The sequence below is a fragment of the Caldimonas mangrovi genome (assembly GCF_023721835.1).
GTDB lineage: Bacteria > Pseudomonadota > Gammaproteobacteria > Burkholderiales > Burkholderiaceae_C > Caldimonas > Caldimonas mangrovi.
Genome location: NZ_JAMKFE010000024.1, coordinates 1 through 47,378 on the forward strand (window position 1 = coordinate 1; position 47,378 = coordinate 47,378).

Annotated in this window: 47 protein-coding genes and 2 pseudogenes; 22 read left to right on the forward strand and 27 right to left on the reverse strand. The window is 69.9% G+C overall.

Annotated features, from left to right (window positions below):
- Together M8A51_RS24955 and M8A51_RS24960 are read right to left on the reverse strand one after the other, a co-directional pair.
- Positions 1-289 (reverse strand): annotated as a pseudogene (locus M8A51_RS24955) (transposase); the annotation flags it as partial.
- A gap of 424 nt (positions 290-713) precedes the next feature.
- Positions 714-1,007 (reverse strand): winged helix-turn-helix transcriptional regulator, encoded by a 294-nt coding sequence (locus M8A51_RS24960; RefSeq protein ID WP_251781382.1) that lies wholly within the window; start codon positions 1,005-1,007, stop codon positions 714-716.
- 138 nt (positions 1,008-1,145) lie between these two features.
- On the opposite strand from M8A51_RS24960, the gene M8A51_RS24965 reads away from it, so the two are divergent.
- Positions 1,146-2,027, forward strand: a complete 882-nt coding sequence (locus M8A51_RS24965; RefSeq protein WP_251781339.1) for an NAD(P)-dependent oxidoreductase — start codon at positions 1,146-1,148, stop codon at positions 2,025-2,027.
- A 191-nt stretch (positions 2,028-2,218) separates the two neighbouring features.
- Here M8A51_RS24965 and M8A51_RS24970 read toward each other — a convergent pair whose 3' ends face one another.
- The gene (locus tag M8A51_RS24970; RefSeq protein ID WP_251781340.1) at positions 2,219-3,334 is read right to left on the reverse strand and encodes a sensor histidine kinase; all 1,116 of its coding nucleotides are present in this window, start codon (positions 3,332-3,334) and stop codon (positions 2,219-2,221) included.
- A gap of 190 nt (positions 3,335-3,524) precedes the next feature.
- On the opposite strand from M8A51_RS24970, the gene M8A51_RS24975 reads away from it, so the two are divergent.
- Positions 3,525-4,598, forward strand: coding sequence for a hypothetical protein (locus tag M8A51_RS24975; protein WP_251781341.1), 1,074 nt, complete (start codon positions 3,525-3,527; stop codon positions 4,596-4,598).
- 85 nt (positions 4,599-4,683) lie between these two features.
- Here the strand turns inward: M8A51_RS24975 and M8A51_RS24980 are convergent, their stop codons facing one another.
- Entirely contained in the window at positions 4,684-5,304 is a 621-nt protein-coding gene (locus tag M8A51_RS24980) for a glutathione S-transferase family protein (RefSeq protein WP_251781342.1), read from the reverse strand.
- Between the two features lie 110 nt (positions 5,305-5,414).
- On the opposite strand from M8A51_RS24980, the gene M8A51_RS24985 reads away from it, so the two are divergent.
- Positions 5,415-6,374 carry a helix-turn-helix transcriptional regulator gene (locus tag M8A51_RS24985; protein ID WP_251781343.1) on the forward strand — a complete coding sequence of 320 codons (960 nt, stop codon included), beginning with the start codon at positions 5,415-5,417 and terminating at the stop codon, positions 6,372-6,374.
- Positions 6,375-6,583: 209 nt separating this feature from the next.
- On the opposite strand, the gene M8A51_RS24990 is transcribed toward M8A51_RS24985, so the two are convergent.
- Complete coding sequence (locus M8A51_RS24990) at positions 6,584-7,612, reverse strand: GlxA family transcriptional regulator (protein ID WP_251781344.1); 1,029 nt, start codon at positions 7,610-7,612, stop codon at positions 6,584-6,586.
- Positions 7,613-7,762: 150 nt separating this feature from the next.
- Here M8A51_RS24990 and M8A51_RS24995 point away from each other — a divergent pair, with 150 nt between their 5' ends.
- Together M8A51_RS24995 and M8A51_RS25000 are read left to right on the forward strand one after the other, a co-directional pair.
- A complete protein-coding gene (locus M8A51_RS24995; protein WP_251781345.1) occupies positions 7,763-8,113 on the forward strand; it encodes a DUF3817 domain-containing protein in 351 nt (116 codons plus the stop codon).
- Positions 8,110-8,535: a CopD family protein gene (locus tag M8A51_RS25000; protein ID WP_251781346.1), complete on the forward strand. Its 426-nt coding sequence runs from the start codon at positions 8,110-8,112 to the stop codon at positions 8,533-8,535. The genes M8A51_RS24995 and M8A51_RS25000 overlap by 4 nt, the downstream gene beginning before the upstream one ends.
- Here the strand turns inward: M8A51_RS25000 and bla are convergent.
- Positions 8,522-9,412, reverse strand: a complete 891-nt coding sequence (gene bla, locus M8A51_RS25005) for a class A beta-lactamase (protein WP_407062263.1) — start codon at positions 9,410-9,412, stop codon at positions 8,522-8,524. The two genes, M8A51_RS25000 and bla, sit on opposite strands and share 14 nt — an antisense overlap.
- Before the next feature lie 97 nt (positions 9,413-9,509).
- Here bla and M8A51_RS25010 point away from each other — a divergent pair, with 97 nt between their 5' ends.
- On the forward strand, positions 9,510-10,373 hold the full coding sequence (locus M8A51_RS25010) for a LysR family transcriptional regulator (protein WP_251781347.1): 864 nt from the start codon (positions 9,510-9,512) through the stop codon (positions 10,371-10,373).
- Between the two features lie 6 nt (positions 10,374-10,379).
- Here M8A51_RS25010 and M8A51_RS25015 read toward each other — a convergent pair whose 3' ends face one another.
- From M8A51_RS25015 to M8A51_RS25025, 3 genes are all read right to left on the reverse strand, one after another.
- Positions 10,380-10,862: a DoxX family protein gene (locus M8A51_RS25015; RefSeq protein WP_251781348.1), complete on the reverse strand. Its 483-nt coding sequence runs from the start codon at positions 10,860-10,862 to the stop codon at positions 10,380-10,382.
- A 123-nt stretch (positions 10,863-10,985) separates the two neighbouring features.
- Positions 10,986-13,433 (reverse strand): glycosyl hydrolase, encoded by a 2,448-nt coding sequence (locus tag M8A51_RS25020; protein ID WP_251781349.1) that lies wholly within the window; start codon positions 13,431-13,433, stop codon positions 10,986-10,988.
- Positions 13,434-13,777: 344 nt separating this feature from the next.
- Positions 13,778-14,380, reverse strand: coding sequence for an NUDIX domain-containing protein (locus M8A51_RS25025; RefSeq protein ID WP_251781350.1), 603 nt, complete (start codon positions 14,378-14,380; stop codon positions 13,778-13,780).
- Positions 14,381-14,572: 192 nt separating this feature from the next.
- Between M8A51_RS25025 and M8A51_RS25030 the strand changes: the two genes are divergently transcribed.
- On the forward strand, positions 14,573-19,549 hold the full coding sequence (locus M8A51_RS25030; protein ID WP_251781351.1) for a tetratricopeptide repeat protein: 4,977 nt from the start codon (positions 14,573-14,575) through the stop codon (positions 19,547-19,549).
- A gap of 4 nt (positions 19,550-19,553) precedes the next feature.
- Here the strand turns inward: M8A51_RS25030 and M8A51_RS25035 are convergent, their stop codons facing one another.
- Positions 19,554-19,919, reverse strand: coding sequence for a hypothetical protein (locus M8A51_RS25035; RefSeq protein WP_251781352.1), 366 nt, complete (start codon positions 19,917-19,919; stop codon positions 19,554-19,556).
- Between the two features lie 331 nt (positions 19,920-20,250).
- Here M8A51_RS25035 and M8A51_RS25040 point away from each other — a divergent pair, with 331 nt between their 5' ends.
- On the forward strand, positions 20,251-21,114 hold the full coding sequence (locus tag M8A51_RS25040) for a hypothetical protein (RefSeq protein ID WP_251781353.1): 864 nt from the start codon (positions 20,251-20,253) through the stop codon (positions 21,112-21,114).
- Between the two features lie 10 nt (positions 21,115-21,124).
- Here M8A51_RS25040 and M8A51_RS25045 read toward each other — a convergent pair whose 3' ends face one another.
- From M8A51_RS25045 to M8A51_RS25055, 3 genes are read right to left on the reverse strand one after another with little or no spacing between them, the layout of a single operon-like run.
- Positions 21,125-21,847 (reverse strand): UdgX family uracil-DNA binding protein, encoded by a 723-nt coding sequence (locus M8A51_RS25045; protein ID WP_251781354.1) that lies wholly within the window; start codon positions 21,845-21,847, stop codon positions 21,125-21,127.
- A gap of 12 nt (positions 21,848-21,859) precedes the next feature.
- Positions 21,860-22,771, reverse strand: a complete 912-nt coding sequence (locus M8A51_RS25050) for a glycosyltransferase family 2 protein (RefSeq protein ID WP_251781355.1) — start codon at positions 22,769-22,771, stop codon at positions 21,860-21,862.
- Positions 22,758-23,504 carry a PIG-L deacetylase family protein gene (locus M8A51_RS25055; protein WP_251781356.1) on the reverse strand — a complete coding sequence of 249 codons (747 nt, stop codon included), beginning with the start codon at positions 23,502-23,504 and terminating at the stop codon, positions 22,758-22,760. Before M8A51_RS25055 ends, M8A51_RS25050 begins: the two co-directional genes overlap by 14 nt.
- 95 nt (positions 23,505-23,599) lie before the next feature.
- On the opposite strand from M8A51_RS25055, the gene M8A51_RS25060 reads away from it, so the two are divergent.
- The 3 genes from M8A51_RS25060 to M8A51_RS25070 all read left to right on the forward strand — a co-directional run bounded on the left by M8A51_RS25060 (position 23,600) and on the right by M8A51_RS25070 (position 25,798).
- Positions 23,600-24,238, forward strand: coding sequence for a LysE family translocator (locus M8A51_RS25060; protein WP_251781357.1), 639 nt, complete (start codon positions 23,600-23,602; stop codon positions 24,236-24,238).
- A 3-nt stretch (positions 24,239-24,241) separates the two neighbouring features.
- Positions 24,242-24,724, forward strand: coding sequence for a metallophosphoesterase family protein (locus tag M8A51_RS25065; protein ID WP_251781358.1), 483 nt, complete (start codon positions 24,242-24,244; stop codon positions 24,722-24,724).
- A gap of 63 nt (positions 24,725-24,787) precedes the next feature.
- Positions 24,788-25,798: an SDR family oxidoreductase gene (locus M8A51_RS25070; RefSeq protein ID WP_251781359.1), complete on the forward strand. Its 1,011-nt coding sequence runs from the start codon at positions 24,788-24,790 to the stop codon at positions 25,796-25,798.
- Positions 25,799-25,810: 12 nt separating this feature from the next.
- Here the strand turns inward: M8A51_RS25070 and M8A51_RS25075 are convergent, their stop codons facing one another.
- The 6 genes from M8A51_RS25075 to M8A51_RS25105 all read right to left on the reverse strand — a co-directional run bounded on the left by M8A51_RS25075 (position 25,811) and on the right by M8A51_RS25105 (position 30,543).
- Positions 25,811-26,104, reverse strand: coding sequence for a DUF1161 domain-containing protein (locus M8A51_RS25075; protein ID WP_251781360.1), 294 nt, complete (start codon positions 26,102-26,104; stop codon positions 25,811-25,813).
- 93 nt (positions 26,105-26,197) lie between these two features.
- Positions 26,198-26,557, reverse strand: coding sequence for a VOC family protein (locus M8A51_RS25080; RefSeq protein ID WP_251781361.1), 360 nt, complete (start codon positions 26,555-26,557; stop codon positions 26,198-26,200).
- 39 nt (positions 26,558-26,596) lie between these two features.
- On the reverse strand, positions 26,597-27,433 hold the full coding sequence (locus M8A51_RS25085; protein ID WP_251781362.1) for a helix-turn-helix domain-containing protein: 837 nt from the start codon (positions 27,431-27,433) through the stop codon (positions 26,597-26,599).
- A gap of 9 nt (positions 27,434-27,442) precedes the next feature.
- Positions 27,443-28,615: a methylated-DNA--[protein]-cysteine S-methyltransferase gene (locus tag M8A51_RS26650; protein ID WP_368408599.1), complete on the reverse strand. Its 1,173-nt coding sequence runs from the start codon at positions 28,613-28,615 to the stop codon at positions 27,443-27,445.
- Positions 28,616-28,687: 72 nt separating this feature from the next.
- On the reverse strand, positions 28,688-29,611 hold the full coding sequence (locus tag M8A51_RS25100; RefSeq protein ID WP_251781363.1) for a helix-turn-helix domain-containing protein: 924 nt from the start codon (positions 29,609-29,611) through the stop codon (positions 28,688-28,690).
- A gap of 62 nt (positions 29,612-29,673) precedes the next feature.
- On the reverse strand, positions 29,674-30,543 hold the full coding sequence (locus tag M8A51_RS25105; protein WP_368408600.1) for an alpha/beta fold hydrolase: 870 nt from the start codon (positions 30,541-30,543) through the stop codon (positions 29,674-29,676).
- A gap of 157 nt (positions 30,544-30,700) precedes the next feature.
- Between M8A51_RS25105 and M8A51_RS25110 the strand changes: the two genes are divergently transcribed.
- Both M8A51_RS25110 and M8A51_RS25115 read left to right on the forward strand, forming a co-directional pair.
- Entirely contained in the window at positions 30,701-31,078 is a 378-nt protein-coding gene (locus M8A51_RS25110) for a hypothetical protein (RefSeq protein ID WP_251781365.1), read from the forward strand.
- A 34-nt stretch (positions 31,079-31,112) separates the two neighbouring features.
- Positions 31,113-32,096, forward strand: coding sequence for an LLM class flavin-dependent oxidoreductase (locus M8A51_RS25115; RefSeq protein WP_251781366.1), 984 nt, complete (start codon positions 31,113-31,115; stop codon positions 32,094-32,096).
- Here M8A51_RS25115 and M8A51_RS25120 read toward each other — a convergent pair.
- Positions 32,083-32,943 (reverse strand): MBL fold metallo-hydrolase, encoded by an 861-nt coding sequence (locus M8A51_RS25120; RefSeq protein WP_251781367.1) that lies wholly within the window; start codon positions 32,941-32,943, stop codon positions 32,083-32,085. The two genes, M8A51_RS25115 and M8A51_RS25120, sit on opposite strands and share 14 nt — an antisense overlap.
- A gap of 100 nt (positions 32,944-33,043) precedes the next feature.
- Here M8A51_RS25120 and M8A51_RS25125 point away from each other — a divergent pair, with 100 nt between their 5' ends.
- The 3 genes and pseudogenes from M8A51_RS25125 (at position 33,044) to M8A51_RS25135 (ending at position 34,221) form a co-directional block, all read left to right on the forward strand.
- Positions 33,044-33,388, forward strand: a complete 345-nt coding sequence (locus M8A51_RS25125) for an ArsR/SmtB family transcription factor (protein WP_251781368.1) — start codon at positions 33,044-33,046, stop codon at positions 33,386-33,388.
- Positions 33,385-33,819: a YeeE/YedE family protein gene (locus M8A51_RS25130; protein ID WP_251781369.1), complete on the forward strand. Its 435-nt coding sequence runs from the start codon at positions 33,385-33,387 to the stop codon at positions 33,817-33,819. Before M8A51_RS25125 ends, M8A51_RS25130 begins: the two co-directional genes overlap by 4 nt.
- Positions 33,820-33,829: 10 nt before the next feature.
- Positions 33,830-34,221, forward strand: a pseudogene (locus tag M8A51_RS25135) (DUF6691 family protein).
- Positions 34,222-34,265: 44 nt separating this feature from the next.
- Here the strand turns inward: M8A51_RS25135 and M8A51_RS25140 are convergent.
- The gene (locus M8A51_RS25140; RefSeq protein WP_251781370.1) at positions 34,266-34,745 is read right to left on the reverse strand and encodes a pilin; all 480 of its coding nucleotides are present in this window, start codon (positions 34,743-34,745) and stop codon (positions 34,266-34,268) included.
- A gap of 236 nt (positions 34,746-34,981) precedes the next feature.
- On the opposite strand from M8A51_RS25140, the gene M8A51_RS25145 reads away from it, so the two are divergent.
- The gene (locus tag M8A51_RS25145; RefSeq protein ID WP_251781371.1) at positions 34,982-36,766 is read left to right on the forward strand and encodes an ATP-binding protein; all 1,785 of its coding nucleotides are present in this window, start codon (positions 34,982-34,984) and stop codon (positions 36,764-36,766) included.
- Between the two features lie 10 nt (positions 36,767-36,776).
- Here M8A51_RS25145 and M8A51_RS25150 read toward each other — a convergent pair whose 3' ends face one another.
- From M8A51_RS25150 to M8A51_RS25160, 3 genes are all read right to left on the reverse strand, one after another.
- Positions 36,777-37,220 (reverse strand): PaaI family thioesterase, encoded by a 444-nt coding sequence (locus M8A51_RS25150; protein ID WP_251781372.1) that lies wholly within the window; start codon positions 37,218-37,220, stop codon positions 36,777-36,779.
- A complete protein-coding gene (locus tag M8A51_RS25155) occupies positions 37,217-37,636 on the reverse strand; it encodes a MerR family transcriptional regulator (RefSeq protein ID WP_251781373.1) in 420 nt (139 codons plus the stop codon). The genes M8A51_RS25150 and M8A51_RS25155 overlap by 4 nt, the downstream gene beginning before the upstream one ends.
- Positions 37,637-37,710: 74 nt before the next feature.
- Positions 37,711-38,145 carry a DUF3606 domain-containing protein gene (locus M8A51_RS25160; protein WP_251781374.1) on the reverse strand — a complete coding sequence of 145 codons (435 nt, stop codon included), beginning with the start codon at positions 38,143-38,145 and terminating at the stop codon, positions 37,711-37,713.
- Between the two features lie 195 nt (positions 38,146-38,340).
- On the opposite strand from M8A51_RS25160, the gene M8A51_RS25165 reads away from it, so the two are divergent.
- Positions 38,341-39,126, forward strand: a complete 786-nt coding sequence (locus M8A51_RS25165) for a Rossmann-fold NAD(P)-binding domain-containing protein (RefSeq protein WP_251781375.1) — start codon at positions 38,341-38,343, stop codon at positions 39,124-39,126.
- A gap of 19 nt (positions 39,127-39,145) precedes the next feature.
- On the opposite strand, the gene alkB is transcribed toward M8A51_RS25165, so the two are convergent.
- From alkB to ada, 3 genes are read right to left on the reverse strand one after another with little or no spacing between them, the layout of a single operon-like run.
- Entirely contained in the window at positions 39,146-39,805 is a 660-nt protein-coding gene (gene alkB / locus M8A51_RS25170; protein ID WP_251781376.1) for a DNA oxidative demethylase AlkB, read from the reverse strand.
- Complete coding sequence (locus M8A51_RS25175) at positions 39,802-40,521, reverse strand: 2OG-Fe(II) oxygenase (RefSeq protein ID WP_251781377.1); 720 nt, start codon at positions 40,519-40,521, stop codon at positions 39,802-39,804. The genes alkB and M8A51_RS25175 overlap by 4 nt, the downstream gene beginning before the upstream one ends.
- 8 nt (positions 40,522-40,529) lie before the next feature.
- Positions 40,530-41,606, reverse strand: a complete 1,077-nt coding sequence (ada, locus tag M8A51_RS25180; protein WP_407062264.1) for a bifunctional DNA-binding transcriptional regulator/O6-methylguanine-DNA methyltransferase Ada — start codon at positions 41,604-41,606, stop codon at positions 40,530-40,532.
- Positions 41,607-41,899: 293 nt separating this feature from the next.
- On the opposite strand from ada, the gene M8A51_RS25185 reads away from it, so the two are divergent.
- The 4 genes from M8A51_RS25185 to M8A51_RS25205 form a co-directional block, all read left to right on the forward strand.
- The gene (locus M8A51_RS25185; RefSeq protein WP_251781379.1) at positions 41,900-43,627 is read left to right on the forward strand and encodes a type I secretion system permease/ATPase; all 1,728 of its coding nucleotides are present in this window, start codon (positions 41,900-41,902) and stop codon (positions 43,625-43,627) included.
- Entirely contained in the window at positions 43,624-44,973 is a 1,350-nt protein-coding gene (locus M8A51_RS25190; RefSeq protein WP_251781380.1) for an HlyD family type I secretion periplasmic adaptor subunit, read from the forward strand. Before M8A51_RS25185 ends, M8A51_RS25190 begins: the two co-directional genes overlap by 4 nt.
- Before the next feature lie 191 nt (positions 44,974-45,164).
- Positions 45,165-46,472: a calcium-binding protein gene (locus M8A51_RS26395; protein WP_280926176.1), complete on the forward strand. Its 1,308-nt coding sequence runs from the start codon at positions 45,165-45,167 to the stop codon at positions 46,470-46,472.
- Positions 46,473-46,743: 271 nt separating this feature from the next.
- On the forward strand, positions 46,744-47,378 hold a 635-nt coding region (locus tag M8A51_RS25205; protein ID WP_251781381.1), incomplete at its 3' end, for a contractile injection system protein, VgrG/Pvc8 family.

Consider the following 47,378-nt stretch of genomic DNA (forward strand, 5'->3'; position numbering starts at 1 on the left):
CCCGGTCAACCACATCAGCTCGACGCTGCTTTGCGCCTCCCGTTCCAGGCGTCGGCTCGGCTGCACGCGATTGAGATAGCCGTAGATGTAGATCTTGAGCAGCACCGCAGGGTGGTACGCCGTCCGGCCACGGCAGGCTGGGCACCATCGAAGCCGAGCTGTTGCAGCCGCAGTTCATCGACGAAGGCGTCGACCACGCGCACCGGGTTGTCTTCGCCGATGTAGTCGTCCAGACACTCCGGCAGCAACGTCACCAGGCTTCGCTCTTTCCCTCAATGAATCGCTTCATGCTGTGACCCGCTTTGTCGCGTTGCCACAATTTAGGCGAGCAGCTCCGAGGCATCAACGCGTTTTCACACAGCCTCGGTCGCATGCGGCCACCTCCAAAGGTGACTCATGTCACTTCGGCTCCGGTGCGTCATCTGCATCCACCGTGGCCCCAGGCTCACTCACGCAAACTGCGGGGCAAGGACCTGAAGATCGCCGACGACCCGCAGGCGGCTATCGACGCCGAGCCGAAGGCGCGCGACATGCTGGGCGGCTCAGCGAGCAGAACCGCTTTGCGCTGGCCTTCCGCATGCACCACGTGAAGACCGACGTGTGGCGCAGGAAGAAGATCGAGGCCCTGGTGGGCATGCTCAAGCGGGGCGAGGCGATCTACCCGCAGAAGAAGTAGGCAACGGCATCACGGCTGGCAAGGCCAGAGGCTGTTGTCATCGCGGCGGTGCGGGGTCCGACCGTCTCGCGTGTTCGGCGCCCCACTCTGCCAGCGCATGGACAGCCGTGTTGAGCCTTGCACCCGGCTCCGTCAGCGAATACTCCACGCACACTACCCGGCCCTTGTCGAACACCGAACGACGCACCACCCCATCCGCTTCGAGTTCGCGCAGCTGCTCGTAAAGCACTTTCTCGCTGATCGCTGCGAGGCGCCGCCTGAGCGCACCGAACTGCAGCGGTTGCGCATGCAGCTCCCAGATCAGCGTCGGCTTCCACTTGCCGGCGATCACCGCCAACGCAGGCTGCAGTCCGCATGCGGCGGTTGCAGGCACGCCATCGTCAGGCAGGCCACTTACCTTCACGTAAGCCATTGAAGTGACCCCTGTGTGGCTCATAAGCTGGGCCCCTTATCGGCATTGGACTGGAACATGGAAGACATCTCGGTGATCGGATTGGGAAAGATGGGATCGGCTCTCGCGGCCGCATTGCTGCGCGGCGGGCATCGGGTGACGGTGTGGAACCGCAGTGCCCACAAGGCGACTTCGCTCACGGATGCGGCACTTGCTGCGACGCCGGCCGCCGCCATCGCGGCGAGCCCGCTCACGATCGTCTGCGTGTCGGACTATGCCGCGACCCGCTCCATTCTGTCCGAACCCGGTGTGGCGCCAGCCCTGGCAGGACGGACGCTGGTGCAACTGAGCACCGGCACCCCGGCCGAGGCGCGGGAACTGTCGACATGGGCACACGAACGACGGGCGCGCTACCTGGACGGCGGCATCCTCGCCTGGCCCAGCCACATCGGTGGCGAACAGACGCTGGTGTACGTCTGCGGTGACCGGTCTTCATACAACGAACACGAAGCCGGTTTGCGAACGCTGGCGGGCGGCCTCACTTACCTGGGCACGCAGCCCGGCGCCGCAGCGACGATGTTCGCAGCCATTCTGTCGTACCTGGCAGGGCGCTGGATCGGCATCTGCCATGGAGCGCTGATCTGCCAAAGCGAAGGCATGAGCCCTGCCTTTTACGGCGAAGCACTCGCCGCCCTCGGACCGGCACTCGCGTGGGATGCGCGGCACATGGGGCAGGTGATCGAGAGCGACACCTACACCGCCCCCGAAAGCACGTTGGCGACGGCAGGGGAGGACATCGCGCGGCTGGTTCGCCAGGCCGAGGACTCGGGCATCAACGCCGCCTGGCCGGTGTTCGCGGCCGGCCTTTTCGCCCAGGCGATCGAGGCCGGGCACGGGCAGGAAGAGCACGCCGCGCTGATCAAGGTGCTGCGGCGCGAAATGCTTGCCGTGGCATCTTGAGGGCGCTGCGGTCAGGGACGTCCGGACGTCATCGCGCCTTGGCGTCCTGAACCGACCACGTATGCATGAAAGCCCCATCGAGCCAGTCTCATGACTGGTTGGATGGGCTTCTGACGTTCGGTCAAACCGCCACGGCGCCCTGAGCCCGCCAGGCATCGCTGCAATCCGGCGGAATCGCCTTCGCCGTCCGGCTACTTCCTCGGCAGCATCACGGTGAAGCAGGTCCTGCCGCCCGCCGACTCCACGCTGACGCTGCCGCCATGAGCGATCGCGATCTGGCGCACGATGAACAGGCCGAGCCCCAGACTGGCCCGCTCGCCCTGTGCGTCCGCTCCCGCATGGCGGCGCAGCGGCTCGAACAGCGAGCTCATCAGCTCCTTCGGTATGGTCGGCCCGGTGTTCTCCACCGACAGGTGAACCTGGGCTTCGTCGCCGCGCAGGCTCATGCGCACGATGCCGCTCGGGTTACCGTGCCTGACGGCATTGATGACGAGGTTGCTGACCACCTGCTTGACGCGTGAAGCGTCCCAGCTTCCCTGCGTGACGCCCTCGGTCGCGAACTCGATCGTCGACGCAGGCAGTGCCGCCTGCAGCAACTCGATTTCTTCGCGGCACACTCTGGCCAGATCGACCCGGTGCGGGGTGACCCGTATGCCGATGTCCAGCGACGTGCGGTTGTAGTCGAGCAGGTCGTCCAGCAGTTGCCTCATGCGCTCGCCGCTGCGCATCAGCCTTTCGGTGTGCGGGCTCATCGGTGTGCCCGCGCTCAGTGTGGAGATGACCCGCGACGTCAGCAGCACGGCGTTCAGCGGGCCGCGCAGATCGTGGCCCAGCATGCCGAGGAACACCGCGCGCCAGCGGTCCACTTCGCTCGTGAAGTAGTCGACCGACTCGGTGATCGCCTGATCGATCGCCTCGTTGAACCGGCCGGCGTCTTCCATCGCCTGCGGTCCGTACGGCGCCGTGTCGCCCCACAAGCGCAGCACGCTGGCGCGCAAGGCACGGTACTCGGCCACCAGTTGGCGTATGGTGAAACCGCCCCCGGCGCGCAGCACGGCGTGGGTCTGCGCTGCCGTCTCCGTGGCCCCCGGCCGGGCGGACGCCCGTCCTTTGGACTTCTCGGACTGCTCCCGGCGGGTCTGCGAGGTGCGCAGATCCTTGGCGACGGCGTGCAGGATCTGCTCGGCATGGTCGCGCAGCGTGGCGGCGTCCATCTCGGCCGCGGCGGGCAACAGCGACGAAGCGAACACATCCCATTCGGCGAGGATCGCCTGTGTGTTGGCGTCGATGAAGTCTGCAAGCCGCATGTGCCATGCCTCCTGGGAGCGAATTGCGCATGCTACCTCCCGCCTCCCGCACGGCTTCGGCACCCGGTCATCCGTTTCGCGTGGAAGCCGCCGAGGCACGACAGCGCCAGGACATTGCAGGCGCATGAGTGCCGTCGGAAAACTTTCGCCCAGCGCGCCGTCGAGCCCGCCCGCGGTGGGTTCCGCACACATGCCCGACCTGCCCTCGACGCCCCCGTCCGGCAGCCCCACGCCCTGGCTCGACCCGCCCGTGCGGCCACGCAGTGCCGGCAACGCGCCTGCCGCGGCACGCAACGCGGCGCCTGCGCAGCGCTCCGCCGAGGCCCGGTCGAACGCGTCGCCGTTCATGAACCTGCATGCGGACATCCACCATGAGATATCGAAGCGTCTCGACGTTACGTCGAACATCCAGCTGGCGCGCGCCACGGAGTCCATGGAACCGGGGGTGGCGGCCGACTACCGAGACGCCGCGCGGCGCAAAGCCAAAGACTTTCTGTGCGGCATCGACCCGCACCAGCCGAAGCACCCGACCGCGTTGTTCGAGGAACGCGCGGCCCTGGACCGCATCGTCGGCCGTTTCGTCTCCGAACCGGCCGCGTCTGCGGAACATCGCGAGGCCGGCGACGCCGACATCGCAGCGCTGACGCGCCTGAAATTGCATGTGCTGAAGACCGAGTGCAACGAGGCCCACCGTGCCTGCCTGACGCACCTGGTGATGCCGGCACGCAGCGCCGGGCCGGAAACCTCGAAGGCTTACCACCAGATCCTGGACTCGATCCGGGACATGAAGAACCCCGAGGCGCAAGCCCAGGCGCTGGTCCGTTACCTGTTCACGGTGCCGCTCGACGGCTTCCCGTCGGCACCCTCCGCCTCCGCTGATCGCACGAGCCTGCTCGGCCGCTTCGGCACGCTCGTCGGCCGCGCATTGAGCGCCAGCGGGCGCAACGATGGGTCGAACGGTGTACTGGGTGCGCCGCCGCCGGGCTGGCAGCCACCGGTGCGCGGCAGCGCGGAGCAGTTGTTGCGCGAACTGGTGCAGCAGGCGCCTCACATCGGCCGCGCACTCGACATGGCGGCGGCGCTGCCTGCGTACCCCAGCCCGGACCCGGTGACGCCGCAGACGATCGCCGATGTGTTCAGCGCGCGGCTTCCTCACCACCCCTCCATGCCGTTCGCGCGGTTCGACTACCTGGCCGCCTGCCAACGCCACATGCGCACGTCGACCGGAACGAGACCCGGATCATGCCCGGTCGCGAACACCTGACCTGTTCATCAAAAGAGCGCCTGCACCCAGCAAACAGCGAACGCGTCTGCGATGCCGTTCCCGGCCGGCGCGGCGGCCGCCGCCCTTACCCCTCGCTCCTCATCGCCGGCCGTGCCTGCACCTTGGCCAGCCAAGCCTGCACCTGCGCATGCCTGGCCACCGGCGCGCCGATGAACACGCTATAGCCGATGACCGAGGCCACGAGCAGGTCGGCCATCGAGTACTCGGCACCCAGCATCCACGGCTGCACGGCGAGCCGCTCGTCCAGCAGGCGCAGCAGCCCGTCGAGCCCCTCGCGCGCGGCGTCGGCGTGCGCCGCACTGCGCAACGCCTCGTCGCCCATCGTGGCCACCTGCAGGCGCACCAGCACCGCGCCATAGGTCACGTAGGCCCAGGCGCACCACGACATCGCCTGCAGCCACTCGGGCGTGCCGGCGGCGGGCCACAGGCCCTTCGCCACGCCGTACTCCTCGGCCAGCCAGAGCTGGATCGCCAGCGCCTCGAACATCGGCGCGCCATCCACCGTCAGCGTGGGCACCTTGCCGTTCGGGTTGAGGGCCAGGTATTCCGGCTTGTGCTGCTCGCCGGCCTTGATGTCGACCTTCACGCGCTGGTGCGGCACGCCGAGTTCGGCCAACGCGCAGGCCACCGGCGTGGCGCTCGACATGGGGTGCCAGTACAGGACGATGGATCGGGGCTGGGACATGGGACTCTCCTTGGGCGGAGTGACGGGGTCCGTCACGGGTGAAGGGATGGGTGCACTGTAGGCATCATTGCGGACAGTTTCCGCCCTCGATGAGAGCTAGAGTGCGGCGCATGCTCACCTCGTCCTCCCGCCTGCTGCGCCTGCTGTCGCTGTTGCAGACCCGTCGCCACTGGGCCGGCGCCGAGCTGGCCGAACGGCTGCAGGTCCATCCCCGCACCGTACGGCGCGACATCGACCGTCTGCGCGAGCTGGGTTACCCCATCGAGGCCAGCAGCGGCGTGGCCGGCGGCTACGCCTTCCGCCCCGGCCAAGCGCTGCCCCCGCTGCTGCTGGACGACGACGAGGCGCTGGCCGTGGCCATCGCGCTGCGCACCGCAGCCCTGGGCATGGTGGGCGGCATCGAAGAGACGGCCCTGCGCGCCGTCGTGAAGCTCGAGCAGGCGATGCCCTCGCGCCTGCGCAAACGCGCTGACGCGCTGCGCACCACCATCATCCCGCTCGACAGCATCGGCCCGGTCATCGACGCGACCCTGCTCGCCGCCCTGGCCAGCGCCTGCCGCGACCAGCTCAGCGTGCGCTTCAGCTACACCGACATCCGCGGCGCCGCGAGCGAGCGCTGGGTGGACCCGCAAGGGGTGGTCCACACCGGCAGCCGCTGGTACCTGGTGGCGTGGGACCGCGGGCGCGAAGACTGGCGCACCTTCCGCCTCGACCGCATTCAGCCGCCCGCCACCATCGGCGCGCATTTCGCCCCGCGTCCCGGCCCGGACGGCGGCGACCTCAAGGCCTTCGTGTCTCGCTCACTGGCCGTGTCGCCCTATCCCACGCAAGCGCGCATCGTGCTGCACGCGCCCCGCGAGGTGATGGCCCAGCGCATCCCGGCCGCCTACGGCCTGCTCGAGGCGATCGACGACGAACGTTGCGTGCTGCGATGCGGCGCCCATGCACTCGATCACCTGACCTACTGGCTGCTGGCGTTCGATGTGGACTTCGAGGTGCTGGAGCCGGTGGAGTTGAAGGAGCGGTTGATCAGGGCGGGGGCAAGGGTGGCGCGGAGCGTGGGGCCCTAGTGCCCTCGGCTGCGGTCGATCGACTGCAGCCTGGGGCGGGTCCGGGCGGCGAGATCCGGGCGGCGGATGTCGCGTCGAGGTCGGCCGAGGGCCACTGCAACCGGCCAGGAGCTGCCGTCGGGTGGCATATACCGTTGCAAAACCTGCTCGGCCCCCACATCGTCATCTCCCTCATCAAGCGGCGGCCGATCGAGGCCGAAGGAGGGAACTCACGTTGCCTCCCGGCGCCGCGGCGCCCCCTGACTCACCGGTGGTCCCAGGCCCGGCCCGGGCCTTTCGAAGCTCGACTCCGGTGGAAGCGCCCTGCCCCCGAACCGTTGCCGATACGTCTGCGGGCTGATCCCCACCACCCGCGCAAACTGCACCCGCAACGCCGACGCAGAACCGAACCCCGCATCCCCGGCGATCTGCTCGACGGGACGTTGGGTGGTTTCCAGCAGCTGCTGCGCGCGTCGCACGCGCGCGCTGAGCAGCCATTGCAGCGGCGTCGTGCCGGTCTGTTCGACGAAGCGGCGGCTCAGCGTGCGGGCGCTGACGTGGCAGCGTCGCGCCATCGATTCGATCGTGAGCCGTTGGTGCAGGTGTTGCTCCAGCCAGTGCAGCAGCGGGCGCAGGTTGCCGTGTGCGCCGGGCGGTTCGTGCACGATGAACTGGGCCTGGCCGCCGTCGCGTTCCAGCGGCATCACCGACATCCGGGCCGCGTCGGCAGCCACGGCGGCGCCGCAGTCGCGCCGCACCATGTGCAGGCACAAGTCGAGCGCCGCCGCAGCGCCGGCCGACGTGAGAATGCGGCCGTTGTCGACGTACAGCACGTTGGGGTCGACGCGCACCTTCGGGTAGAGCCGGGCCAACTCGGCCGCGGCCAGCCAGTGGGTGGTGGCGCGCAGCCCGTCGAGCAGGCCGGCGGCCGCCAGCACGAAAGCGCCGGTGCAGATCGACGCGATGCGTGTGCCCCTGCCGGCCGCCTGCTGCAGCGTGGCGATGGCGGCGGGCGCGATGGGCGCCGTCGGGTTCGCCAGGCCGGGCACGATGATGGTGTCGGCGTCGGCCAGATGGCTCAGCCCCCATCGCACGCGGATGTCGAAGGGGCCGGCTTTCACATCGTCGGCTTCGCCGCAGACGCGCACGCGATACGCCTGCCGCTGCCCGGGCACCTGCACGCGTTCGAACACTTCGCAGGGTGTCGCCAGGTCGGCGGGGACCACCCCATGCAGGGCCAACAGGGAAACGGTGTGCATGACGGGTTTCGCGGCAGCGTGACGTTCCGGCCAGCGTAGCAGCTCGTGTCCGGTGGCGCCCCGCCGGTGCTCGGCATTGGCAGGAAACGCGCGAGATCTGTCCATTCGGCAGCTGGTTGAGCCCGGTGTCGCCGGGAACAATCGCGCCGCATGGCGACTGCACCTTCCGCTCACTCGAACACACCGTCCTTGCGCCTGCTGCGCACCGCTTCGCTGGCAGAAGGCGTCACGTTGCTGGCCCTCCTCGGCGTGGCGGTGCCGTTGAAGCACGCGGCCGGCCTGCCGGCGGCCGTCTCGCTGATGGGGCCGGTGCACGGCCTCGCATTTCTCGGCTACCTGTGGGCCGTGTTCGCGACGGTCAGCGCCACCGCGGGCTGGCGCCGGGCGGAGGTCGTTCGCCTGGTGGCGATGGCCTTGGTGCCCGGCGGCGCCTTTTTCAACCGGCACTGGCTGCGCCGCAAGGAGCAGGCGCTCGCGTCGGCGCCAGGCCTGTCGACATGACCCTGCTCTGGCTCAAGGCGGCGCACCTGCTGGCCGTCGTCACCTTCGTCGGCGGCCTGCTGCTCACCACCATCCTGCTGCACCTGCTGCACGGGTCGCCGGTGCCGCGGCTGCCGCAGGAACGGCGCCTGGTGGTCGCCGTGCGCCATTGGGACCGGGCGGTCACCACGCCCGCACTCGCGCTGGTGTGGCTGCTCGGCATGGCGATGGCCGTGCGTGCGGGCTGGATGGGCGCGCCGTGGCTGCTCGGCAAGCTGGTGCTCGTGGCCGGCCTGTCGGCGTGGCACGGTCTGCAGGCCGGGTGGCTGCAACGACTGGTCGCCGATCAGGTGACGCCGCCGCGGTGGACGCGGCGGGTGGTCGGGCCGTTGCTGGCTGCGGTGGCGGGCTGCGTGCTGCTCGTGGTGCTCAAGCCGTCGTGACGCGCTTGGCCACCCGGGCGATGGCGCCGTTGCGTGCGTCTTCGGCCGCGGCCGCCTCGGTCAGGTAGGCCGCCACGACGATGGGTGCGCGGCCGGGCGGCCAGTACACGCCGACGTCGTTGGTGGTGCCGCGTGCACCGGTGCCGGTCTTGCTGCCCACCTTCCAGCCGGCGGGCAGGTGGGCGCCCAGCCGCTTGCCGTTGGTCTTGCAGTCCTGCATCCATTGCACCAGCTGGGCCCGGCTGCGTGCAGAGAGCGCGTCGCCGAGCATCACGGTGCGCAGCAGCTGCGCCATCGCGCGAGGGGTGGTGGTGTCCCGCGGGTCGCCGGGCGTGCCCTCGTTGAGTTCGGGCTCGGTGCGGTCCAGCCGGGTCACGCCGTCGCCCAGGGTGCGGACATAGCGCGTCAGCCCCTGCGGGCCGCCGAAGGTCTGCAGGATCAGGTTGGCGGCGGCGTTGTCGCTCAGCGTGATGGTGGCTTCGCACAACCCGGCCAGCGTCATGCCGTCGCCGCCCACGTGCTTCTCGGTGATCGGCGAATGCGGCAGCAGCACGTCGCGGCCGTAGCGGATGCGGCGGTCCAGCCGCTCCTCGCCGGCATCCACCCGCTGCAGCACGTAGGCGCCGGCCAGCCACTTGAAGGTGCTGCACATCGGGAAGCGCTCGTCCAGCCGGTGGCCCTGCAACTGACCGGTGCCGCTGTCGAGCACGGCCACGCCCAGCCGGCCCTGCGCGCCGGCCTCGATTTCCTGCCAGGCCTCCTTGGGAAGGGTGCGCACGCCTTGGCCCAAGTTTTCCTGTGATTGGGCGCAGCTCAGCAGCGGGCCGGACGCGGCCAGGGTACTGACCAGCTGGAGGAAGTGTCGTCTGTCCATCATGCGAGGTTCTCCGTCGAAAAAGTGCCCGAACGATAGGGCGTGGGGCCGACGGCGACAAACGGTCTTTCCGAGGACAAGCCATAAGAAAATCTGGGGAATGAACCTCCCTCTCAATGCCTTGCGGGCCTTCGAGGCCTCGGCCCGCCACCTGAGCTTCACGCGTGCCGCCATCGAGCTGAACGTCACGCAGTCGGCGGTCAGCGCGCAGGTCAAGAGCCTGGAACAGCGGCTGGGCACGCCGCTGTTCCGGCGCCTGCCGCGCGGCCTGGCGCTCACCGACGAAGGCCAGGCGCTGCTGCCGATGCTGGCCGAGACCTTCCACCGCATCGGCGCGGTGCTCGACCAGTTTCGCGGCGGGCGCCTGCGCGAGGCGCTGACGGTGGCGGCGGTGGGCACTTTTGCGGTCGGCTGGCTGATGCCGCGGCTCGAAGCGTTCCATCGCGACCACCCGTTCGTCGACCTGCGGCTGATGATGAACAACAACCGCGTCGACCTGGCCGGTGAAGGGCTGGACTACGCCATCCGCTTCGGCGACGGGGCCTGGCACGGCACCGAGGCCGAGCCGCTGATGCAGGCGCCGCTGTCGCCGGTGTGCACCCCCGAATTGGCGGTGCGCCTGCACGAGCCGGCCGATCTGGCGCGTGAGACCTTGCTGCGTTCTTACCGCGCCGACGAGTGGACGCGCTGGTTCGCAGCGGCCGGTGTCGCGCCACCGTTGCTGCGCGGGCCGGTGTTCGACTCGTCGGTCACGATGGCCGCCGCCGCCGTGCAGGGCATGGGCATCGCGTTGTTGCCGCCCACCATGTTCGCACTCGACCTGCGTCACGAAAGGCTGGTGCAGCCCTTCGACATCCAGGTGCCGACGGGCCGCTACTGGCTGACGCGGCTGAAGTCCAAGCCGGTGTCGGCGCCCATGCGCGAGTTCAGGCAGTGGTTGCTGGCGGCCATGGAAGAGGCCTGACGGGTGTCAGGCGCGGGACGGCATGCGTTTCGGCGTGCGGCCGCGCAGCAGGAACCCCCACGTCCACCCCAGCAGGATCAACTGCAACGGCGCGCGGACCAGCAGGTAGACGGGGCCCCAGGCGTGCCCGCCCATCGGTGCGTGCTGCAACGCGGCATACACGTTGGCCGGAAAGAAGGCGATCAGCACCGTGGCAGCAGCGAAGGCAGCGGCCGTGCGCCAGCGTCGGGTGAACAGGCCGAGCGCAATCGCGATCTCCAGCACGCCGGTGGCATGCACCAGCGCCAGCCGTAGCGGCACCCACGGCGGCAGCATCTGCGTCATCGCCTCGGCCTGCACGAAATGGCCGCTGGCGGTGAACAGGAACACCAGGCCCAGGCCCCAGGCGGCAGCGGCTTCGGTGGCCGCCGGCGCGGCGGTGCGCCCCACCAGGCGGTTGGCCAGCAGCGGCAGGGTCAGGATCAGGAGCATCAGCAACGGGGTGGTCATGGTGCGGCGACAAGTGAAGTGCGAGGCTTGCACTGTGTCGCCGGCCGGGCCCCTTGCCCACCGGTGTGCGACGAAGCGCACGCCGCCCGCCGCGAACGGTGCAGCGGCGGGCGCAGGCGGCGCTCAGGGTTTCAGCAGCACCGGCTCCAGGCCGAGCGAGATCTGGCGCGAAGACGGCAGCGCCGTCTCCGTGCCCAGCAGGGTGCGCTGGCGGCTCACGCCCCATGCGGCGGGCAGGTTGACGGCCACGCCGGGTGTGGTCGACCACAGGATCACCTGGTTCTCGGTGCCGCGCTGCACGCGGAACACATGCACGCTGTCGTCGATGCGGTAGCCGTCGACCAGCCGTGCACCGCGCAGCCAGCGTGCCGCCTCGGCATAGGCATGCGCGGCATCGGTGGGCGTGCGGTAGTCGGACTGCACCAGCGACGACAGCGGGTCGGAACGCTCCCAGAAGTAGTAGCTGAAGCTGCTGACGCCCTTGGCCCACATGATCAGCAGGGCCCGCGCCGTCACCGAGCGCTGCTGCTGCGGGGTCGGCACGAAGCTCGAGCACTGGTAGAGCAGCGCGTCGCAGCCGGGGGCGCCCTCGGTGTTCCACAGCGGCTTGTTGCCGATGCCGTGGTTCACCATCAGCTGGCGCACGTTCTGGATCATCGGGCCGATCTTTTCGGGCGAGGTGTCGAAGTACCAGTGGAAGCCGACGATGTCGACGTGCTGACCGCCGCCTGCCGCCAGGAAGTTGTTGAGCCAGGCCATGCCCTGGCCGGCCGTTGCACCGGGCGAGACCAGCTGGTTGGCCGGGTCGGCGGCTTTCAGCTCTTCGCGGGCGATGCGGGCCATCTCGACCATCGTCGCCATCGAGCCGTTGTAGTGAGGCTGGTAGTCGGGCTCGTTCCACAGTTCCCAGTAGCGGATGCGCCCGGCGTAGCGGCGCGCCAGCGTGCGCACGTAATCTCGCCAGTACGCCATGTTGGTCGGCGCGCCCGAAGCGCCCAGGCCATACAGCCCGGTGACGCCCGGCGTGCTCGAGGCCCACTGCGGCGTCTGGCCCAGCGTGTACAGGATGGCGCCGTCGGGATCGTTGCGCTTGACATAGTCGACGTACATGTCGAGCCGGCGTCCCGCCGTGTTGTTGAAGTCCCAGACGCCGGACGCAGGCTGCAGGTCGCGCCACGTGGTGCCGGTGTTCCACAGGCGCACCAGCCGGTGGCCGAGCGCCGGCCAGGTGGCGTGGCTGCCGAGCTTGTTGACGTGGATGCCGAACAGCGTGTCGGGGATCGGCCCGGTGTTGGCCGGGGCCAGGTCGTTGTACTGCAGGTCGGCGATCGTCAGGTCGTCGACGTAGACGTTGACGCCCAGCGTCTTGGGGATCACGCGCACCGTGCCGGCCACGGTACCCAGGTAGGTGCCGGTGATCTCGACCTTCTGCCAGGTGGTGGTGGCCGTGACGGTCTTGGTCGCGAAGGCGTCCCACGGATGGGCGTCGCGGCGCATCATCACTTCCACCGGCAAGGTGCTGTCGGCGCGCAGGTAGAGCGTGGCCCGGTAGGTGCGGCCCTTCGCAAAGCCGTAGGGGTAGGTCAGGTGGACCGCGCCGCCGCCCTTGCTGTTGACGCGGAAGCGCTGCGACGACGCGCCGGCGTGGACGTAGCCGGTGCGGGTTTCGCGGCCGACGCTCCAGGACGGCAGCGGCAGCCCCCAGTAGTTCACCTTCCAGCCCGAGGCGGTGCTGAGGAAGCTGCCTTCCATGTCGGCCGACGCCACGGTGGTGGACGTCACCGATTGCGCGCCTGCGGCCGGCAACGTGAGGCCGCCGATGGGCGTGTCCGAGCCGTCCACGTGGCTCAGCGTCACGTCGTCGAGATAGAGGTTGACGCCGGTGGACCTGGCGATCACGCGGATCGAGCCGGCCTCGTTCCATTGATACAGGCCTTCGAGCTCGACGCGTTGCCACGCCGTCGTCAGCTGCACGGTCCGGGTGGCGAACACGTTCCACGGCAACGCGTCGCGGCGCAACTGGATGACGACGGTGGTCGGTGCGCTGGCCTTCAGGTGAAGCGAGGCCCGGTAGGTCTTGCCGTTGACGAAGCCGTACGGGTAGGTCAGGTGGGCATCGCCGCTCTGGCGTTCGACCACACGGAAGCGCTGTGCGCCGGTGCCGGAGCGCACATGGGCAGACGCGGTTTCGCGGGCGACCTCGAACTTCGGGAAGGGGGTGCCCCAGTAGTTCACGACCCAGCCGGGTCCGCGCCCGGTGAAGGATGTTTCAAAACCTGCACGCATCAGCAGCGTGGCGTCGGAATCCGTCCCCGGCGTGACATCTTCTGGTACGTCGTTTCCGTTTGTTTCGTCCGGGGCCGGGGTGCTCGGCGCCGGCGTTTCGTTGCCCGGGTCGGGCTCGGTCTCTTCGGGTGGCTGGTCGACCGGCGGGGTCGATGGGGTCGGAACTTCAGTGCCGGTGCCGGATGCCGGCGGGTTCGATTCGTCTTCGTCGGACGAACCGCCGCTGCAAGCGACGAGCAACGAGACCGCAAGGGCGGCCGTCCAGCGGTACACGGACAAGCGCATCTTCCTCTCCTACCCTTCTTTGAGCACTGAACCAAACAAGGTCCGTGCCGTGCCTGAAGGACGGAGGATCTGACGCGTTTTGACAGTCCCGGGGTGTGACGTTTTTCCGACTTTTGGGGGATACGCCGCGCGGCGGGGCCTCTCTAGACTTCGCCGTGTTCCATTCCCTGGAACACGAGTCGATGCCGGCGGCGGGATTCCCATGCCGTTGCCGGCCCGATTCCTCCAACGACGTTTCAACGTCCTTCCGGCCCGCCCCTGCACCTCCGGGGCGGGCATTTTTTTGGTTCTTCGCCGAATCCCGTGGCAGGCGACGAGAGGCGCGGCTCAGTCGCGGCACTTGTTCAACGAACTTCCCGTTCACGACACGAGAACAGGTGCAGGGCCGCGTACTGCAGCAGCATGATGGTCTTGCCGTCCTTGATGCGGCCGTCGTCGACCCAGCGCAGCGCTTCGTCGAGACGCAGCTCCATCACCTCGATGTCCTCGCCCTCGTGTGCCAGGCCGCCGCCGTCGCCGAGCCGCGAGTCGGCGTCGTACTCGCCGACGAAGCAATGCACCAGCTCGGTCACGGCGCCCGGGCTCATGTAGGCCTCGAACACCTTGCGCACGTCCTTCACGCGGTAGCCGGCTTCCTCTTCCGCTTCGGCGCGGATGCGCTCTTCCGGCGAGGCGTCGTCCAGCAGGCCGGCGGGTGTCTCGATCAGCAGGTCGTCGCAGCCGTTCACGAATGCCGGGTAGCGGAACTGGCGCGTCAGGATCACGGTGCGCTGCTGCGGGTGGTACAGCAGGATGGTGGCGCCGTTGCCGCGGTCGTAGGTCTCGCGCGTCTGCGTCTGCCAGTGGCCGTCGCGGCGCTGCCAGTCGAAGGTGGTCTTCTTCAGTACGTAGTGGTCGTCGGACAGCAGCGTCACGTCGCGCACGCGCACCCGGTCTTTCACGCTCATCGGTGTTTCTCCATCGAACAAACTCGAACAGACCGCGCGAGCATGCCAGCGGCGCAGGCCGGCCTGGTGAACGAACGTGTACGTGGCTTCCCGGAGCACAGCGGGCGCCTCGCGTGATAAGGTCATCGCCCGAACACGGGGTGCCATGGCACGGGCCCCGGAAACAAATACAACAGCGTCGAGGTCGGATCGATGATCGGAGAGGAGGCGGTGGGCGTCCAGCCGGGACGGCCTGCCGAACAAGCCGCAGCACCCGTGCTGGAACAGGCCGAGCACCTGATGGCGCGAGGCCTGTACCTGAACGCGCAGGCGCTGCTGCCGGCTCTCGAGGCCGACGACAGCGCCCAGGCGCGCCTTACCGCGGCACGCCTGTTGTGGCACCTCGGCGCACGCCGCGAGGCCGACGGCCGGGTGCTGAGAACCTGGCGCCGCCATCGCGACGATCCCGCTGCGGTGGTCGACATGATCCGCTCGGTCGGGTCGCGCCGCGGGCCCTATCGCGCGTGGAAGCTGCTCGAAGCGCACCCCTTGCCGGCGGATGCGCCCGACAAGCTGCGGGCCGACTGGCATTCGCTGTGTGCCGGCACGCTGGGCTGGCTGCGCGACTTCGAGCGTGCCGAGGCCGAGCACCGCAGTGCGTTGGCCCTCGATGCCAACGAAGCCTGGGTGCGCGTGGAATGGAGCTATGTCTGCGAGCAGCGCGACGCCTACGACGAAGCGCTGGCGCAGGCGCGCGAGGCCCTGCGGCTGCGGCCCGGCTACCGGCCGGCGCTCCAGGCGGTGGCGCACTTCTGCACCCTGCTGGGCCGTGACGACGAAGCGCTCGCACTGCTCGGCGACGCGGTCCGTGGCACCCAAGCTGCGGCGCTGGCCATGCCGTTGTTCGAGTTGCAGATGGAGCGCGGCCTGCACGCCGATGCGCTTCAGACGCTGGACCGCTGCCGCCGCTACCTCGCGCGCGCCGACATCGGCATCGAGCAGTGGCTCGCTGCGCGCCGCGCCGACGTCGCACTGCGCCTGGGCGACGTGGCCGGGGCACGTGCCCACGCGCTGCTGGCCGGTGGTCCTTTCTACGAAGGGCTGGCGAAGCGCCTCGAAGACACCTCGCTGTCAGAGTGCCGCGTCGAGCTGCCGGTCGGCTTCGTGCGCCAGCACTTCAACACCTGCGCACCGGCCACGCTCGCGACGTTGAGCCGCTACTGGTCACGCCCCGCCCCGCACCTCGAGATCGCCGAGGCGATCTGCTACGACGGCACGCCCAACCACAGCGAGCGCCGCTGGGCCGAGGAGCAGGCCTTCCTGACGCGCGAGTTCACCGTCGACTGGGACACCGCCCGCGCGCTGCTCGATGCCGGCGTGCCCTTCACGCTGACCACGGTGGCCACGCACAGCGCGCACCTGCAGGCGGTGATCGGCTACGACGAGCTGCGTGGCAGCCTCCTGATCCGCGACCCGTCCAAGCGCACCCATGTCGAGTTCGACGCGGCCTCGCTCTTCGAGTCGCACCGGCCTTTTGGCCCGCGCGGCATGCTGTTGCTGCCGCACGAGGAAGCCGCGCGCATCGCCGGCATCGCACTGCCCGAAAGCGAGCTGTGGGACGGCTATCACGAGGTGATGTACGCGCTGAGCCGGCACGATCGCGACGCCGCGGTGCGGGCTGCCGATGCGCTGCGCGCGCGGGCGCCCGGGCATCGCCTGAGCCTCAATGCCGATCGCTCGATCGCCGGCTACGACGGCAACGAAGCGGCGGCGCTCGATCTGACGGAACGCCTGCTCGCGCTGTACCCGCAGGAGCCGAACCTGCAGTTGTCGAAGGCCGCGTCGTTGTCGGTGCTTGGCAGCCGCGAGCAATGCGCCGACTGGTGGGCCACGGTGCAGGCCGGCCCGGGTTTCGACCCGGTGGTCGCAGTGCGCTACGCGCAGTTCCTGTCCGAAGACGCGCGCCGGCACCGCGAGGTGTTCCAGCTGCTGGAAAAGACGCTCACGGTGCACCCGACCGACGGCGCTGCATGGTTCACGCTCGCCACCCTGCTGTGGCAGCGCGGCCGACGCGAGCAGGCGCTGCAGCACTACCGCATCGCGGCGTGCCTGCAAGACACCAACGAGCACCACGCCGAGAGCTACGTGCGCGCCTGCCATGTGCTGCACCGATCGCCCGAGGGCTTCGACTTCCTGTTCCAGCGCGTGATCCGGCTGGGTCCGAAGTCGGCGTACCCGGTGTTCACGTTGTTTTCTCAGCTCGAAGCGGTGGAGCGCACCTCGGAAGGGTTCGATCTCCTGCGGGACGCGGTCTGCCGCCGGCCCGACGACCCTGAACTGCTGCTGTTTGCCGCCGAGGTGCATCTGCGCTACGGGGAGCCGGCGCGCGCCGGCGAACTGCTCGAGCAGGCGAGGCCGGTGGCCAAGCGCGCCGGCTGGCTGCGCCTGCGATCGATGCACTGCCGTGAAACGGGTGACACCGCACAGGCACTGGCGCTGGCGCGGGAAGCCAGCGCGATCGAGCCGCTCAACGTGGGTTTCCATCGACTGGTGGCATCGCTGCTGGCGCAGACCGAGGGCCGTGCGGCCGCGCTGGCCCATCTGCGCCAGGTGGCGCACCGGCACGAGCACCACTTCGAGCTGCAGCATCTACTGCTCGGGTGGCTGCCCGACGATGCACTGCCCGAGGCGATCGAGCGGCTGCACCACATGCTGCGCATCAGCCCCCACAACGCGTGGGCGCACCGCGAACTGGCCATCAAGCTGAGCGCCCAGCGGCGCTTCGACGAGGCCTGGCGCAGCGCACAGGCCGCGCTCGAGATGGCGCCGCGACAGTCCGAGACGCATTCGACGCTGGCCTACGTGCGCCTGCGCGAGGGCCGGCCCGACGAGGCCCGGCGCCATCTGCGCGACGCGATCACGCTGTCGGTCGACAACGACTATGCCGTGGCCGCGCTGATCGATCTCGACCCGTCGCTGGCTGCCAGACGCGAGGCGCTCGACTTCGTGCGCGGCGAGCTGACGCGGCAGGTCACGCTCGGCGACGGCCTGCTGACCTTTCAGGAAACCGCGCGCACGATCATGGAGCCCGACGAACTGCTCGCGGTGCTGCAGGGTGTGCTCGACCGGCGCGAAGACCTGTGGCAGGCCTGGGTCGCGTGCGGCGCGCACCTGACGCGCATGGGCCGACTGGAAGAGGCGCTGGCGCTGCTGGAGCAGGCCATCGAACGCTTTCCGCTGCTGCCGCGCGTGTACGCCGAACAGGCCAACGCGCTGCTCGTCAGCGGCCGGCGCGACGCCGCGCGCGACAGCCTGCAGCGTGCGCTGCGCATCAACCCGGCGTGGCACACGGCGGTGCGCATGTACGTCGACTCGGTGCTCGACGAAGGCCATGAACTGACGCGCGCCCTGCAGGCGCTCGAACCTGCGCTGCACCGCACGCCCGACAACGCCGACCTGCGCGCGTTGCGCGGCTGGGTGCGCTGGCGCCAGGGCGAACGCGAGGCGGCGGTGCGCGACCTGCAGGCGGCCCTCGCGATCGAGCCCGGCCTGCGCTGGGCCTGGGATGCCTTGCTGCGCTGCGCACGCGAGATCGGCCAGCCCGAGCGGGCCTCGCAGGCTGCCGAAGAGGTGGTGCGCCAGCGCCCCGGCGACGCGCTGGCGTGGCTGCGGCTGGCCGAGTACGCCGCCCAGCCGCAGCGAGCGCTCGAAGCAGCCGAACAAGGCCTCAAGCTGGAACCGCACCATCAGCCGCTGTACGAAGCTCGCCTGCAGCTGCTGCTCGACGGCGGGCTGCATGCCGAGGTCGAAGCGGCGCTCGACGTGTCGCCGTGGGGCGCGCAGCCGCCGGCACCGATCGCCGTGTTCAGGCCGCGCCTCGCGCGCCGCCGCGGCGATACCGACGCCGCCTTCGCCACGATGCGTGCGCTGCTGGAGCGCGATCCCCACCATTACCCGGCGTGGCGCGAACTGGCCGACTGGTACGACGAGGCCGACCGCTGCGCCGACTATCTCGAGGCCGCACGCCAGATGGTGCGGCTCGCGCCGCAGGCTGCCGTTGCGCACGGCTATCTCGGCCATGCGCAGTCGCGCCTCGGTGACAAGGCGGGCGCGGCCGAGGCCCTGCACCGCGCGTTCTCGCTCGATCCGTCGTACGGATTTGCGGGCCTGCAACTGATCGACCTCGACATCGAAGCGGGCCGCCTGGAGCGTGCGGCGCAGACGCTCGAGGCGCTGTCACGACACGACACGTCGCCTTATCTCGCGCTGCGGCAGATGCGCCATGCCATCGCCCGAGGTGACCCGGCTGCGGCGATGCAGGCGCTCGACGCCATCATCGGCGCCGGGCAGGTGCCGGCCGACCTGTGCGAGCTGGCGCTGAAAGAGGCACAGGAGGCTGGCTGGCTGCCGGCCGTGCTTGAACGCGCCCGGCACGCCGTCGTGCAGGGCCGCTGCGCACGCCCGGCCGCACGCCTGTGGCTGCGGCATCAGAAGGGCGGCCTGCTGCCGGGCAGCCGCTACCGCGCGGTGAAGCGCGCGATGGAACGCGACCCGGGGCACGCCTTGAAGCAGGCCTTCCTGGTGCAACTGGGCGAGCAGCCTGACAAAAGCTTGCTCAACCGTTTCGTCGGAGACCACCGCGACGTGTTGCGCGGCGACCTCGAGTGCTGGGCACTGGTGGGCTATGCGTATGTCTCGCACGGCCTGCACCACCAGACCGCCGCATGGCTGGACGACTGGCGCCAGCGGCCCGACGCACCCGCCTGGGCGCTCGACAACCTGGCCTTGTCGCTGCGGCAGCTCGGCCGGCACCGGGCCGCGCGCGAGGTGTCGAACCGCTCGCTCGAACTGCTGCCGGCCAACGCCGACGCCTTGACCTGGGTGGCGCTCGACCACGCCCACGAAGACGACCTGCCCGCGCTGCAGCGTGTGCTCGACAGTGTCGACCCGGCGGGCGTGAACCCGTACTTCCAACACCTGCTGTTCGCGATGCGCGGCTATGTCGAAGCGGTGCAGGCCGCGGACAGCCGCTGCGCGCTCACCCACTTTGCCAGCGTGCACCGCAGCGGCAGCAAGGACCGCGTGCTGAAGACGCTGGCGGGCGTGCTGATGCAGCGCCTCCTGGCGCGGCATACCCCGCCGTGGGTGCGGCCGTGGCGCCGCCTGCAGTTCGCGCTGGGCTGGGGCTGAGGCGTCAGGCCGCCTGCCGTGCGCCGTCGCCGGCCATCGGCTCGGCCGGGGCGAGGGTGCGCCGCTTCTTGACCACCACCACCGGCGTGGCGCGGTTGACGGCGTAGCGTGCCCGCTTTTCTTCCGCGGCGACCGCCACCTGCGCACGCCGTACCGCGCTGCGCAGCTGGCTGTTCGACAGCGGCGAGAGGTAGTCGCCGTTGACCTGGTAGTAGCGGCCATCGGCGCCCAGCCCGAGGGCGCCGACCTGCGCGCCCTTCTCGACGCTGCCCAGCAGTTCGAGGCCGTCGTCGGCATTGCGTGCGTGCGTGTAGCGGCGCCAATGCAGCTCGCCCAGGCGCACCACCCAGCGTTGAGAGGTCTTCGCCATCGTCAGGCTCGCACCGCCGCGGCCCGCGGCGTGCATGGCGTACGGGGGCGTCGGGCATCGGACGGGCCGGTCATGCCGACCCCAGGCGCTGTGGCAGTTGCCGGCATGGAACCTCCCCGGGCATTCGTTTGCCCTGTGCGGGGCCGGATTTTGCCTAGCGAACGTATCGGCACGTGTAACGCGGGCCGATCATTTACACAGCGCTACAAAACAGGCATCAGGAGCGGCGCAAAGGAGACGTCCGCAGCCTTGCAGTAAAGCGAAGTTACAGTTCCCCTCTCGTGGGAATCGAAGGAGGCACATGTTGAGGAGGTTTGCATGGATGGCCTGCGTGGCGCTGCTGGTGGGGTGTGCCACGCCCGTGTACGTGGACACCCCGCCGAAACTCCCCCAGGACATCTTCGTGGATGTCGAGCGTGGCGAGGTCCGCTGGGGCCTGCGGCCTTTCGGTGCTTATCAGTTGCCTGGCTCTCAGGTGTTCGTTATCGGTTCGCAGCACGGCATGCAACCCGCCGGGATGTTCGGGCTGTTGACCTTCATGGTGGCGGACGGCGTCAACCAGGCGTCGGTCAAGGCCGAGGCGCAAAAGGTCGGGCAGGCGCTCGCGCAGAAGTTCGGCGTCGCAACGCAGGAGTTTCTGGATGCGGCCGCGCAGCGGCGGGGCTATCCGATGCGTTTCGGGGAATCCGACTGGACACAGCGGGTGAAGGGGCTTGCAATGACCGTCGATCCCTCAGTGGTGCTGCACCGGGTCGACGGCACGAAGTTCCGGCCTTATGTCGCGCTCCACGTGGAGCGCATCGGAGAAACCGTCGCAGACAGCTATGACAGCGTCTTCGTTGCCATCGTTGACGAGGCCCGTCCTCTTGGCGGAAAAGACGGCTGGATCGACGAGGGTCAGGACCGTTTCCGGCCAGTGGTGCTCGATGCACTGAGGCTCCTGGCCGACGCCATGCTCGAGGAGGTGTCGGGCGGTCTTCCGCGGACTGATCTGAAGCAAGCCGCCGTCGCCCTCCGCACCTTGGATTCGACGGCCGAGCGAGACGTGCCGGCGGCGTTCCGAGAGGGCTATGCAGGCCGGCTGCTGGTGTATCCCAACACGAATATGCCGAGGCAGATCTATCTGGTGCCGCCGTCGCTGCTGAGCATGAAGGATGTCAAACCCTTCCGTGAGCGAACGGCTGCAGTTCGCTGAGCGTGGTTGGTCAAGGCCCCGGCGCCTGCCGCAGGTCCTCGAGCCATTGCTCGAATGCCTGCTCGCGGTCCGGCGAACGCAGCCGCAGCAGCGCCGACGGATGCAGCGTGATCAGCACCGGCGTGCCGTCGTCGCGCTGCAGCCACTGCCCGCGCTCCTTCATGACCGGAACGGCCCGCCCCAGCAGTGAACGTGCGGCGGTCGCGCCGAGGGCGACGATGGCTTGCGGGCGGACGGCGGCAATCTCGCTTTCCAGCCAGTGCAGGCAGGCAGCCGCCTCGCGCTGGCCGGGGGTCTTGTGCAGGCGCCGCTTGCCGCGCAGCTCGTACTTGAAGTGCTTGACGGCATTGGTGACGTAGAGCTTCTCGCGCGGCCAGCCGAGTGCGGCCAGCGCGCGGTCGAGCAGCCGGCCCGCCGGGCCGACGAAGGGGCGGCCCGCCAGGTCTTCCTGGTCGCCGGGCTGCTCGCCGACCAGCATCAGCGGCGCCTGGGCGTGGCCTTCGCCCCAGACGGTCTGGATGGCGTGGAAGCCGATCGGGCATTCGCGGCAGGCGGCGGCGTCCTCGGCCAAGCCGCGCAGCGTGGCGGCGCGGCCGCGCAGGACCACCTGGGGCAGGCGCGGCGGCGGGTCTTCAGGCAGCGGCTTGGGTGGCAGCGGCGCGGCCTGGGGCGGCACGAAAGGACGTTCCGAGCGGCGGCCCGGAACGAAAGCATCGGGGGCGGCGTCGGGCATGGCACGGCCTGGTCAGGCGCCTGCCGCGGCCGGCCGTGCGCGAATGCGGCGAGGCGCACCGAGCACCTGCTGGCGCATGCGCTCCACCTCGGGCGGGACGACGCGGCGATGCCGCAGCACCCAAGGCAGACCGACCAGCGCACGGACGAGTACGGGCCACAGCAGCCCGGCGTCCGCAGCCTCGCGCAGCACCCGGTGCGTCTCGTGGCGCAGGCTCGCGCCCGGCAGGCGCAGCCACGCGATCCACAGGGCGTTGCGGGCATGCAGCAGCTGTCGCCGGCGCGTGTCGCGCGACGAAGAGGGATGGTGATGCACCGTCAACCCGGGCTCGTACGCCATCTGCCAGCCGGCTGTGAGCAGGTCCAGGCCCATCAGCCGCTCCTCGCCGCCGATGAACAGCCGCGGCTCATAGCCGCCGACCGCGCGAAAGGCTTCGGTGCGCATCACCACGGCCCCGGCCATGAAGCCGATCAGGGCCGGGCCCGGCAGCCCTGCGCCAGGCAAGGGGCTGCGCGCCATGAAGCGGCAGGTCGGGTCTTCGCATTCTTCGGGCCCGACCAGCACGCGGGCGGCCAGTGCGCCGAGGTGCGGGTGCGCGTCGAGCAGCTCGGCGGCGCGACGCAACGCGCCTGGCGCCCACCAGGTGTCGTCGTCGCAGAAGGCGACGTAAGGCGTGCGCACCCGCTCGACGCCGGCATTGCGGCCGGCCGCGCCCAGGTTGCGTGGGCAGCGCACCAGCTGCACCTGCGGGAACTCGCGCGCCACGCGCTCGGCGCTGCGGCCGCGTGCATCGTTGTCGACAACGATGAGCCGCGGCTGCTCGGGCAGCGCGGACAACCGGTGCAAGGTGCGCAGCAACTCGCCGGTGCGGCGGTGCGTGAGCACGACGACGCTGAGACGGGGATCGGGATCAATCGGCGTCATGGACTTCCTCTGCGGTGGCGGATGGCGCGCGCCGTCCGCGCGGCTTCGGTGCAGTCGCTTGCGTCAGCTGCCAGTAGCGTTCCGGGGCCTCGGTGTCCGCATAGCCGCCATCGCCGAAAGCGCGCAACTGGCTGGCATAGGCCTCGACGGCGCGGCGTTTCGCGGCGAGCGTGCCGGTGCGCTGCGGTGTGGCTGGCGTGGCGCAGATGCCGTGCCGGGTGAGCAGCGTCAGCCGCTGCTGCAGCAGGCCCGGCATGCGGCGGTACAGCGCGTCTTCGTACGCGAGCCACAGGCCGGCGGACGAGCGCTTCATGAGGCGCTCGCAGGCCTCGTGCACCAGGGCATGGTCGGAATGGAACAGACCCATCGGCATCAGCACCGCGTCAGGCCGCACCGCATCGAGGGCCGGGCGCAGCGCGGCCTCGATCTCGTCGCAGCCCGGCGTGCTTCCGTACTGGCCGTCGAGAAAGCTCAGCCACACCGGCTTCGCGCCCAGGCGGGCGAGCGCTTCGCGGTCTTCGACGTGGCGAGCGGCGACGGCTTGCTCGCTGCTGTCGAAGCCGCACTGCGCGTCCCACGGCGTCAGCCCGACCTCGGCCGCCGGTGCACCGGCGAACACCGTCAGCACATGGCTGTGGGGGTGCGCGGCGAGCAGCTGCCCGCACGAGAACACGCCGTCGTCGAGATGGGGCGAGACGACCAGCAGGTGTTGCAGGGCGGGCAGGGCGGGCATGCGAGGATGACGGCAGACGCGGCAAGGGTGTGAACTTCGGAGCACACGGCGTTCCTGTCTAATGCCCTGTCTCGCGTCCACCAGGAGCTTGTGCCATGTTCGGCATCCACGACCTCGCGCTGTTCATCGTCTCGGGCCTGCTGCTCAACATCGCCCCCGGCCCCGACTCGCTGCTCATCATGACGCGCAGCGCCACGCAAGGCTGGCGCGCGGGGTGCACGGCCGCGCTGGGCATCGGCGCGGGCACTTTCGTGCATATCTTTGCGGCGGCGCTTGGCCTGTCGGCGGTGCTGGCCACATCGTCGGCGGCGTTCACGGTGGTCAAGCTGGCCGGTGCGGCTTACCTGGTGTGGGTGGGCATCGGCATGCTGCGCAGCCGCGCGACCGACGCGCCGCTGGAGGCGCGTGCGGATGCCCCCGTGCTGGCTTATCGCAGGATCTTCATGCAAGGCTTCCTGACCAACGCATTGAACCCCAAGGTCGCGATCTTCTTCCTCGCCTTCGTGCCGCAGTTCATTGCACCCGATGCGCCGAACAAGGCACTGGCCTTCGTCGTGCTGGGTCTGATCTTCAACCTCAACGGCATGCTGTGGTGCAACTTCCTGGCGGTGTTCACGGCGCTCGCGAGCCGCCGGCTGCGGGTCGGTGCCCGGGTGTCGACCTGGCTCAACCGCGCGATCGGCGGGGTGTTCGTGGCACTGGGGGTCAAGCTGGCGCTGTCGCGGCAGACTTGACACATGCGCATCGGCCTGATTTCCGACACCCACGGATTGCTGCGCGACGAAGCGCTGGCGGCACTGCGTGGCTGCGACCATATCGTGCATTCCGGCGACATCGGTACCGGCGGCATCCTCGAACGGTTGGCGGAACTGGCACCGGTGACGGCCATACGCGGCAACAACGACGAGGGCCTGTCGGCCTTCGAGCACCTGCCCGACACCTGCTGCGTCGACCTGGCCGGTACCCGCTTGTATGTTCTGCACGACCTGGCGCAACTGGCCATCGACCCCGCCGTGCAGGGGGTGCAGCTGGTGGTCAGCGGTCACTCGCACAAGCCGCGCATCGACAGGCGCAACGGCGTGCTCTACGTCAACCCGGGCAGCGCCGGCCCGCGGCGCTTCGCGCTGCCCGTGGCCGTCGCGATCGTGACGGCCGACGCGCGCGGCTTACGCGCTGAAACGATCGAGCTGTCCGTCGCCGCGCCGCCCCGGCGCCGCTGAGGGCGGTGCAGGCACGCGGCCTGCAGGTATACAGGCTCTACCTCTACACCTGGAGCAACGACGATGGCAAGAATCGAAAGCCGCAGCAACGGGCAGCACGACCCGAACGCCGTGGCGGCGCGCCAGCGCGCCATCCAACAGGAACAGGACCAGCGCGACGAAAGCAGCCAGCCGCAGGGCAAGTCCGCCAAGGAAGAGCCGCCGCCGACTGGCACGCGCGAACAACCGCGCAACCCGCTGCCGTCGCAGCACCTCGAAAAGCCCGGCCTCGAGGCCGAGATGGAACTCAAGCCGCGTTTCATGGCCCCCGACTACAAGGGCAGCGGCAAGCTGCAGGACATGGCCGCGCTCGTCACCGGCGGCGACTCGGGCATCGGCCGCGCGGTGGCGGTGCTCTATGCGCGCGAAGGCGCCGATGTCGCGATCGCCTACCTCAACGAACATGAAGACGCCGAGGAAACCAAGCGCTGCGTTGAGGCCGAGGGACGCCGCTGCATCCTGATTCCCGGTGACGTAAAGGACACCGCGTATTGCAAGCAGGCGGTCGAGAAGACGGTCAAGGCGTTCGGCAAGCTCGACATCCTGGTCAACAACGCGGCCTTCCAGGAGCACGCGCAATCGCTCGAGGACCTGAGCGAAGAGCGCTTCGACGAGACGCTGCGCACCAACGTGTACGGCTACTTCCACATGGCCAAGGCCGCGCTGCCGCATCTGAAGGAAGGCTCGTCCATCATTAACACCGGCTCGGTCGTGGGCCTGCGCGGCAGCAGCCACCTGCTCGACTACTCGACGACCAAGGGCGCCATCCATGCCTTCACGAAATCACTTGCGCAGAACGTGCTGAGCAAGGGCATCCGCGTCAACGCGGTGGCGCCGGGCCCGGTGTGGACGCCGCTGAACCCGGCCGATTCGCCGCCCGAGAAGATCAAGGACTTCGGCAAACAGACCGACATGAAGCGCGCGGCGCAGCCGGAAGAGCTGTCGCCGGCCTATGTGTTCCTGGCGTCGCCGGCGTGCTCTTCCTACATCACCGGCATCGTGTTGCCGGTGACGGGCAGCATCGGCGCGATCTGACGCGCCCGGCGCTCAGGTGGCCGCCTGCGCTTTCTGCGCAGGCGCCGGCGTGCGCGTGTAGATGATCTTGCGGGTGCCGCCGTTGCAGCTGCCGACGATCTTGCCGTCGGCGGTTTCGTCGGCCGGCACCAGGTCCAGCCGGTAGTGCCGCACGCCGTGCGCCTGCAGCTTGTCTTCGATCTGCTCGAGCAGCACGGTGCATTCGAGGCGTTCGGCCGCCGCGGTCGCAGGCAGCGCTGCGGCAGCGGCAAGGCACAGGCCGCCGAGCAGGCGGGCCGAAAGAGCAGGGGGCGGGGCGCGTTTCATCGGGGATCTCCGCAACACTGCCACGTTGGCAGCAGGCCGGATGCTGCGGCCCGTGCATGCGCGCCCTGTGAAGTCTGCGTGAAGCAGCCCGGCTCAGGAGCAGACCGCCTCGACGTTGTGGCCGTCGGGGTCGAGCAGGAAGGCGGCGTAGTACGTGGCGCTGTAGTCCGGCCGTGGGCCGGCTGCGCCGTTGTCTCGCCCGCCGGTGTCCAGGCCGATGGCGTGGAAACGCTGGACGGCGGCGTGATTCGCCGCCTTGAACGCCACGTGGGTCGTGGTGGCCGGTTGTTGCGACGCCGGATACAGCCACAACGCCGGCGCACCCTTCGGGCCGAAGCCGGCACAGCTGTCGTCGCGGTAGCACAGCACATGACCGAGCGGCGCCAGCACCGCTTCGTAGAAGCGGACGCTGGTGTCCAGGTCGGCGACCTTCAATCCGATGTGATCGAACATGGAGACTCCTCGCAGGGGCAAAAGCCCATGCTAGGCGGCTCAGGCGAGGCGGGCTTGGAGAAGATTGCGCTCGCCCTTCGACGCGCGGCGAAAGGCACCCGGCGAGACGCCGGCTGCGCGGCCGAAGCTGCGCACGAAGTTGGACAGATCGCCGAAGCCGACGTCGAAGGCGATCTGCGTCACGGGCAGCTCGCTTTCGGCCAGCAGCCGCGCGGCCAGCCGGAGCCGGCAGCGCAGCAGGTATTGGTGCGGCGTGACGCCGACCGCACGTGAGAACAGCCGCAGAAAGTGGTACGGGCTGAGGCCTGCCTGTTGCGCGGCGCGGTCCAGGTCGACCGGCTCGTGCGCATGGGCTTCCAGCCACAGCGCGGCTTCGACCGCGCGGCGGCGGTCGCGGGCGCTCGGCGGTGCGGCGCTGTGTTTCGGCGGGCGCACCAGCCGCGCGACGCGCGAGGCGATCCACACACCCAGCTCGTCGAGTGCCAGACTGGCGCGTCCGGTGGCGGCCGCCTGGGCCAGCTCGCCGATCACCATCAGCTCGGGCGTCGGCGGCAAGGCGCCGATGCGCCAGATGCGGTCGTCGTCGTCGATGACGCCGACCAGTTCGGGTGTCAGGTGAAACGACAGGCACTCGTCACCGCACTCATGGTGCTCGTGGGTGCACAGATATTCGTCGCCGGGCCGCCCGATCAGCACCGAGCCGGCCACCAGTTCGTGCAGGCGCCCGCGGCTGCGGTAGCCGAAGCTGCCGCGGCGCACATAGGACACGCTGTGGTCGCGGTGCGCCTCGGTGTAGGGGCGGTCGCCCGGCGCCGCGGTGCACCGGTAGTCGGCCACCGTCATCGAGCGGCTCTGGTGCAGCGGCGTGACGTGCATGCGTGCAGTCTATCGTTCGAGCGAACGCCACAGATACCAGCTCGCCACCGAGCGGTACGGGCGCCAGCGCTCGCCGCGCCGCGCGAACTCGGCGGCCTCGGGCAGTTCGCCGCGGCGGATGTGCAGCGCGTAGGCCTTGCGCAGCGCGTAGTCCTCCAGCGGCAGGACGTCCGGGCGGCCGAGGTGAAAGATCAGGAACATCTGCACGGTCCACGGGCCGATGCCGCGCACGCGGCTCAGTGCCTCGACGATGGCGTCGTCGTCCATGGCGCCGACGTCGTTCAGCGTGGGGATCTCGTGGCGGGCGGCCCGGCGTGCCAGGTCTTTCAGCGCCAGCAGCTTGGGCGTCGAGATGCCTGCGGCCTGCAGCTTCGCGTCGGGCGTGCGCAGCACCTGCTCGGCGGTCGGGCCCAGGTGTCCATGCGGGTACAGGGCTCGCACGCGAGCGAAGATGGTGCCGGCGGCACGGGCCGTGAGCTGCTGGTAGACGATGGACTGTGCCAATGCGGTGAACACGCTGGGCGTGGCGTCCAGCCGCAGCCCGCAGGGGCCGACCGTGTCGATGATGCGGGCCAGCGCCCGGTCGCGTTCGTGCAGGTGGGCGACGGCCGCATCGGCGTCGAATGGCAGGGCGGCGCGCTCGCCGAACAGCTGGCCGGTGCCGCCGGACAGCGCGCTTTCGAGCGACAGCAGCCGCATCTTCGTGACCACGCCGCCGGCGGCCGAGAAGCCGCCGGTCTTGCCGCCGGCTGCCAGCACGCGGTGGCACGGCACGATGATCGGGAACGGGTTGCGGCCCAGCGCCTGCCCCACGGCGCGCGCAGCACCGGACGCACCGATCTGCGCCGCGAGCGCGCCGTAGGACAGTGTCTGCCCCGGGCCGATCTGCCGGGCTGCTTCATAGACCTGTCGGTGGAAGGGCGGCAACAGGCGCATGTCGAGCGGCACCGTGTCGAGTGCGCCCGCCCGCCCCGCGAACAGCGCGACGATGCCGTCGATCGCCTGCCGTGCGTGAGGAGGTGGCTCGCCCGGCTGGGCGACGGCGGCGTGGCGCAAGAGCCGTTCGCGCGTGGCTGACTCGCGCGTCTCGGGCAGTTGCACGCCGAGCACGCCGGCTTCGTTCCAGGCGATGCCACAGCGGCCGAGCGCGGTGTCGAAGAGGGTGTAGGCCGGAACGGTCATCGACGAAGGAAAGAATGGGCCAACCGCAAGCTACCCGGCATGACCGTCCGCCGGCTTGGAGAAAATTGCGCTTCAACCCTCGTCGCGCCAGCGGCCCGGCGTGTGACCGAAGCGCGCGCGAAAGCGCCGCGTGAAATGCTCGGGCGACTTGAAGCCGCAGCGCTCGGCCAGCCGTGCGATGCGGACGTCCCGGTCGGGGCCGGACAACCACTGCCGTGCCCGCTGCAGTCGATGCTCCATCAGCACAGCCACGAAACTGGTGCCGTGCCGCGCCAGGCAGGCGTGCAGTGTCCGCAGCGAGACTCCCAGGGCCTGCGCGGCCGAGCGCGGGTTCAGCTGGCCATCGTCGAAGCGCTGCGCGACCAGCGTGCGGATGCGGCGCATCAAGGGGTCGCCGGCCGCCACGGCCTGCGGCTCCTGCAGCACGGCCCCCACCAGCGCCAGCAATGCGTCCGAGACCGGGCCTGCCTGTGCCGCGGGGAACTCGCCCGGCACGCCCGACAGCGTCGTCAGGTGCGCCTTGAGCAGCTGCGCCGCGGGCGTATCGGGCACCTCCAGCGCGACGCAGGCGGGCACCCGGGTGGCCAGGGCGCCGAGCAGGTCCAGCGGCACCGCCAGCGACAACAGGTCACCGTCGCCGACTTCATCCAGCACGTAGCGCTCGCTGCTGTCGATGAGCATCAGCTCGTTGGGGCGGGCATGCAGCTCGCGACCCTGCTGGCGCAACCGCGCGCGGCCACTGCGATGGAGGTTGACGAACAGGTACTGCCGGCCGCCGCGGGCCAGGTCGAGCGCCGTGCGCTCGACGCCGTGCGCCGGGCCGCGCACGCGGTTGAGCGCCAGGCGTTCGATGTTGAGGTGGTCGAGCCGGGCATCGAAGTCGCCGCGGGCCGCAATGTGCGGGGTCATGGCGAGAAAGGCCTCGCAGACGGCACCGCGCCAGAACTCGGCGCGCCGCGCGGGCGGCACGTGGCGCGTGCTCCAGGTCGTGTTCATCGTGAACGGATGGTGACGACCGGCACGGCCCCCGGCAAGGGGGCAAATCCCGGGGGTGGGTGTCAGTGCCGGGCAATGTCTGCCAGCAGGTCCGCCAGCCGCCCGGGCTGCGACAGGAAGGGGGAATGGCTCGTGTCGAGCGTGTGCACCACGGTGCGATTGCCGGGCGTGCAGGCATCCGCCTCGGCGATGAAGCGCTGCTGCAGTGCCGGGCGGATGGCCTCGTCGCGCAGACAGTGGATGTAGTGTCGCGGCAGGGCACCCCAGCGCTCGCGGCTCAGCGAGATCGGCGTGGCCATCGGTGCCGCGGGCACGTCTGGCGTCAGCAGCTGGCTGACTGCTTGCCAACTGGCTTCGTCGACGTCGCCGAAGAATGCGGCCCGGGTCTGCGCAAGGTAGGCGGCGTCCCGGCTGCGGTGATCGATGCGCAGCGCACCGACCACTCGAGGGTCGGCCACGAACTGGCCCCCGACCCGCTCGCCGGCGTTCTCGGGGGCGCCGATGTAGGTCACCGCCGGCACGCCGGTGGCCGGCATGAAGGCCGTGAGATAGACGATGCGCGACAGCCACTCGGGTACCCGCTCGGCCACGGCACTGACCACGATGCCTCCCATGCTGTGGCCGACCAGCATCAGACGCTCGAAGCCGAGCGCCCGCACATGGGCCACGGTATCGACCACGCTGTCGACATAGTCGTCGAGCGTCACGTCGGCGGCCGGCGACGGGCTGGTGGCGCTCCAGGCCCCGGTGGTGTAGCCGGCCGGAAAGCGTGCATTCAGCCCGTGAGCAGGCAGGTCCCGTGCGACGGCGAAGACGCCGTGAGCCGCCAGCAGCGGGACGATGCGTTCGTAGGTCCAGGCGCCGTGCCAGGCGCCGTGCACCAGCACGGCGGCCGTGATCGCGGTGGGGGTGTCGGTCATGCGTGTCTCCATTTCTTGCCGATGCCCACAGCCTAGGGCGCGACTGCCGGGCAGGCCGGCGGCGGCGGCCTGCGCGTGCAGCCGGGCTGACTGCCCGTGCAGCTTTCGAGCGGCGCACGCACGCAAATTGCCGCACCGGAGAGTGCCCCGGTCTTCTCGAGGAGTTTCCATGCCGCAAGCCCTGATCCGCACCTTTGAACACTATGCCGACGCGCAGCAGGCGCGTGAGGCGCTGCTGGCCGACGGCTTCGACGGCCGGGTGGAGTTCAGCGTACGCGACGACGAGGCCGGCCCGGTCGAAGGCAACTTCGCGGTCGGCAACGGCCGCACCACGCAGGGCGGGAACCCGAACGTGCGTGAACCCTTGACCCGGGCCGGGGACGACATCTACCACCACAACTTCCGCAACGTCGAGCACCGGGGCCTGCACATGCTGGTGGTGCAAGCCGAGAACGGCGACGAGCAGCAGCGTGCGTGTGCGATCCTCGACCGCTACGGCGCCATTGACATCGACCGGCTCACAGCGGGGAACGGCGGGAACGGCTAGGCTGCGTCGATCGCAAGACGCTCCTGCCCGACCGATGATCCCGCTGTCCGTTCTCGACCTCTCGCCCATCACGCAAGGCAGCGACGCTGCCGAGTCGTTCCGCCGCTCGCTCGATCTCGCTCAGCACGCCGAACGCTGGGGCTACCGGCGCTACTGGCTGGCGGAGCACCATGGCATGCCGGGCATCGCCAGCGCCGCCACGGCCGTGCTGATCGGGCATGTGGCGGGCGGCACGTCGACCATCCGGGTCGGCGCCGGCGGCATCATGTTGCCCAACCACTCGCCGCTGGTGATCGCCGAGCAGTTCGGCACGCTGGCCTCGCTGTACCCGGGCCGCATCGACCTGGGGCTGGGCCGCGCACCCGGCTCCGACCCGACGACCGCGCGCGCGTTGCGGCGCAACCTGGCGTCGGACGCCGACGAGTTCCCGCAGGACGTGGTCGAGCTGATGGATTACTTCGCCGGCTCGCCGCGCCGGGCAGTGCGCGCGGTGCCGGGGGCCGGGCTGGAGGTGCCGGTGTGGATCCTGGGCTCCAGCCTGTTCGGTGCGCAGCTCGCGGCGGCGCTCGGTCTGCCTTATGCGTTTGCATCGCATTTCGCGCCGGCGCAGATGATGCAGGCGATCGAGCTGTATCGCGCGCAGTTCCGGCCGTCGAACCAGCTGGGCAAACCCCATGTCATGCTGGGCTTCAACGTGTTCGCGGCCGACACCGACGAAGAGGCCCAACTGCTGGCCAGCTCGGCGCAGCAGGCTTTCGTGAACCTGCGCAGCGGGCGGCCGTCGACGCTGCCGCCGCCGGTCGAGGGTTATCTCGAATCGCTGGGCGAGCAGCACCGCGCGCTGCTGCAGTCCATCCTGTCGTGCTCGGCGATCGGCTCGCCCGACACGGTGCGCGCCGGCCTGCAAGCCTTCGCGGAGCGCACCGGCGCCGACGAGCTGATGATCACGTCGAACATCCACGACCACGCGAAGCGGCTGCGCTCGTACGAGATCGCGGCGCAGCTCACAGCGCGTTGACCGGGATCTTCAGGTAGGACACGCCGTTGGCCTCCGGCGGCGGCAGCTCGCCCGCGCGCACGTTGACCTGGATGGACGGCAGGATCAGCGCGGGCATGTCCAGCGTCTTGTCGCGCGCCGTGCGCATCGCGACGAACTGTTCTTCGGTGACGCCGTCGTGCACGTGGATGTTCTGCTCACGCTGCGCCTGCACGGTGGTTTCCCATTGCGGGGTGCGGTCGGCAGGCGGGTAGTCGTGGCAGACGAACAAACGCGTTTCGCCGGGCAGCGCCAGCAGCTTGCGGATCGAGCGGTACAGCAGGTGTGCGTCGCCGCCGGGGAAGTCGGCGCGCGCGGTGCCGACATCGGGCATGAACAGGGTGTCGCCAACGAACACCGCGTTGCCGACGCGATAGGCCATGTCGGCCGGCGTGTGGCCCGGCACGCAAATCGCTTCAGCCTGCAGCTCGCCGATCGCGAACCGCTCGCCGTCGAAGAACAGATGGTCGAAGTGATGACCGTCGCAGCGGAATTCCGGTTCCAGGTTGAAGACGTTCTTGAACACGCCTTGCACCGTGCGGATCTGCGCACCGATCGCGATGCGACCGCCGAGCTGCTGCTTCAGGTAGCGTGCCGACGACAGGTGGTCGGCATGCGCATGCGTCTCCAGGATCCACTCGACGGTCAGCTCATGCCTGCGCACGAATGCGATCAGGGCGTCGGCTGACGCGGTGCGCGTGCGGCCGGACTTCGGGTCGTAGTCGAGCACCGGGTCGACGATGGCCGCCGAGCCGCCGTCTCGCGCGTAGACGACATAGCTGACGGTCCATGTCGCGGGGTCGAAGAACGCTTGGACCTCGGGATTCATCGTGAGCTCCTATGTATGGATGGCAACTCCGGGTTGACAAACAATATATCAAAAAACATAATGTTATTTGATTAAGTGTTTTGACGAAACCCAAAAGGCCATGCCTGCTGTTGACGCCCCCACGCTCGACATGTCCGAAATGCGTGCCGCGGCCGGCCAGGCCGCCGCGCTGCTGCGCGTGATGTCCAACGAAGACCGGCTGCTGCTGCTGTGCCAGCTGTCGCAGGGCGAGCACTGCGTCAGCGAACTCGAGGCGCTGCTCGACATTCGCCAGCCCACGCTGTCGCAGCAACTCGGCGTGCTGCGCAACGAAGGCCTCGTGACCACACGCCGCGAAGGCAAGCACATCCACTACCGCGTCAGCGAACCACGCGTCGTTGATCTGCTGCAGTTCATGTACGCGATCTTCTGCCAACCTGCCTCTCACCAAGGAAGCCGTCGATGAGCATCGCCTGGAACGAATTCACCCCCTGGGCGTCGCTTGCCGGCGGCCTGCTGATCGGTGGGGCTGCCGCGATGTTCGTGCTGCTCAACGGCCGCATCGCGGGCATCGCGGGCGTGCTTGGCGGCCTGCTGCGGCCGCAGCCCGGCGAGACCGGCTGGCGGCTTGCGTTCGTCGCCGGCCTCGTGGCGGCGCCGCTGCTGTGGAGGCTGTTCAGCCATCTGCCGGCGCTGCGCATCGATGCCGGCTATGGGCTGCTCGTCGTCGCCGGCCTGCTGGTGGGCATCGGCACCCGCTACGGCTCCGGCTGCACCAGCGGCCACGGCGTATGCGGGCTGTCGCGGCTGTCGCCGCGCTCGCTGGTGGCCACGCTCGCTTTCATGGGCACCGGCTTCGCCACGGTGTTCGTGATGCGTCACGTGGCATTCGTCTGAGGGGCACGGCATGTTGCGCAACTTCACTGCCTTCGTCGCGGGCCTCGTCTTCGGCCTCGGCCTGCTGATCGCCGGCATGGCGGACCCGGCCAAGGTGCTGGGCTTTCTCGACCTGGCGGGCCCCTGGGACCCGTCGCTCGCGTTCGTGATGGCCGGTGGCATCGCGGTGGGCCTGCTGGCCTTCACGGTCGCGCGGCGGCGCACGATGTCCTTCCTCGGCGAAGCGATGCATCTGCCGGCGGCAGCCTGCTGTTCGGTGTCGGTTGGGGCTTGGGCGGCATCTGCCCGGGGCCGGCCCTGGTGCTGCTGGGCACCGGCGCGCCGCAGGGCGCGGTGTTCGTGATGGCGATGCTGGCCGGCATGTGGCTGTTCGAGCGCTTCGAGCGCGCTGCCGGCCGGTGAGCCGGCCCGTGTCGCGGTATCGCGGCAGCGTGCGGTGAGCTGGCCTACCGGCAGTTGACGGGCAGGTACTGCGCCGGCACGTCGGTGCGGTTGCGGCCCTGCACGGTCATGTTCTCGGGCACCGGGGCGTTGCCGCACACCCAGGCCACCGGCACCACCGGCGCGTCTTCGACGACGGCCGGGCGCAGCGTCAAGGTCTTGCCAAGGATGGCGCCGTTGGCCCGGTTGCCGAAGGTGACGTGTACCGCGCCGGCTTCGACGCGCACGCTGCTGACCAGGTTGCCGACGATGCGGTCGGCAGCCGGCAGCCCGGCTTCGTGGTTGTCGTCGGGCAGCGTCTGGGTGGTGGTCCAGGCGGCGGCGACCGGCCGCTTGGCCACGTCGGCGAGCGGCATGGCTTCGACGATCTGGTCGCGTACCAGCTTGCCCTGCATCGACGGCATCGCCATCAATGCCAGGATCGCGATGATCGCCAGCACGATCATCACCTCGATCAGCGTGAACCCCTGCAGCCTCGTCTTCACGTCTTGCCCTCCGTCAGGCGGTGATTCTCCTTCACCCATGAAGAGTCGTCCGTGCCGACGTCGAGTCGCTCGGCGGTCGCCCCAGCGCCAATTAGTTGGCATCACCGCCCGGTCCCTGGGGAGAACCATGCTCCAGCGGGCGCCTGCGTGTGCCGAAATAGCCGGTGAGACACGACCGCGGCCGGTGCACCGCATCCGGCAGGCATGCCGCGGGCTGTCGAACAGCAGTTTCGTTCATGCCCTCCATACGCACCGGCCCCGCAGCAGACCCTTCCCCCGAGCAGAGCCAGGCGCTGCTCGAGCAGCGCGTCGAGGAAGCCCAGTCCGCGCTGATGTTCGAGCAGGCCCGTCTGTCCAACCTGGCGGGCATTCCCTATGCCGCGCTGCTGTGCTGGCTGCTGTGGGGAACGGCCGACGACGTTCAACTGATCGTCTGGCTGCTCCTGCGCGTCGGCGTCTCCACCGCCCGCGCCGTGGTCGACCTGCTGTGGCAGCGCAGCACCGGCGAGCGCGCGCAGCGCTGGGCCCACGCCTACACGGCCTTGCTGGTGGTCGACGGCACGGTCTACGGCCTCATCGGTACCTGGTTGCTGCCCGCGGACCCGGCCATGGCCGCGATGCTGCTCGCCAGCGTGGTGGGCGTCGCGTCGGTCGGCTTCGTGGTGCTGTCGGCCAACTTGCGCGCCTCGGTGGCGCTGCTCGTGCCGCTGCTGGTGCCGAGCATCCTGTGGCAGTTCACGCTGGGCACACGGCTGGGCACGTATACCGCGCTGGCTTTCTTGCTGTATGTGGCGCTGATCGTGCAGGAGGGCCGGCGAGCCAGCATGTACTCGCGCGCCATGCACAAGCTGCGTTTCCAGATGGACGACCTGGCCGCCCAGCGCGAGCAGGCCCTGCGGCTGGCCGAGCAGCACAGTTCGGTGAAGAGTCGCTTTCTCGCGACGATGAGCCACGAGATGCGCACGCCGCTCAACGGCCTGCTCGGCATGCTGCAGGTGGTGCGCAACGAGGCGCGCGACGAACAGGCGCGCGAGGCCTACGAGCTGATGGAACGTTCGGGCATGCACCTGCTGCGCATCATCAATGACGTGCTGGACCTCTCGAAAATCGAGGCTGGCCGTGTCGAGTTGCAACTGCAGCCCTTCGACCTCGCCGCAGTGATCGGCGACGTCGGCCGCATTTTCGGCGCCGTGGCGCGACACAAGGGCATCGCCCTGGAGATCGACAGCGGGCCCGGCCGGCCGCACTGGGTCGTCGGTGACGCGGTGCGCGTGCGGCAGGTGCTCGACAACCTGCTCGGCAATGCCTGCAAGTTCACGTCCGCCGGCACCGTGCGCCTGGACGTCACGCGAGACGGCGAACGCGTGTTCTTCCGGGTCGAGGACAGCGGCACCGGCATCGCTCCGTCGGAGCTGCCGCGGCTGTTTTCTCCCTTTCACCAGGCCGACAGCTCCTATGCGCGCCGTCACGGCGGCACCGGGCTCGGGCTGGCCATCTCGCGCAGCCTGGCGCAGGCCATGCACGGCGACGTGCGCTGCGAGCACAGCGACACGCAGGGCAGCGTGTTCGTTTTCGAAGCCGCGCTGCCGCAGTGTGACGAGCCGGTGGCGGCGCCGGCGTCGCCCGGGACCACGGCACCGCTGCAAGGCCGTGTGCTGCTGGTCGAGGACAACCCCGTCAACGTCATCGTGGCGACGGCGCTGCTCGAGCAACTCGGTGTCGAAGTCGAGTCGGTCGGCGATGGCGAAGCGGCAATCGCGCGCTGCCGCGACCGCACGCCCGACCTCGTGCTGATGGACTGCCAGATGCCGTCGATCGACGGTTTCGAGGCCACGCGCCGCATCCGCAATGCCGAGGGCCGGTCCGGCCGTGCCCGCCTGCCCATCGTCGCACTCACGGCCAACGCCTTGCCCAGCGACCGGGCCCGCTGCCTGGCCGCCGGCATGGACGACCACCTCGCCAAGCCGGTGCAGCTGGAAGAACTGCGCCGCGTGCTGCAGCGCTGGCTCGGGCCGCGCTGAGCCAGGCGGGCTAGGCCCTGGGCTCGATGTTGCGTGCCGTGCCCAGCAAGGTGGCACACAGCGTTTCGGTGCCGTCGCGCACGGCATAGACCTCGGCGGCGCACACTGTCAGCAGCCGCCCGGCGTCGATGACACGGCCGCGTGCAACGAGGTGGCTGCCGACGGCGGGCGCGAGCAGCTTGAGGGTGGCGTCCACCGTCGCGTTGAGCCAGCCGGCCGGCAGCATCGTGCCGGCCGCGGCCACCGCCGCGAAATCGGCGGCGGCGAACACTGCGGTCGCCTGCAACTGACCGGGGCGAAAACACCATGCATCGCGGATCGGCAATGCCAGTTCGACGTCGCCGCGCTCGACGCGTCGGACATCGAGCCCCAGGGTTTGCGCCATCGGCATCGACAGCACCGCGCGGCGCACGGCGTCGGGTGGGTTGAGGCCTGCAGGGACCGGAGTGTTCATCGGGGGGCCTTTCGGGACTGGGGGAAGACAGGCCGCTCGCGCGCCGCCGTGGCGGCCCGCTCGCGTCGGCCCTGCTGCTTGCGGAACCAGCCGATGTGCGAAACGAGCTTGCGACGCAATGCACGCAAGCTGGCGATCTCGCGGTCGACCTCGGCGATGCGCTCGTGCATCGACTCGATCATCTCTTCGGCCGTCAGCCGTCCCGCCCGGTAGCGCGGCAGGAACTCCGCCAGCGCCGTCAACGAAAAGCCGAGGTCCCGGCCCATCGAGATGAAGATGACCTCGCGCACGACGCGGTCGTCGAACTCGCGATAGCCCGACGGCCGGCGCGAGGCCCGGATCAACCCCTGCGCCTCGTAGCGCCGCAGGCGGTGCGTCGAGACGCCGGTGCGCACGGCGAGTTCGGAAATCTTCATGGGCGGCAAGCATAAGGGTCCCCTACGCTAACAAGCCTCGCATTGCGCGAAGCTTGGCCGCCCACCGAAAAAGCTCAGGAGGGCTTCTTCTTGTGCAGCGCTTCGCGTACCGCCGCGGTGTGGGTCCCGACCTTGGTCACCGTGTCCTTCAGCTCCGGGGCACTGCAGTTCAGCTCGCGACACCAGAACTTCACTTCCAGCGGGTCGAGCAGGTGGATGCGACCGCGGTCCAGCGGCTCGAAGCCGCGCAGTTCGTCGTCGGCGTCCGCCGCGCCGGCCTCCGCGGCGGCTGGTCCCGGCAGGCCGGAACCGGGGTCGGTGCCGCCCGGGCGCGTGTTGCCCGTGGCCATGGCGGTGTCCATGCTGGCGCCCGGGTCCTCTTCACCGGCGACCGATTCCTCGCCCATGTCCACGGGCGCCGGTGCGTGGCTCTCTTTCTCGTCGAGCCAGAGGCCCGGTCCACTCGCGCCCCGTCGCTTGGCGGGCTCGCGTCCATGTCTGCGTTCCATCGCTGCTCCTTGGCATCTTCGGGCCGGCAGCGCAGGCTGCCGTCACCGCAGTGCGGCAAGCGTCGTTCCCGGTGGGGCCGCTTCCGGGGTCAACCCTTCACCGTCCGACGAAGCGGATCATCGGCTGCGCCTGCATGGCGCCCTCGCGGGGCGGCATGGAGGACACGGCGCCGGTGCAGGGCATACTCCCCGGCCATGTCCCTGATCAACGAAGCATTGCGCGCGGCCCATGCGCCTGCGACCCGCACCGCGACACCCCCTCGCATTGCGTTGGTCCTGGGGGCCGGCGGCTCGCTCGGGTCGGCGGTGCTGGAGCAGGCGCTGGCTGTGGGGGGCTTCCGCCAGGTGCAGGCGCTCGTCGCGGCACCGATGGCGCCGGCACTGGCGGCCTTTCAGCCGGTGAACCTGGAAACGCTCGAGCAACACCGGCCGGTGGCCGACACCGCGTTCATCGTCTTCGACCGTGAACGCTATGTGAACGGCCGCGACGATGCCTTCGTGCGCCCACTGCCGGAGCAATTGCCGCAACTCGCCGGGCGTTTGCACGCGGCGGGTGTGCGCCGCCTGCTCGTCGTGATGCCGCATGCGGTCGCTTCGTTGCCGCAGGCCTTGCAGCGCGGGCTGGCGTCGCTGGACGAACAGGCGGTGGCTGCACTGGACTTCGAGCACCTGCTGTTCGTGCGTTCCCCGCAGGCACCGGCCGCCGTGGTCGCGGCCAGCGGTCTGCAGCGCGTGGCGCACTGGGTGCTGGGCCAGTTGCAGTTGATGGTGCCGCAGCGCGAACAACCGGTGCGCGCTGTCAAGCTGGGCTCGTTCGCGGTGCAACTGGCGCGTCAACTGCCGTTGTCGGTGTCCGGCACGCGCGTGGTGCCACCCGAAGTGGTGTGGCAGGCCTCGCAGGGCGACGATGCGGACGTGGCACGCGCCTGGTTGCAGCGAGAGGCCTTGCCCGAGGCCGGGGCAGCGCGCGTACGCTACTGAGCACTCCGGGGAAGGACGCTCAGCGCGCCTTGCGGAAGGTGAGGTTGAGGCGACGCTCGCCCAGCACCGGGTGCGAGCCCTCCTTCAGCGGTGCGATGCCGTGAAAGTACAGGCGTGACGCGCCGCCCCAGACCACCACATCGCCGTGGAACAGCGCATGCCGTGCGACGCGATCGCCGCGCTGCGCGCCACCGAACAGGAACACCGCCGGCAAGCCGAGCGACACCGAGACGATGGGCGCACCCTGGTCGCGCTCGTCGCGGTCCTGATGCAGCGACAGCCGCGTGCCGGGCAGGTATTGGTTGATGAGGCAGGCGTCGGGCGCGAACCCGTCGTAGCCCGCGGCACGCGCTGCATCGGCCGCCAGCGTCTGCAGCGCCGGCGGCATCGCCGGCCACGGGCGGCCGCTTTGTGGGTCGAGCGGGTCGTAGCGGTAGCCGCTGCGGTCCGACACCCAGCCGACATGTCCGCAGTTGGTCATCGCGACCGACATGCGCAGGCCGCCGGGCGTCACCAGGTGCCGCAGCGGGGCCTGCTGCTGCACGGCCTCCACGGCCTGCAGCAGCGGCTCGACGCGGTCGAGCGCGAAACCCGGCAACAGCAGCGCGCCGGGCCCCAGTGCCTGGCGCTCGCGCGGGGGCGGCGCATCGTCGAACAGGAAGGCCGTTGTCGCGCTCATGTCGCGTCGTGGAAGATCACGCCCAGCGTGTGTCGCTGCCCGTGACGCACCCGGCTGACACCGTGCCGCAGCGTCACGCGGTAGCTGCCGCGCGTGCCCTGCACCGGCCGCTGGTTCACCGCGAACACCACCGCATCGCCCTGCCGCAGCGGCACCACCATCGGCCGCGACTGCATGCGCGGGCGCTGCTCGGTCAGCACGAACTCGCCACCGTCGAAATCGCGCCCCGGCTCGGACAGCAGCACCGCCGCCTGCAGCGGGAACACGTGCTCGCCGTACAGGTCCTGGTGCAGGCAGTTGTAGTCGCCGGGCCCGTACTGCAGCAGCAGCGGCGTCGGCCGGGTCTGCCCGGCGCGGTGGCACTGTTCGAGGAAACCTGCATGCTGCGGCGGGTAGCGCACCTCGAGGCCCATGGCTGCGTTCCAGCGGTTCGCGATGCCGCGCAGGCGCGGGTACAGCGCGCTGCGCAGCGACGCGACCGGCTCGGGCAAGGGGTAAGCGAAGTAGCGGTACTCGCCGCGGCCGAAGCCGTGCCGCGCCATCACGACGCGGCTGCGAAAGTGTCGTTCGTCGGCATACGCTGCGGCCAGCGCCCGGCATACGTCAGGCTCGAACAGCCGCGGCATCAGCGCGAAGCCGTCCTCGTCGAGCGCGGCTTCCAGCGCCGGCGCGTCCACACCGGCCAGCCGGTCGCTCCAGGTGTCCGCCCTGTTCATCACCGCATTCACGAAGACTCCTCCTGTGCGGCCTCGCGCTGCAGCAGCACGCGCTTGCGCTCGACACCCCAGCGGTAGCCGGACAAGCCGCCATCGCTGCGCACGACCCGGTGGCACGGTATCGCCACCGCCAGCGGGTTGGCGGCGCACGCTGCGGCGACCGCGCGCACCGCCTTCGGCGCGCCCAGTCGCTCGGCGATCTGCGCATAGCTGGCGGTCGAGCCGGCAGGGATGTCGCGCAGCGCCTGCCACACGCGTTGCTGGAAGGCGGTGCCGCGGATGTCCAGCGGCAGCGCCTGCCCGGTGTCCGGCGACTCCACCATGCCGACCACCTGCGCCACGAGGCGTTCGAAGCCCGGCTCCGCACCCACCAATTGCGCACGCGAGAAGCGCTGCTGCAGGTCGTGCAACAAGGCCTCGGGGTCGTCGCCGAGCGTGATCGCGCACACGCCCTGCTCGGTGGCCGCCACCAGGATCGCGCCGAGCGAGCACTGTGCGATCGCGAAGCGGATCGTCGCGTCGACCCCGCCTGCACGGTAGGCGCTCGGCGTCATGCCCAGCACCTGCGGCGTGCGCGCATAGAAGCGTGCGTTCGAGTTGAAGCCGGCGTCGTACAGCGCAGCGGTCACCGACTCGGCTTGCGGCAAAGCCTGCCGCACCCGTTGAGCGCGCTGGGCATCCGCATACGCTTTCGGCGTCACGCCGGTCACTGCCTTGAACACGCGGTGGAAGTGGTAGGGGCTGACGCCGGCATCGGCGGCAAGCGTTGCCAGGTCTGGGGCCTCGTCGGCCGCTTCGATCGCACGGCACGCGTGGGCCACCATCTGCGCCTGCCGCTCGGCGCGCGACGGTTCGTCCGGCTTGCAGCGCCGGCAGGGCCGGAAACCGGCGGCCTCGGCCTCGGCGGCCGTCGCATGGAAGGCCACGTTCTCGCGCAGCGGCAAGCGCGCGCCGCACGACGGGCGGCAGTACACGCCGGTCGTGCGCACCGAGTAGAAAAAGCGGCCGTCCGCGCCCGCGTCGCGTGCCAGTACGGCCGTCCAGCGAGTGTCGTCAGCGAGCGGCGGGGGGCGCTTGGCGGGCATCACCATGGTTTGAGTCTGCATGTTCGGCTCCTGGGTTCTGGAGCCTTCATCGTGAGCGTAGCGCCTCTCGCGTGCACCCCGTTGCTTGCTCTCGAATTCGCCCTGGGCCTTGGGCGCCTTAGCAGCGGGCGTGCCCGCGGGCGCCCGCCGCCCCCCGCCCCTGAGAGGGGGCGCCACCCCCCTAGGAAGTGGGAGGCAGGATCGGCTTCCATCGCCGATGCTTCCTGACATCGAAGCTCCGCGCGGCGCCAAGCTCCTGCCGAGAGCCACTACTCACTCAGGGAGACCAAAACGTGATCTGGTTGTTGTCGCCGCGCCTGCGGCCGTTCATCGCGCTCGGCGCAGGCGCCTCGCTGCTGCTCAACCTGGCGCTGGTGGTGCCGTCGATCTACATGCTGGAGGTGTTCGACCGCGTGTTCTCCAGCCGCAGCGTCGAGACGCTGGTGATGCTGAGCCTGTTTGCGCTGCTGGCGCTGGCGCTCGGCTTCTGCATGGACCGCGCGCGCAGCCTGCTGCTGGCGCGCGCCGGGCGCATCGTCGACGAATCGCTGTCGCCGCCAGCGCTCGCGGCCGCGCTGAAGGACGCCGCGACCGCCCGTGGCGGCACCGACCGCACGGCGGTGCAGGACATCGCCCGCCTGCGCAGTTTTCTCGCCGGCCCTGCCGTCCATGCGCTGTTCGACGCGCCGTGGCTGCCGTTGTACCTGCTGGTGATCTTCACGCTGCACCCGGCGCTCGGCGTGGCGGCCGTGCTGGCGGCCGCGGCGCTGTTCGTCCTGGGCCTGTACACCGAACGATTCGTGCGCGCTGACGCCGAGCAGGCGGTGAGCCACGGGCGCAGCGCAGCGCAATGCATCGAAGCCTTGTCGCGCAATGCCGAGGTGCTGGTCGGCACGGGCATGCTGCGCAATGCATTGCAGGCGTGGCAGCGCACCCACCACGAGGCGATGCAGGCGCAGCAGCGGCTGGGCGATGCATCGGCCGCGCTGTCGGCGCTGGGGCGCACGCTGCGGCAGCTCGTGCAGGTCGGCATGCTGGCGCTCGGCGCATGGCTGGTGGTGGGCGGTGACGCGTCGCCCGGCATCATGATTGCCGCCACCGTGCTGATCGGCCGCGCGCTGCAGCCGGTGGAGCACCTGATTTCGGGCTGGAAGTCGCTGGTCGAGGTGCGCGGCGCCTGGCAGCGCCTGCAGCAGCAGGCGGCAGGCTTGCCGGCTTCGCAAGGCCTGCAGCTGCCGCCGGCACGCGGCGCGCTGACCCTGGAGCACGTGACCTGGCTGGCCGGCCCGATGCGGCCGTTGATCAAGAGCGTGTCGTTCGCGCTGGAAGCGGGTGAATGTCTCGGCGTGGTCGGCCCCAGCGCTTCGGGCAAGACGACCTTGCTGCGCCTGATGCTCGGCCTGCGCACGCCGCACGCCGGCACGGTGCGGCTCGATGGCGCCGACCTGTCCGCCTGGCCCGAAGAACAGCTCGCCGCCGCCGTCGGCTACCTGCCGCAGGACGTGGAACTGTTCGCCGGCAGCGTCGCCCGCAACATCGCGCAGCTCGGCGAGATCGACGACGCGCGCGTGATCGCCGCCGCGCAACTGGCCGGCGTGCACGAGATGATCCTGCGCCTGCCGCAGGCCTACGACACCGAGCTCGGCGATGCCGGCTGCGTGCTGTCGGGCGGGCAGAGGCAGCGCATCGCATTGGCGCGCGCGGTGTACGGCGAGCCGCGTCTCGTCGTGCTCGACGAGCCCAACGCCAACCTCGACGCCGAGGGCGAGGACGCGCTGGCCGCCGCGATCGCCCAGCTCAAGGCCCAGGGTGCCACTGTCGTGCTGGTCTCGCACCGGCCGACGCTGATGCGCCACGTCGACAAGCTTGCGGTGCTGCGCGACGGCGCACTCGACGCCTTCGGCCCGCGCGACCAGGTGCTCGCGCGCCTGGCCGGTGCCACCGTGCAGCCCTTGCGTCGCCCGGCGGCTGCGTCTCACGCGGTCGCACCGGGCCTCGCCGCCGAAGGAGCCCAGGCATGAGGAATGCAGCCATGACCGCGCTCACGCCGGCCTCACCCGCCACGTTGGCCGACCTGCTGGTACGCACCCCCGCCACGTGCGAGCAACGGGCCCCGCTCGCCGCGCTGCGGCGACGCATGCTGTGGCCTGTGGCCACGGTTGCCGCCCTCGTCGGCGCCTGGTGCGCCTGGGCCCCGTTGTCCGGCGCCGTGGTCGCGACCGGGCAGGTGCAAACCGAACTCGGCCGCAAGACCGTGCAGCACCAGGAAGGCGGCATCGTGCGCGAGCTGCTGGTGCGCCCCGGCCAGCGCGTGGCGCGCGGCGAGCCGCTGATGGTCGTCGCCGACGTGCGCAGCGACGCGGCGGTCGACCTGCTGAGCACCCAGCGCCACGCCGAGCAGCTGCGCATCGAACGCGCACGCGCCGAGCTGGCCACGGCCGGGCACGTCGAATGGCCTGCCGACGCCCTGCCCGACATCCGCGCTCGCGAACAGCAGCTGTTCGATGCACGCCGCCACACGCTGGCCGAGCAGTTGGCGGCCATGCAGGCGCAGATGCGCGACGCCCACGCCCGCATTTCCGCGCTGTCGTCGGAGCTGGAAGCCGGCGGCCGCTCCACGGCCCTGGCGCGCGAAGAGCTGAAGATCAACGAGTCGCTGGCGGCCAGCGGCTTCATCCAGAAGACGCGGCTGATGGCCTTGCAGCGCGGGGTTGCCGAGCTGGTGGCGCGCGCCGAGGCCACGCGCGGGCAGATCGCCGAAGCGCGCATGCAGGTCAGCGAGATGCAGCAGGCCATCGCGCAGACGCGCGGTGCCTACCGGCAGCGCGCAGCCGACGAGATGAAAGACGCTGCCGCCCGCATCCGGGAACTCGACGACCGCCTGCGTCCCACCGAAGACCTGCGCCAGCGCCAGACCGTGCGTGCGCCGGTCGACGGCACCGTGATGGGCTTGCGCGTCAGTGCACCGGGTACCGCCGTCGGCCCGCGCGAGCCGCTGCTCGAAATCGTGCCGGCACAGGAAGACTTGGTGATCGAGCTTCGGCTCGACCCGCACGACATCGACCACGTGCACCCGGGCGACGCGGCGGAGGTGCGCCTGTCGGCCTACAACGCTCGGCAGGTGCAACTGCTGCAGGCCACCGTGCGAGACGTCTCGCCTGACGCGGTGCAGGACACGGAGGGCCCCGGCTCGTGGTTCACCGCGCAGGTGGTGGTGTCGCCCGAAGAACTGGCGCGCCACCCGCAACTGCGGCTGCAGGCCGGCATGCCGGCCGAGGTGTTCATCACCACGCCGCCGCGCAGCCTGCTCGAGTACCTGCTCGAGCCGCTCGGTGTGTTCGCTCGCCGCGCGCTGCGCGAGCCGTGACGAAAGGGCGCGCACCACCGAAGCATTTCCAGCTTTCACCCTGCGCGACGCGCCGCATCCCGGGCAAGGCGTGACGCAAGAGGGGTGCTCGTGGCTCCCGCTGCAACCGTGCACCACCGCATGCCGGCGGCGGACAGGGGGCCGTTTTTTCCCTCGTTCTTCTATTCATTCCTCACTCAAGGAGATTTGCAATGGCTATCGTCAATGGAAGCGCTGCCAGCGAAGCACTGGTCGACGTCAGCAACGACTTGTTCTCGACCCTCAATGCCAACTGGTCGGCCGGCGATGACGCAATGTTCGGCGGCATCAACAACGACACCTACAACGTCAACTCGGCCGGCGACCAGGTGTTCGAGAACGCCAACCAGGGCAGCGACACCGTGGTCTCGCGGCTGCAGAGCTACACGCTCGGCAACAACGTCGAGCACCTGACGCTCGACAACACGCCGACGCAGCTGGTGATCCTGCCGAACGGCAACTTCGCCTTCGTGCCCTCGGCCGTCAACGGCACCGGCAACAGCCTGAGCAACACCATGCGCGGCAACGACCGCGACAACACGCTGTCGGGCCTGGACGGCAACGACTCGCTGTACGGCAACAACGGCAACGACACGCTGAACGGCGGCAACGGCAACGACTACCTCAACGGCGGCGCCGGCAACGACACGCTCAATGGCGGCAGCGGCAACGACACGCTCAACGGCAGCACGGGCGCCGACGCGATGGCAGGCGGCATCGGCAACGACACCTACTACGTCGACAACGTCGGCGACACGGTGTCCGAAGGTGCGTTCTTCGGTGGCACCGACACGGTCTACGCGTCGATCAGCGAAACGCTGGCCGCCAACGTCGAGAACCTGGTGCTGCAGGGTTCGGCCGCCACCGGCATCGGTAACGCGTCGGCCAACAGCATCACCGGCAATGCGGGCAACAACACGCTGTGGGGGCTGGACGGCAACGACACGCTGAGCGGCAGCAGCGGCAACGACACGCTGCTCGGGGGCAACGGCAACGACGCCTTGAATGGTGGCAGTGGCAACGACACGCTGAACGGTGGTGCGGGCAACGACACGCTGGCGGGCAACACCGGGCTCGACTTCCTGACCGGCGGCACCGAGCAGGACCGTTTCGTGTTCCGCGACCGCGGTGTGGCGAACGCCGACACCATCACCGACTTCAGCCATGCCGACGACACCATCGTGCTGTCCAACCTGCTCGACTCTGGTTTGGCCGGCGCCCTGAACCCCGGCGTGCTGGGCCTGGCCTTTGTCGGCGGCAATGCGGCCGGCAACCAGCTGTCCGGCGCCTGGTTCTTCAAGGGCGTGGGCGCCAGCGGCAACGGCGCCGGCGACCTGAGCGGCATCTACGTGAACACTCTCGACGGGAACATTTGGTACAACGCGACCACCGCGGCCGGCGGCGATTCCCACTTGGTGGGGCGCGTGTCGTTTGCCGCGGCCGGCTCGGTCGACGCGACCGATTTCGTGTACGGCACCTGAGCGTGGAGCACTTGCGCTGACGCGACCCCGGCAGGGAGGCGGGGCCGCACGCGTGACGCATGCCGCCGCGCCGTTGCACACCGCAGCGGCCGGCGGTTTTTTCATGTCCTGTTTGCCGCGAAGGGCGACACAAATCCTTGCAAAGACCCCCCTGCTTTGCGGGGCCGCGTGGGGCTGTGCTGCAGCGGAGCGCGTGCCAAACTCCCTCCTGCCCGCTCATCAAAACAAGCAGTCGCTGGGCACACAAGAACGTTCAGGAGAGGACTTCCCCGTGACCCAGCGCCCCGTTGCGGCGTTGTCGTCGTTCGACGGCATCGCGCAGTCTCTCGGCATTTCTTTCACCGCCGAGACCCGCCTGTACGAACTGACCGGCAGCGCGGCCGTCAGTGGCCTGCTGGTCGAATCCTTCAGCGCCCGGGAAGCGCTGAACGAGCTGTTCGAATACCGGATTTCGGTGCTGGCGAGTTCCGCCCACGTGGAGCTGCCAGCCCTGCTCGGCCAACAGGCCAGCCTGGCGATCAGCCTGGCCGACGGCGGCCGCACCACCCGCAGCGGCGTCATCGTGCAAGCTGCCGCGCTGCAAAGCGACGGCGGGCTGGCCCGCTACGAACTCGTCGTGCGCCCGTGGCTGGCCGCGCTGCAACTCACCAGCCGCAGCCAGAGCTTCATCGACAAAAGCCTCATCGAGATCGTCGAAGCCGTGTTCCAGCCCTACGCCGGCCTGGCCGCCTGGCGCTGGAGCGAGGAAGTGGCCGGCTTTCTGGCGCCCGTCAGCCCGCGCCACTACTGCAACCAGTTCCGCGAGACCGACTACGCCTTCGTCAGCCGCGTGCTCGCCGAACAAGGCATCGGCTGGCGCTGCGAAGAAGACGAAGCCGCCCCGCGCGGCCACCGCATCGTCTTCTT

Bases quoted from the DNA above. Each gene is read 5' to 3' on its own strand.
- M8A51_RS25025 (WP_251781350.1), bottom strand. From the start codon at position 14,380: ATGAGCGTGAAAGACCGGGTGCGCGTGCGCGACGTGACGCTGCTGTCC.
- M8A51_RS25160 (WP_251781374.1), bottom strand. From the start codon at position 38,145: ATGGAACGCAGACATGGACGCGAGCCCGCCAAGCGACGGGGCGCGAGT.
- M8A51_RS24995 (WP_251781345.1), top strand. From the start codon at position 7,763: ATGGCGACTGCACCTTCCGCTCACTCGAACACACCGTCCTTGCGCCTG.
- M8A51_RS25155 (WP_251781373.1), bottom strand. From the start codon at position 37,636: ATGAAGATTTCCGAACTCGCCGTGCGCACCGGCGTCTCGACGCACCGC.
- M8A51_RS25055 (WP_251781356.1), bottom strand. From the start codon at position 23,504: ATGCCCGCCCTGCCCGCCCTGCAACACCTGCTGGTCGTCTCGCCCCAT.
- M8A51_RS25070 (WP_251781359.1), top strand. From the start codon at position 24,788: ATGGCAAGAATCGAAAGCCGCAGCAACGGGCAGCACGACCCGAACGCC.
- M8A51_RS25020 (WP_251781349.1), bottom strand. From the start codon at position 13,433: ATGCGCTTGTCCGTGTACCGCTGGACGGCCGCCCTTGCGGTCTCGTTG.
- M8A51_RS24975 (WP_251781341.1), top strand. From the start codon at position 3,525: ATGCCCGACCTGCCCTCGACGCCCCCGTCCGGCAGCCCCACGCCCTGG.
- M8A51_RS25085 (WP_251781362.1), bottom strand. From the start codon at position 27,433: ATGCACGTCACGCCGCTGCACCAGAGCCGCTCGATGACGGTGGCCGAC.
- ada (WP_407062264.1), bottom strand. From the start codon at position 41,606: ATGCCCGCCAAGCGCCCCCCGCCGCTCGCTGACGACACTCGCTGGACG.
- M8A51_RS25045 (WP_251781354.1), bottom strand. From the start codon at position 21,847: ATGCCCGACGCCGCCCCCGATGCTTTCGTTCCGGGCCGCCGCTCGGAA.
- M8A51_RS25175 (WP_251781377.1), bottom strand. From the start codon at position 40,521: ATGAACAGGGCGGACACCTGGAGCGACCGGCTGGCCGGTGTGGACGCG.
- M8A51_RS24990 (WP_251781344.1), bottom strand. From the start codon at position 7,612: ATGCACACCGTTTCCCTGTTGGCCCTGCATGGGGTGGTCCCCGCCGAC.
- M8A51_RS25110 (WP_251781365.1), top strand. From the start codon at position 30,701: ATGCCGCAAGCCCTGATCCGCACCTTTGAACACTATGCCGACGCGCAG.
- M8A51_RS25030 (WP_251781351.1), top strand. From the start codon at position 14,573: ATGATCGGAGAGGAGGCGGTGGGCGTCCAGCCGGGACGGCCTGCCGAA.
- M8A51_RS26650 (WP_368408599.1), bottom strand. From the start codon at position 28,615: ATGACCGTTCCGGCCTACACCCTCTTCGACACCGCGCTCGGCCGCTGT.
- M8A51_RS25075 (WP_251781360.1), bottom strand. From the start codon at position 26,104: ATGAAACGCGCCCCGCCCCCTGCTCTTTCGGCCCGCCTGCTCGGCGGC.
- M8A51_RS25145 (WP_251781371.1), top strand. From the start codon at position 34,982: ATGCCCTCCATACGCACCGGCCCCGCAGCAGACCCTTCCCCCGAGCAG.
- M8A51_RS25035 (WP_251781352.1), bottom strand. From the start codon at position 19,919: ATGGCGAAGACCTCTCAACGCTGGGTGGTGCGCCTGGGCGAGCTGCAT.
- M8A51_RS25080 (WP_251781361.1), bottom strand. From the start codon at position 26,557: ATGTTCGATCACATCGGATTGAAGGTCGCCGACCTGGACACCAGCGTC.
- M8A51_RS25165 (WP_251781375.1), top strand. From the start codon at position 38,341: ATGTCCCTGATCAACGAAGCATTGCGCGCGGCCCATGCGCCTGCGACC.
- M8A51_RS25100 (WP_251781363.1), bottom strand. From the start codon at position 29,611: ATGAACACGACCTGGAGCACGCGCCACGTGCCGCCCGCGCGGCGCGCC.
- M8A51_RS25120 (WP_251781367.1), bottom strand. From the start codon at position 32,943: ATGAATCCCGAGGTCCAAGCGTTCTTCGACCCCGCGACATGGACCGTC.
- M8A51_RS25105 (WP_368408600.1), bottom strand. From the start codon at position 30,543: ATGGAGACACGCATGACCGACACCCCCACCGCGATCACGGCCGCCGTG.
- M8A51_RS25050 (WP_251781355.1), bottom strand. From the start codon at position 22,771: ATGACGCCGATTGATCCCGATCCCCGTCTCAGCGTCGTCGTGCTCACG.
- M8A51_RS25150 (WP_251781372.1), bottom strand. From the start codon at position 37,220: ATGAACACTCCGGTCCCTGCAGGCCTCAACCCACCCGACGCCGTGCGC.
- M8A51_RS25115 (WP_251781366.1), top strand. From the start codon at position 31,113: ATGATCCCGCTGTCCGTTCTCGACCTCTCGCCCATCACGCAAGGCAGC.
- M8A51_RS25130 (WP_251781369.1), top strand. From the start codon at position 33,385: ATGAGCATCGCCTGGAACGAATTCACCCCCTGGGCGTCGCTTGCCGGC.
- M8A51_RS25065 (WP_251781358.1), top strand. From the start codon at position 24,242: ATGCGCATCGGCCTGATTTCCGACACCCACGGATTGCTGCGCGACGAA.
- M8A51_RS24970 (WP_251781340.1), bottom strand. From the start codon at position 3,334: ATGCGGCTTGCAGACTTCATCGACGCCAACACACAGGCGATCCTCGCC.
- M8A51_RS24980 (WP_251781342.1), bottom strand. From the start codon at position 5,304: ATGTCCCAGCCCCGATCCATCGTCCTGTACTGGCACCCCATGTCGAGC.
- alkB (WP_251781376.1), bottom strand. From the start codon at position 39,805: ATGAGCGCGACAACGGCCTTCCTGTTCGACGATGCGCCGCCCCCGCGC.
- M8A51_RS25060 (WP_251781357.1), top strand. From the start codon at position 23,600: ATGTTCGGCATCCACGACCTCGCGCTGTTCATCGTCTCGGGCCTGCTG.
- M8A51_RS25010 (WP_251781347.1), top strand. From the start codon at position 9,510: ATGAACCTCCCTCTCAATGCCTTGCGGGCCTTCGAGGCCTCGGCCCGC.
- M8A51_RS25190 (WP_251781380.1), top strand. From the start codon at position 43,624: ATGAGGAATGCAGCCATGACCGCGCTCACGCCGGCCTCACCCGCCACG.
- M8A51_RS25000 (WP_251781346.1), top strand. From the start codon at position 8,110: ATGACCCTGCTCTGGCTCAAGGCGGCGCACCTGCTGGCCGTCGTCACC.
- bla (WP_407062263.1), bottom strand. From the start codon at position 9,412: ATGATGGACAGACGACACTTCCTCCAGCTGGTCAGTACCCTGGCCGCG.
- M8A51_RS25125 (WP_251781368.1), top strand. From the start codon at position 33,044: ATGCCTGCTGTTGACGCCCCCACGCTCGACATGTCCGAAATGCGTGCC.
- M8A51_RS24985 (WP_251781343.1), top strand. From the start codon at position 5,415: ATGCTCACCTCGTCCTCCCGCCTGCTGCGCCTGCTGTCGCTGTTGCAG.
- M8A51_RS26395 (WP_280926176.1), top strand. From the start codon at position 45,165: ATGGCTATCGTCAATGGAAGCGCTGCCAGCGAAGCACTGGTCGACGTC.
- M8A51_RS24965 (WP_251781339.1), top strand. From the start codon at position 1,146: ATGGAAGACATCTCGGTGATCGGATTGGGAAAGATGGGATCGGCTCTC.
- M8A51_RS25015 (WP_251781348.1), bottom strand. From the start codon at position 10,862: ATGACCACCCCGTTGCTGATGCTCCTGATCCTGACCCTGCCGCTGCTG.